At 44.5% G+C, this 57,671-nt stretch carries 49 protein-coding genes (2 of these 49 cut by a window edge); 12 read left to right on the top strand and 37 right to left on the bottom strand.

The features are described from left to right. The 8 genes from M1L62_RS23655 to M1L62_RS23620 all read right to left on the bottom strand — a co-directional run. Positions 1-67, bottom strand: the beginning of a protein-coding gene (locus tag M1L62_RS23655) for an Lrp/AsnC ligand binding domain-containing protein (protein WP_254562116.1). Its footprint begins 404 nt before the window's first position; the window shows 67 of its 471 coding nt (coding positions 1-67); the start codon lies at positions 65-67; the stop codon falls past the left edge of the window. A 554-nt stretch (positions 68-621) separates the two neighbouring features. Next, on the bottom strand, positions 622-1,371 hold the full coding sequence (locus M1L62_RS23650) for an SDR family NAD(P)-dependent oxidoreductase (protein ID WP_254562115.1): 750 nt from the start codon (positions 1,369-1,371) through the stop codon (positions 622-624). A 6-nt stretch (positions 1,372-1,377) separates the two neighbouring features. Beyond that, positions 1,378-2,247, bottom strand: a complete 870-nt coding sequence (locus M1L62_RS23645; RefSeq protein WP_254562114.1) for an AraC family transcriptional regulator — start codon at positions 2,245-2,247, stop codon at positions 1,378-1,380. A gap of 260 nt (positions 2,248-2,507) precedes the next feature. Then, the gene (locus M1L62_RS23640; RefSeq protein ID WP_254562113.1) at positions 2,508-3,359 is read right to left on the bottom strand and encodes an oxidoreductase; all 852 of its coding nucleotides are present in this window, start codon (positions 3,357-3,359) and stop codon (positions 2,508-2,510) included. 132 nt (positions 3,360-3,491) lie between these two features. After that, positions 3,492-5,846, bottom strand: a complete 2,355-nt coding sequence (locus tag M1L62_RS23635) for a TonB-dependent receptor (RefSeq protein WP_254562112.1) — start codon at positions 5,844-5,846, stop codon at positions 3,492-3,494. Positions 5,847-5,938: 92 nt separating this feature from the next. After that, positions 5,939-6,205, bottom strand: a complete 267-nt coding sequence (locus M1L62_RS23630; protein ID WP_254562111.1) for a hypothetical protein — start codon at positions 6,203-6,205, stop codon at positions 5,939-5,941. Between the two features lie 163 nt (positions 6,206-6,368). Continuing rightward, positions 6,369-7,142 carry a LytR/AlgR family response regulator transcription factor gene (locus tag M1L62_RS23625; RefSeq protein ID WP_254562110.1) on the bottom strand — a complete coding sequence of 258 codons (774 nt, stop codon included), beginning with the start codon at positions 7,140-7,142 and terminating at the stop codon, positions 6,369-6,371. Further along, positions 7,114-8,310: a sensor histidine kinase gene (locus tag M1L62_RS23620; RefSeq protein WP_254562109.1), complete on the bottom strand. Its 1,197-nt coding sequence runs from the start codon at positions 8,308-8,310 to the stop codon at positions 7,114-7,116. Before M1L62_RS23620 ends, M1L62_RS23625 begins: the two co-directional genes overlap by 29 nt. 378 nt (positions 8,311-8,688) lie before the next feature. Between M1L62_RS23620 and M1L62_RS23615 the strand changes: the two genes are divergently transcribed. Further along, positions 8,689-9,957, top strand: a complete 1,269-nt coding sequence (locus M1L62_RS23615) for an aspartyl protease family protein (protein ID WP_254562108.1) — start codon at positions 8,689-8,691, stop codon at positions 9,955-9,957. Positions 9,958-10,046: 89 nt separating this feature from the next. After that, positions 10,047-11,678, top strand: a complete 1,632-nt coding sequence (locus tag M1L62_RS23610) for a L,D-transpeptidase family protein (RefSeq protein WP_254562107.1) — start codon at positions 10,047-10,049, stop codon at positions 11,676-11,678. Positions 11,679-11,747: 69 nt separating this feature from the next. Here M1L62_RS23610 and M1L62_RS23605 read toward each other — a convergent pair whose 3' ends face one another. The 12 genes from M1L62_RS23605 to M1L62_RS23550 form a co-directional block, all read right to left on the bottom strand. Continuing rightward, positions 11,748-12,653, bottom strand: a complete 906-nt coding sequence (locus M1L62_RS23605) for a PfkB family carbohydrate kinase (protein ID WP_254562106.1) — start codon at positions 12,651-12,653, stop codon at positions 11,748-11,750. A 262-nt stretch (positions 12,654-12,915) separates the two neighbouring features. After that, a complete protein-coding gene (locus tag M1L62_RS23600; protein ID WP_254562105.1) occupies positions 12,916-13,545 on the bottom strand; it encodes an SCO family protein in 630 nt (209 codons plus the stop codon). A 1-nt stretch (position 13,546) separates the two neighbouring features. Next, positions 13,547-14,032, bottom strand: a complete 486-nt coding sequence (locus M1L62_RS23595; protein ID WP_254562104.1) for a viral A-type inclusion protein — start codon at positions 14,030-14,032, stop codon at positions 13,547-13,549. 63 nt (positions 14,033-14,095) lie between these two features. Then, a complete protein-coding gene (locus tag M1L62_RS23590) occupies positions 14,096-15,142 on the bottom strand; it encodes a cytochrome-c peroxidase (RefSeq protein WP_254562103.1) in 1,047 nt (348 codons plus the stop codon). Between the two features lie 11 nt (positions 15,143-15,153). Continuing rightward, on the bottom strand, positions 15,154-15,945 hold the full coding sequence (locus tag M1L62_RS23585; protein ID WP_254562102.1) for an MbnP family protein: 792 nt from the start codon (positions 15,943-15,945) through the stop codon (positions 15,154-15,156). A gap of 156 nt (positions 15,946-16,101) precedes the next feature. After that, positions 16,102-16,479, bottom strand: a complete 378-nt coding sequence (locus tag M1L62_RS23580) for a hypothetical protein (protein ID WP_254562101.1) — start codon at positions 16,477-16,479, stop codon at positions 16,102-16,104. Positions 16,480-16,488: 9 nt separating this feature from the next. Then, positions 16,489-17,631, bottom strand: coding sequence for a cytochrome-c peroxidase (locus M1L62_RS23575; protein WP_254562100.1), 1,143 nt, complete (start codon positions 17,629-17,631; stop codon positions 16,489-16,491). A gap of 24 nt (positions 17,632-17,655) precedes the next feature. Beyond that, positions 17,656-18,492, bottom strand: coding sequence for an MbnP family protein (locus M1L62_RS23570; RefSeq protein ID WP_254562099.1), 837 nt, complete (start codon positions 18,490-18,492; stop codon positions 17,656-17,658). Between the two features lie 145 nt (positions 18,493-18,637). Further along, positions 18,638-19,543 (bottom strand): transporter family protein, encoded by a 906-nt coding sequence (locus M1L62_RS23565; RefSeq protein WP_254562098.1) that lies wholly within the window; start codon positions 19,541-19,543, stop codon positions 18,638-18,640. Between the two features lie 10 nt (positions 19,544-19,553). Continuing rightward, positions 19,554-20,693, bottom strand: coding sequence for a cytochrome-c peroxidase (locus M1L62_RS23560; protein WP_254562097.1), 1,140 nt, complete (start codon positions 20,691-20,693; stop codon positions 19,554-19,556). An 18-nt stretch (positions 20,694-20,711) separates the two neighbouring features. Next, positions 20,712-21,539, bottom strand: coding sequence for an MbnP family protein (locus tag M1L62_RS23555; protein WP_254562096.1), 828 nt, complete (start codon positions 21,537-21,539; stop codon positions 20,712-20,714). Positions 21,540-21,676: 137 nt separating this feature from the next. Beyond that, positions 21,677-22,069, bottom strand: a complete 393-nt coding sequence (locus tag M1L62_RS23550; RefSeq protein ID WP_254562095.1) for a hypothetical protein — start codon at positions 22,067-22,069, stop codon at positions 21,677-21,679. Between the two features lie 272 nt (positions 22,070-22,341). Here M1L62_RS23550 and M1L62_RS23545 point away from each other — a divergent pair, with 272 nt between their 5' ends. From M1L62_RS23545 to M1L62_RS23525, 5 genes are all read left to right on the top strand, one after another. Beyond that, on the top strand, positions 22,342-22,902 hold the full coding sequence (locus tag M1L62_RS23545; RefSeq protein ID WP_254562094.1) for an RNA polymerase sigma factor: 561 nt from the start codon (positions 22,342-22,344) through the stop codon (positions 22,900-22,902). A 110-nt stretch (positions 22,903-23,012) separates the two neighbouring features. After that, a complete protein-coding gene (locus tag M1L62_RS23540) occupies positions 23,013-24,137 on the top strand; it encodes a FecR family protein (RefSeq protein ID WP_254562093.1) in 1,125 nt (374 codons plus the stop codon). A gap of 200 nt (positions 24,138-24,337) precedes the next feature. Next, positions 24,338-27,280 carry a TonB-dependent receptor domain-containing protein gene (locus tag M1L62_RS23535; protein ID WP_254562092.1) on the top strand — a complete coding sequence of 981 codons (2,943 nt, stop codon included), beginning with the start codon at positions 24,338-24,340 and terminating at the stop codon, positions 27,278-27,280. 112 nt (positions 27,281-27,392) lie between these two features. Continuing rightward, on the top strand, positions 27,393-30,242 hold the full coding sequence (locus M1L62_RS23530; protein WP_254562091.1) for a PQQ-dependent sugar dehydrogenase: 2,850 nt from the start codon (positions 27,393-27,395) through the stop codon (positions 30,240-30,242). A 36-nt stretch (positions 30,243-30,278) separates the two neighbouring features. Next, positions 30,279-31,214: a sugar phosphate isomerase/epimerase family protein gene (locus tag M1L62_RS23525; RefSeq protein ID WP_254562090.1), complete on the top strand. Its 936-nt coding sequence runs from the start codon at positions 30,279-30,281 to the stop codon at positions 31,212-31,214. 87 nt (positions 31,215-31,301) lie between these two features. Here M1L62_RS23525 and M1L62_RS23520 read toward each other — a convergent pair whose 3' ends face one another. Beyond that, entirely contained in the window at positions 31,302-32,210 is a 909-nt protein-coding gene (locus M1L62_RS23520; RefSeq protein ID WP_254562089.1) for an NAD(P)/FAD-dependent oxidoreductase, read from the bottom strand. Positions 32,211-32,300: 90 nt separating this feature from the next. After that, positions 32,301-32,855 carry a TetR/AcrR family transcriptional regulator gene (locus tag M1L62_RS23515; RefSeq protein WP_254562088.1) on the bottom strand — a complete coding sequence of 185 codons (555 nt, stop codon included), beginning with the start codon at positions 32,853-32,855 and terminating at the stop codon, positions 32,301-32,303. A 143-nt stretch (positions 32,856-32,998) separates the two neighbouring features. Here M1L62_RS23515 and M1L62_RS23510 point away from each other — a divergent pair, with 143 nt between their 5' ends. Further along, a complete protein-coding gene (locus M1L62_RS23510; protein ID WP_254562087.1) occupies positions 32,999-35,314 on the top strand; it encodes a TonB-dependent receptor in 2,316 nt (771 codons plus the stop codon). 130 nt (positions 35,315-35,444) lie between these two features. On the opposite strand, the gene M1L62_RS23505 is transcribed toward M1L62_RS23510, so the two are convergent. Beyond that, positions 35,445-36,008, bottom strand: coding sequence for a hypothetical protein (locus tag M1L62_RS23505; protein ID WP_254562086.1), 564 nt, complete (start codon positions 36,006-36,008; stop codon positions 35,445-35,447). A gap of 258 nt (positions 36,009-36,266) precedes the next feature. On the opposite strand from M1L62_RS23505, the gene M1L62_RS23500 reads away from it, so the two are divergent. After that, positions 36,267-39,437 carry a metallophosphoesterase gene (locus M1L62_RS23500; RefSeq protein ID WP_254562085.1) on the top strand — a complete coding sequence of 1,057 codons (3,171 nt, stop codon included), beginning with the start codon at positions 36,267-36,269 and terminating at the stop codon, positions 39,435-39,437. Positions 39,438-39,624: 187 nt separating this feature from the next. Further along, complete coding sequence (locus tag M1L62_RS23495; RefSeq protein WP_254562084.1) at positions 39,625-41,589, top strand: sialate O-acetylesterase; 1,965 nt, start codon at positions 39,625-39,627, stop codon at positions 41,587-41,589. Between the two features lie 96 nt (positions 41,590-41,685). Here the strand turns inward: M1L62_RS23495 and M1L62_RS23490 are convergent, their stop codons facing one another. From M1L62_RS23490 to M1L62_RS23470, 5 genes are all read right to left on the bottom strand, one after another. Next, positions 41,686-42,558: a CE1 family esterase gene (locus tag M1L62_RS23490; protein WP_254562083.1), complete on the bottom strand. Its 873-nt coding sequence runs from the start codon at positions 42,556-42,558 to the stop codon at positions 41,686-41,688. Between the two features lie 148 nt (positions 42,559-42,706). Next, positions 42,707-43,279: a dihydrofolate reductase family protein gene (locus M1L62_RS23485; protein WP_254562082.1), complete on the bottom strand. Its 573-nt coding sequence runs from the start codon at positions 43,277-43,279 to the stop codon at positions 42,707-42,709. A gap of 18 nt (positions 43,280-43,297) precedes the next feature. After that, a complete protein-coding gene (locus M1L62_RS23480; RefSeq protein WP_254562081.1) occupies positions 43,298-43,792 on the bottom strand; it encodes a DinB family protein in 495 nt (164 codons plus the stop codon). A 63-nt stretch (positions 43,793-43,855) separates the two neighbouring features. Continuing rightward, a complete protein-coding gene (locus M1L62_RS23475; RefSeq protein WP_254562080.1) occupies positions 43,856-44,242 on the bottom strand; it encodes a VOC family protein in 387 nt (128 codons plus the stop codon). A gap of 84 nt (positions 44,243-44,326) precedes the next feature. Then, entirely contained in the window at positions 44,327-45,649 is a 1,323-nt protein-coding gene (locus M1L62_RS23470; RefSeq protein ID WP_254562079.1) for an MFS transporter, read from the bottom strand. Positions 45,650-45,973: 324 nt separating this feature from the next. On the opposite strand from M1L62_RS23470, the gene M1L62_RS23465 reads away from it, so the two are divergent. Together M1L62_RS23465 and M1L62_RS23460 are read left to right on the top strand one after the other, a co-directional pair. Next, positions 45,974-47,749, top strand: coding sequence for a cytochrome-c peroxidase (locus M1L62_RS23465; protein ID WP_254562078.1), 1,776 nt, complete (start codon positions 45,974-45,976; stop codon positions 47,747-47,749). A 57-nt stretch (positions 47,750-47,806) separates the two neighbouring features. Then, a complete protein-coding gene (locus M1L62_RS23460) occupies positions 47,807-49,906 on the top strand; it encodes a metallophosphoesterase (RefSeq protein WP_254562077.1) in 2,100 nt (699 codons plus the stop codon). Positions 49,907-49,977: 71 nt separating this feature from the next. Here M1L62_RS23460 and M1L62_RS23455 read toward each other — a convergent pair whose 3' ends face one another. From M1L62_RS23455 to M1L62_RS23415, 9 genes are all read right to left on the bottom strand, one after another. Then, a complete protein-coding gene (locus tag M1L62_RS23455; protein WP_254562076.1) occupies positions 49,978-50,886 on the bottom strand; it encodes a bestrophin family protein in 909 nt (302 codons plus the stop codon). Between the two features lie 49 nt (positions 50,887-50,935). Beyond that, positions 50,936-51,397 carry a hypothetical protein gene (locus M1L62_RS23450; RefSeq protein WP_254562075.1) on the bottom strand — a complete coding sequence of 154 codons (462 nt, stop codon included), beginning with the start codon at positions 51,395-51,397 and terminating at the stop codon, positions 50,936-50,938. A 155-nt stretch (positions 51,398-51,552) separates the two neighbouring features. Further along, positions 51,553-52,917 (bottom strand): sensor histidine kinase, encoded by a 1,365-nt coding sequence (locus M1L62_RS23445; RefSeq protein WP_254562074.1) that lies wholly within the window; start codon positions 52,915-52,917, stop codon positions 51,553-51,555. After that, entirely contained in the window at positions 52,901-53,599 is a 699-nt protein-coding gene (locus M1L62_RS23440; RefSeq protein ID WP_254562073.1) for a response regulator transcription factor, read from the bottom strand. The genes M1L62_RS23445 and M1L62_RS23440 overlap by 17 nt, the downstream gene beginning before the upstream one ends. A gap of 187 nt (positions 53,600-53,786) precedes the next feature. After that, positions 53,787-54,515 (bottom strand): methyltransferase family protein, encoded by a 729-nt coding sequence (locus tag M1L62_RS23435; protein ID WP_254562072.1) that lies wholly within the window; start codon positions 54,513-54,515, stop codon positions 53,787-53,789. Continuing rightward, entirely contained in the window at positions 54,512-55,249 is a 738-nt protein-coding gene (gene cmoA, locus M1L62_RS23430; protein ID WP_254562071.1) for a carboxy-S-adenosyl-L-methionine synthase CmoA, read from the bottom strand. Before cmoA ends, M1L62_RS23435 begins: the two co-directional genes overlap by 4 nt. A gap of 400 nt (positions 55,250-55,649) precedes the next feature. Next, the gene (locus tag M1L62_RS23425; protein ID WP_254562070.1) at positions 55,650-56,435 is read right to left on the bottom strand and encodes an SDR family NAD(P)-dependent oxidoreductase; all 786 of its coding nucleotides are present in this window, start codon (positions 56,433-56,435) and stop codon (positions 55,650-55,652) included. An 18-nt stretch (positions 56,436-56,453) separates the two neighbouring features. Then, positions 56,454-57,314 (bottom strand): alpha/beta hydrolase, encoded by an 861-nt coding sequence (locus M1L62_RS23420; protein WP_254562069.1) that lies wholly within the window; start codon positions 57,312-57,314, stop codon positions 56,454-56,456. A 93-nt stretch (positions 57,315-57,407) separates the two neighbouring features. Continuing rightward, positions 57,408-57,671, bottom strand: the final stretch of a protein-coding gene (locus tag M1L62_RS23415) for an ankyrin repeat domain-containing protein (protein ID WP_254562068.1). It continues 579 nt past the right edge of the window; 264 of the gene's 843 nt are visible here — the last part of the coding sequence; the start codon falls outside the window, past its right edge; the stop codon is at positions 57,408-57,410.

The following is a 57,671-nucleotide window of genomic DNA, read 5'->3' as shown; positions in this document are numbered from 1 at the left end:
CTGCATTCTCGATCAGTAGGGACAAAATTTTCAAATCAGTACTGTCAATATCTGAATATTTCTGCATAAAGGGGATTTTTGTTGAATTTTTCGCAACTATTTAAAGCAATTTATAAAAATATCGTAAATTTTTCGATTTTTTTATGCAAATATTTTATATTTAAAATTATACCGCTTACTTTTGCAGTGTCATTCCAGGGAAGACAATTTATTTTAAAAACTGGAATCGGCAAAATATCACATTGTAGGGTGATGAAATTGGCAGCCATGCCCTCCTGTCTCGGGGGTGGTGAATCAGGGATAAACACGGTATAATGCCGACGAAAGTCGACTGGGGTGGACCACCAACAGTATTTGTACCGCGGCTAACCTCACCGTGGGTGGTTCGAATCCCCCTCCTACAGCAAAAAAAACTTGACAAGCGATTTTTTTCGTAGTAGTTTTATTTGGTTTTTAGTTTGTTGATGAAGTGTAATTTGACACGCGGGTTCATTTTGAAACCTGCGTGTTTTTTTGTTTTAGGGACAAAAAGCAGCCTCACTGACTTCAAAAGCACTTTTTCGGGTCACAATTCGCGGGGTAGCACATCACCGTTCATGCATAACAGTTAGTTTGCCAAAGCTATTCTTCATAGATCATTTTGCGTGTCATCCCTCCATCGACTACTAAATTAGTTCCAGTTACAAAATTATTTTCAACATTTGTTAAAAATAAACAGGCTCTTGAAATATCGTCCGGCTTACCTACTCTGCCGGCCGGGTGCTGCTGATGATCAGTCGGTTTGAGCTGGTCATAATCTCCCGTTTCTATCCATCCCGGACTTATCGCATTCACCACAATTTTATCAGGCCCCAGCGAAATGGCCATGGCATGGGTCAACGCCAGAATACCGCCTTTCGATGCGGCATAGGCTTCCGTGTCGGGTTCAGACATCAGCGCTCTTGTAGAAGAAATGTTGACAATAGAACCGCCACCATGCGTTCGCATAACCCTGGCCACTTCCCGGCTGCAAATGAATGTACCCCGCAAATTTGTATTCAATACATAATCCCAGTCATCAACGGTCAGCTCGTACGGCGATTTGCTCCGTCCCAAGCCTGCATTATTAATCAGTACATCGATTTTCTGAAAATGAAGTTCAAATGCTGAGACGGCGTCAACGATCTCTTCAGGTTTTGTCAGGTCCACAATCTGCGTAAAAAACTCAGCTCCTATTTCCCTCAGCAAATCTTCCGTTTGCTTCAGCTCCCCGGCATCTCTGTCCAGCAAAGCCAGCTTTGCCCCTTCTTTTCCATAAGCAAGAGCCACGCTGCGGCCAATTCCCTTACCGGCACCCGTAACCATAACAATTTTATTCCTGAACGCACCCATTCGTGTTTATTTTTGTAACGATGGCGTGTAGCCAAAATGAGATTTAAAAAGTCTGGAAAAGTGAGCAATATTCTCAAATCCGGTGGTATAACAAACATCCGTTACCGACATCGTCGTGTTTGTCAGCAATCCTTTCGCCTTTTCAAGTCGCTGCTCTCGGATCCACTGTGAAGGCGGCATATTGTAAATCGTCTGAAAATCCCGTTTAAAACTGGAAAGACTTCTTCCAGATAAATACGCCAGTTCATTTAATGAAACCGGATTAAGCAAATTCTCCTCCACCGTTATCGTGATATTTTTACGGACCACCTGATTGAGCTGTAATAACTGTACCAGCACATTTTTATCCGCATTGGTAAGGTCAAACAACAATTCAAGCAGCTTGATCCTGACAAGATTTTCTTCAATTTTATCCGGCTCGTCAAAATAAGGTTTTAACGACGCTACATACTTTAACAACCTTTCATCCACATCTTTCACAGAAACCGGCACAGATACAAGTTCGTCGATCGCTGTGGATTTAAGCGTCGCCATCCGGATAAATTCCTTCAAAAGATCCTCCTTTAAAAAGAACATCATGTATTCGAGCAAGTTGTCCTTCCCAGGCTCTCCTGTTTTGCAATACTCCACGACAAGCGCCTTTTTGAGCAGCACCATCTGGTTTTTTGCGACCGTATATTCTTCTTTTCCATACCGCACCGTGTATGTCCCTTCTAAAACAAATAATAAAAGATGGTCTTCGAGGAACATCGAACCGGAACGGGCTTCCGTGTGAATGCACGATTCGATCACGGAGAGATCATTAAATTTTAGAATACTTTGATAATACGGCGCAACCGTCAGTCCTTGCGGCACTCTGATTATTCTTGGATCCATTTCAGTTTAGGGATATTCAGTTTAAACAACCAGATGTTTTAATAGTTCGCCACACCCATCCGGAAGCTGACAAACCAGCTCCGCCGCGCATAAATTTCCGGTTTAAAACAAATTTCTTCTATTTACAGAAATTCCGCGAGTAAAATAATTTAAAACATCAGTTACGAAAAGTGAAATCAACAGCCTGTTTTGTTCCTAACCAGGACACAAAAAAGAGACGGCTTACACAACCGTCTCTTTTTCCCATAAACCAATTGAACTCAGGCCATCACATCATCATGATCAGTCCCCGTGATCACATCGTACCATTCCTCAATTTCCTTCGCAAATCGGGCCGTTTTTTCCTGATAACGACTTAATGAATCTTTTCCCAACGGCAAATGAACCGGTGGTTTTTCAGCATTTCCAAGTTTGATAAATGCCTGTGCGAGCTTTTTCGGATCACCCGGCTGCTTCTTATTCGCCTGCGTTGCAAATCTTCTCATTTCGCCAACCGTGCTATCATAATCATCGATGACATTGCCAGTTCGGGTCAGCGAAGTCGAGTCCAGGAACTCTGTTCGGAAAAATCCCGGGGCTACTACTGTGGCATAAATACCAAGTGGCGCGAGTTCGAGTGCCAGCGCTTCGGTAATCCCTTCGACTGCAAATTTGGTTGATCCGTAAATTCCCCAACCGATATAGGCGCTCAAACCGCCAACCGATGAAACGTTGATCACGTGTCCCGACCGCTCCTTACGCATGTAGGGCAGCACCGCGCGGGTCACATTCAGCATCCCAAAAACATTGGCCTCATAATTATCCTTCACCTCTTTATCGGACGCTTCCTCCACCGCACTGAGCAAGCCAAACCCTGCATTGTTAAGTAATACATCAATTTTACCAAATTTTTCAATCGCCTGCCTGGCGGCTTCTTTCGCCTGATCTTCGTTCGAAACATCCAGCAGGGTTACAAACAAATTTGTATTATTATTCAATTGGGCCGTCAGTTGCTCAGGTTTACTGCGAACGGTGGCCACGACTTTGTCTCCTGACTCCAATACTGCTTTTGTGATCTCCAATCCAAAACCTCTTGATGCTCCGGTGATAAACCAAACTTTGTCCTTTTTCATGATCTTGTTTTTTAGATTTTACTTGCTCATTTTGATAAGACAAAGTTGGCGCCCTCCGCCGGTTTTCATTTTTCTAAAAAGCCCAATGTTTTTGATCATTCAGTCCAAAGTATTTTTTCAGGCAAGATCCGGTCAGAATTCGATGCGGTAATTGAAATTCGGGTAAAGACCGGTCTGATACATCGTTTTTATTTTACCCGTCCTCACATCAAAATTCTTTGAAAATATATTTTTCGTGTTGCTCACATTTTGAATATCCAGAAACCATTCCTGAGCCATCCTTTTCCCGTTTTGGCGATACGTCAGCTTTAAATCCGTCCGGAAATACGATTTGAAGCGGTTTTCATAAGAGCGGTCTCTATCGTTGATTTCCCATCCTGTTTCGATGGATTTTTGCAGATCGACAGGAACATATGGCCTGCCGCCTGCAAGGGCTACTTTTACATCAACGGCTACGCTGTGTTTTTCATTAAATTTCCATTCTTTCCCGCCGAGCACATTCGCTACATAACGCCCGTTAAAAGCCGTATTCCGCCAAATTTTATCACTCCCCTGGTATTTGGATTCGTACAGCGAAACGGTCGTCAGAAAGTAATAACCCTTGTTAAAGTTTCTTTCCAGCGTAATTTCGAGGCCGTAATTTTTACCTTTTCCATCATTAACCAGACTGTCCAAGTCCGGCGCAGAAAACGTTGCACCCAGGTTAAGTACAGAAATCGTTGACGGAAACTTTTCAACCGGCACGTTGTATAAGTGCTGATAATACACTTCCGTTTTAAACTTGATATTATCACCGAAATATCGCTCATAACCGCCCACAAACTGATAACTTTTGGTGAGGCCCAAATCCATATTCGTTTGGGTAAAACTCCCATCCGCATTTCTGGTTTTATAAAAATAGAGCTGTATCGGCTGAATCTGGCTATTCATACCCGCGGCAAAAGAAATTGCCTGTCGCGAAGGCAGGTCATAACGGATGCCAAGCCTCGGCTCAACCGCATTTTTTTTGTTCAGATTGAAATACGTAAAATGTAGTCCACCATTGATCGTAAGTTCGTTCAAAGGTTTGTATTGCCATTGTCCATAGGCCTGAAAAAGCTCCGTCCCACCGTTTTCATCTCTCAACCGTCGGTATATTTTATTGCTGTAAGTGCTGTCGAGCAAGTCATAGGACAGCCTGTGAAAATACACACCACCCGAAAACAGATTTTTGGCATTCAGCTTTTTGTTGTAAATACTTGAAAATGTAATCCTCCCCAGACTTGACTTATCCCGATACCGGTTAAAAGGCTGCCGTTCATCATTAAGCGAATCGATCTGCGTTTCAAAAAAAGAACCTGAAACGGCCAGAGACGTTTTGAGAGAAGTCTTTTCGTTGAAATAATGCAGGTAAGACAACCCGGCCACACCCATCTTAGCCTTGTTGACGAGATTGTTGTACGGATCACTGTAAAGGTTGGCCGTATCTTTCAAATCACCCTTAAAAGAGATATCGCTCGTCCCGCCGACCCCATACATACTCCACCGGCTTCCTGCTTTTTTGGTTGGGATGTCAATCTTAAAAGACAAATCCTGGTAGTTTGGCACACTATTGCCCGTTCCCATGCTGATTCCGAGCTTCTGCACAAGGCCCATCACCGAATAGCGGTAGTGAGCCAGATACGTCGCTTTTTTCCCTTTTCTAAATGGCCCTTCTGCCCCGAGTTCAAACCCGTTGAACCCGACCTGCCCGGTATACTCGCGTTTGTCGCGGTTTCCCGTTTTTAGTTGCAGATCAAAAACACCGCTGAGAGCATTTCCATAAGTTGCGGGAAAAGCGCCGGTAAAAAAATCAGACTGGCTTAATACGTTGTTGTTCAAAATCGTGACGGGGCCGCCCGTGGCACCTAACGCCCCATAGTGGCTCGGATTAGGAATATCAATTCCTTCCAGCCGCCACAAAAGCCCGGTTGGAGAATTCCCCCGGATCACGATATCATTGCGGGCATCATTGTTACCGACAACGCCCGCAAAATTGGCTGCCATACGCGAAGGGTCATTCCGGCTTCCGGCAAAGCGGCGGGTATTTTCCACATCAAATGTCCGCGCACTGAGCGTTCCGAATTCGTTATTCAGAACATCCTGATTACGGTTTGCTTTCACCGTTACTTCCTCCGCATTGATCACCTGTTCAACAAGCCGGATTTCAAGATTGACCTCTTTCCCGGCTGTAACCAGTACATTGGGGATAATCTGCTCGCCATAACCCATACTGGTTATCTTCAAAGTCTGACGGCCAAGCGGCACGAGCGGCAGCCGGAAAATACCTTCGGGATCAGACTGCGTGCCCACCAGCGGCTCGCTTCCCAGCAGGATAATATTCGCGCCCGGCAGAGCACTTCCCGACTGTGCATCCAGAATTTTGCCTTTTACGGTATTCGACAAAGTTTGTGACCAGCCTGCGTAAAAACACAGCTGTAACAGAGTAGTTAGTATTATTTTTTTCATGACTATGGAATCGTGTGGACGTAACGTCGCATAGGAAATCATGCGAATCCTTTTTATTTGTACCAATATGGCTTACTTCGGCGAAGTAAATTTCAGATGCGGCGGGTAACGCTTGCGATTATACTTTTCACTTTAAAACCGTCATCTTTTAGTCTGAAAAGTTCACAGCCTTTTTCTGGCTGATAGTTGACAATCAGCTTGTGTGTAATTTCGTCATAGTCCCATTTCAGATTCCTCGACTCGGAATCCGGGAATAATTCCTGCTGGTAACGGGGCACTTCGCAGGCATGGTTACAGGCCATCAGTCCGGGCAGGAAAAGTGAATGAAGAGAGAGCTTTAATGAAGTTTGACTTAACATGGCTATAAAATTTGATAAATTATAAATGCAACGACTTCTGCCTGAGGCAGAGACCTTCCAGTGTACAAATTTTATTTTTATAGAACTGCAATCCAACTTTAATGACTGAACGGTAAAGTGCCCGCAGATTTACAATTTATCAAACTATAAATGAAATACTTAACTAACCAATTTTGGTTAAAAAAGCTTTAATTGTATCTCTGTATCCACGCGTCCATTTTACCTTATGGCCTCCGGTCAGATGCACAATATACTCTCCGTTAAAGTAGGTTTCCAGCTCTGCAATGCAATTGATGTTGATGATATTTGACCGGCTGACACGGATCATCAGCGTCGGATCCAGGCGATTTTCCAGACTGGTCAGGCTTTCGTAGATCGTATACGTTTTCGTAGCGGTAAACAATGAAATGTAATTCCCGTCTGCCCCAAAATGGGTGATATCCTCCACCTTCACCAGGTACATCCGCCCGGCCTCCTTCACCAGAATACGCTGCAAATAATTGCCTTCCTTTTCTTCTTTCTGCTCTTGCAGCAAACGGTTTACAAGTTCTTCAATACGCGGCTGTGCCTGTTGGCTTAACCGCTCTTTCAAGCGCCCCAGCGACTGGTGAAAACGGATTTCGTCGAAAGGTTTCAGCAGATAATCGATCGCGTTCACCTCAAATGCACGCAACGCATATTGGTCGTAAGCCGTGGTAAAAACCACAAAAGGCTGATGATGCGGCCACACCTCCTTCAAAACTTCGAAGCCATCGAGCTCGGGCATCTGGATATCGAGAAATATAATATCGGGTTTATGCTGCAAGATTTTTATCACTGCTTCCGTACCATTAGCAGCCTCGTCCACCACGCGGATCGAAGAATCTCCCCCCAGAAACGTCCGAATTACGTCCCTTGCCAATATCTCATCATCTATAATAAGGCAGCAATATGTCATTGTCTTCCTGAATTTTGGTTTTGGTTTGTGTATGAAAATATAATGTTACCACCGTTCCTCCCTGCGGCGGATGCGAACAAGTCAGGCTTGCATCTTCCCCGTAAGCCTGCTTCAGCCGAAGCAACGTATTTTTGAGGCCAAGTCCGGTCCCGGTTGATGCCTTCCGCTGTTTCTGCCCAATACCGTTATCGATTACTTCCAGTCTCAGATGATCCCCAACGATCTTGCTCGTGATCCTGATCAGGGCGTCCGTAGTCAGGTCTGAAATGCCGTGTGTAAATGAATTCTCGACCAGTGGTTGCAGGATCAATTGCGGCACCGGGCATAACTCCGTTGCCGGATCGATATCGTATTCCACTTTGAGCCGGTCCTGAAACCGGATCTGTTGGATACCCAGGTATTGCTGCGTCAGCCGGAGTTCCTCCTGCAACGGAATAAAATCAGCTTTCTGATTCACCAGCACAGCCCTCAGCAGGTCACTTAACGTGGTGATCATCAGCGTAGCCTTTCTGATATCATTTTTAATCATCAGGCTGACGACGGCATGTAACGTATTGAAAAGAAAATGCGGATTCAGCTGCATTTTCAATGATTGCAGCTGTGCCGTGGCAAGCTGGCCCCGGAGCTGTTCGTTGGTTAGCTCCGTTTCAAAATGTTGCTGCCTCAATGCCTGATAACGGTAGATGTATGAAACCTTGTTAAATCCCACAACCAGCAGCATATACTGCCCGAATGCAGCGGGATACGCCATGAAAAGTGAAAATATATAACTTTCCGCAGATACCTCCCGGCCAATCACCGCAAACATGATCGGATTGGTAATAAAATAATGGAAGAAATTTAGAAAAGTGATCAGAAAAGTCAGGATCAGCAGATGTAACGTGATCTGCCGGAATAACCGTTTCCGACGGTCTTTGAAAACGATAGGTATTTTTAACGAGGCATACAGAATGAGCGGCGTGGTCCCCCACCAGAACAGTCCGTCGAGAAGCCAGATAAAGGTTTCATAATAACGCATCGTCAAACCATCGCGGAGCAGCCACAACATCGTGAGCTGGCCGAAAGTGATCACCGCAAAAATACTCCAGTAACAAAGAGCATACTTCCAGAACTGACCAACCGTGAGCGGCAACCGGGATTGATGAAGTAAACGTTGAACAAAGTGCATAGGACGCACGGTTAGGGTGTCTTTTAATTTTATTTAAAGTTTTAAAATTTATCCCGCAAGACCAATTAAAAATGATTGAAGCTGAATAAATTAGATTTTAAGACAAAACTAAAACCCGGCAGTTATTTACTTTAAATATTTTATCCAGACTGCCCCGATTATTATTTAAAACCTTTGCCGGGCCTGGAGAACCTGATGCCGTTTTGCCGGTCAGTCATTTTTATATGGTAAATGAACCGGTTGTCACAATCTGTTGTCTTATTTACAGTATAACCTGTTACTTTTGCCAGCGCTGTTTCATGGTTTGAGTCAGTTTAATAACAATAAAGTAATATCCCGGAATAGAATCCGGCCAGGCACAATTAGTCCTCTGATACAATGAAGCGAATAAAATGGTTAATCCTGGTATTAATCATCATCCAAATATATTTCCCGGCGGGTGCAACAGCGGCAGAAAAAGAAAAGAAAGAAGGCCCCAGCGGGTTTTTCCTGACCGGAAACCGCAAGCAAGACCGCATTCCGTTTAAATTCCGCTCGAACCTGATTATTGTCCCCATACAAATTAACGGCTCAGACACGCTGAATTTTATCCTCGATACGGGTGTCGGCAATACGATTATTACCGACCCGACGGTACTCGATAAAAGCAAGCTTGATCTCAAACGCAAACTGATGATCGAAGGACTTGGTGAAGGGAAGATGATCAGCGGACATACCGCGATCGGAAACTCCCTGTCGATGCAGCATATGCAGGTTAACCAGCACAACATGCTGATTCTGGACGAACCGATCACCACGTTATCGGGGTATGCCGGCATGCCGATTCATGGCATTATTGGTTATGAAATCTTCAACAGCTTTGTTGTAACGCTGGATTTTGGCAAAAAGGAATTAACACTGACCGCTCCGTCCAAATATAAGTACAGTACTAAAAAGGGGGATAAACTGCCCATTTTGATAGAAAACACCAAACCTTATCTATTGGCAGATACCAGGGTGACCGGAAGAGATTACAAAGATCTGAGGTTTATGATCGATACCGGAGCCGGAAATGCTCTGCTGATCGATCACTCCTCCAAGAAAGAAATCCCAATGCCTGCCGCGGTTATACAGCCCCGGGAAGGACTGGGCCTTAATGGCGTGGTGAAAGGAAGTATGGGCAGAATCGATGGTATAAAGTTGGGCACTTATGATCTGAAAAATGTGCTGGCCTCCTTTCCGGACAGCCTCGCTTTTGGCATGAAAATGACTGACCGTAACGACCGCAACGGAAGTATTGGCTGTGAATTATTGCGGCGTTTCAAAGTAACTTTTAATTATTCGCAGCATTACCTGGTGCTGAGGCCGATAAAAACCCGGATGAAAGAAAGTTTTGAATACAACATGAGCGGACTTGACATCCTGGCGGCCGGAGAAAAGCTCGATTCGTATTTCATAGACCACGTAAACGAAAACTCCCCGGGCGCCAGAGCTGGCCTGAAAAAAGGGGATCAGATCCTCTACATCGACGGAACTTCTGTGAAAGACATGAATATCAGCGAGGTATATCAGCTCATGAAAAAGGGAGATGGAAAAGGCCTTGACGTGATGGTGATGCGGGATAAAAAGAGCTTCTTCGCGATGGTTAAACTTCAACGGATCATCTGATTGTTTTGAAAAAATTAATTAGCTTGGGGTTTGATCACTGACTTTGATCCTGTAACACATCAAACCTGACTAAAATGATTTTCAAAAACATGCGATCACACACTTTGAACAGGGTTTATTTATTCATTTTATTGGGCGCTCTGCTTGCGTCCTGTTCACAAAAAGAAAAAAAACTGCCGGAAGTCGCGGTGCGGGATACCACTATTACCGTCGAAAACTCTTTCACGGAATTGTTCGTGGATAGTGTTACCTTAAACCGTTTTGTAAAAACCACGGAAAACGATAGCATCGCGAACCAGATCCAGAGTTTTTACAACCACAGAAACTATCAGTTTGCATGGTTTTTCCCGGACGGGCTAGCCGATTTTGTCCCTACATTTCTGGGTTTGCAAAATGACTACATCCATTATTCGGGAGACAGCTCGCTATACAATGCTGCATTGGTTTCAAGAATAGATTCCCTGAAACAGCTAAAAAAAATAAACCCGAAAGATACCTCGATCGTCAATACCGAACTCTTGCTGACGGAGCAGTTTTTTAAGTATGCCAGCCGGGCCTATTCCGGAGACCACCGCATTAATATTCAAGAACTTAACTGGTATATTCCGCGTAAAAAAATCAATACAGAAGCGTTTCTGGACTCGCTTTTAAAGAACAAGGCGCAGAATCTGTCTGCCTATGAGCCGGTTAACCGCCAATATAATTTATTGAAAGAAAACCTGCTGAAATACTACCAGATACGGAAAGACCAGACCTGGGATTCACTGGCGCCGGATAAGAAAAAATATAAGGAGGGAAACAGTTACGCTATTGTTCCGGAGATTAAACAGCGGCTTTTTGCCCTCGGCGATTTGCCGGAAGCCGACACCTCCGACCTACTGGACACTTCATTGACCCAGGCCGTAAAACGTTTTCAGACGCGTTTCGGACTAAAACAGGATGGACAGATCGGCGCCGCTTTTTTCCGCGAGATCAACGTGCCGATCCAGGAGCGTATTCAACAGATTCTGATCAACATGGAGCGTATTCGCTGGGTCCCGGCCACACCGACTACGGATTATTTGCTGGTCAATATCCCTGAGTACAAACTCCACGTGTATGAAGACGGCAACCTGTCTTTCAGTATGAATGTGGTGGTAGGCTCTGAGGCGCACAACACGGTAATATTTTCGGGAACGCTTAACCAGATCGTTTTCAGCCCCTACTGGAACGTGCCGCCGAGCATATTAAAAAACGAAATTTTGCCCGGTATCAAACGCCGGCCGAATTATCTGGCCAAACACAACATGGAATGGAACGGCAATGCAGTCCGTCAAAAACCAGGTCCTAAAAATTCACTCGGTCTGGTGAAGTTCCTCTTTCCGAATAGTTACAACATTTATCTGCACGATACACCTTCCAAAAACCTGTTTGGCGAGTCCAGCAGGGCATTTAGCCATGGCTGTATCCGCCTTTCAGAACCCAAAAGACTGGCAGAATTCCTGCTCCGGAAGGATAGCACCTGGACGGAACAAAAGATCACCGATGCCATGAACCTGGGAAAAGAAAAGTACGTGCGCCTGCGCGGAAAAGCTGAGATTCCTGTGTTTATCGGCTATTTCACAGCCTGGGTCGATCAGAATGGTTTACTGAATTTCAGGAAAGACATTTATGGCCACGATAAGAAAATGGCTGAAAGACTGTTTAGTACAGGCACTGAGGCCGTGGCTTTGAAGAATTGAACGAATATAAAGAAACCGGCCCGAAGCCGGTTTCTTTATATATCAGAACAAGTTTGAAACTTGAAAAAGTTACAAACCGAATTGTAACACATTATATTTTTCCGCGACACCGTTCGTTAACACCTCCTGAACCGTGGCTGCATTTCCGGAAAAAGGCCCGGAAGATTCTATTTTCAACGTCGCCATGGCAGCCCCGTATTCTCCTGATTCCTGAATATCTCCGCCTTTTATTTTTTTGGTCAGATAACCCGCCATGTAAGTATCCCCGCAGCCTGTTGCATCCACAATTGCCGAAGGTTTGTAAGCCGGAATTTCATGAAACACACCGTCTTTAAAGATCAGCGAACCACGGCTTCCCAACGTAATGATTACCTCCTGCACACCCAGATCAGCCAGATAACGAGCGCCTTGCTGCACATCCGACCAACCGGTTACCACTTCCATTTCATGCTCATTGGCCTTTAAAATAGACACATAAGGTAACGCTTCCTTTTTGTCTGCCCAGTCGTGATAGATCACTTTCTTGTTTTCAACAGAACGAAGAAGCCCCTGAACATCAAGAGAAACCATCCCTTTTAACGAGAGGAAACGAATGAGATCAACCGAAATATCATCAGACAACAATGGGCCGAGGTGATAAATTTTTGCATCAACAGCCGGCATCACAGAAATCCCGAACGGAGCTGCTTTTTGCAGCACATTTTGTTCGCGATAATCCTGATTTTCGCTGTAAATATTTTCAAAATAAACGGAGTGTTCGCTCGGCAACGCATGAACCGTAATCCCATCAGCATTCAGGCTGCTGACAACGCCCATTTCGCTTTGCGCTAATGCCGTCACCAACACATAGTTAATATCAAATTGTTGAATTGCCTTCGAAAAATAAAAGGAAGTCCCGCCAGGCATGTGTTTCACAGACTTGGTCGTTACTACTTTATCCAGCGTTATATGACCTATCGTACAGATATCGTACATGATTGTAGAAATAATCGATGTTAACAAAATTAATTTTATAACAGATCAAAAAATCAATGCCAAGTTTAATGTTAACCCAATTTTTCTTTTCTGTTACCTCAGTATTACGGTCTGACCGCAGCTACATCTTTAGCCAACAACATTGGATTTGTTATAGTTCTTGAAATTGTTCAAATCCGTTACCAACCCGATAATTTTTTACAAAATTTGTTTTAGGATTATTCTCATACAACAAAAAACGGCAGATTTCTCTGCCGTTTTTTTATTCTTTCAACAGAACCCCGAGGTCCTTGATCAGCTTCTCTGTCCCCTCCTGCGTGGTGCCGTCGTACATACCGCGGATATGCCGGTCCTTATCGATCAGCACAAAAGCACCGCTGTGAATATACCCACCCGCCTGGCTTGAATCCTCCATGGCACTCACCATGTAATGTTTCTGCCCGATGTCATAAATCTTCTCGCGATCGCCCGTGACAAACTGCCACATATTTCCCGTTATCCCCAGATCCGTCGCATACTGTTTTAAAATCTCCGGCGTATCATGCTCAGGATCGATCGTATGCGAAAGAATTCCAACGTCCGGATTGTCCTTAAATTCCTTGTACACCGTCAGCATGTTCTTTTTCATGATCGGGCAGATGGTAGGGCAAGTCACAAAAAAGAAGTCAGCCACATAAACCTTGTTCTTAAAATCTTTTTCGGTAATCGTCTGCTTATCCTGATTTGTAAACGAAAAGTCAGGAATGGTCGGATAAATCGTCTCTTCCGTCTCCTTCCCGTCCACCACTTTTTTGACCACCTCGGGTTCTCCGAAATAATTCAGCTTTTTAGTCTGACAACCGGCACTTGTTGCGGTCATTATCGCCATGAGCCATATCCATTGTATTTTCATATCACTTCTTCGTTTTTTCAACAAACTGGTTTGCATCAGCAATGCTCTTGTCCATAAGTACCCTTACGTTTTCTATTTTTTTCTTTTGATCTGCCACATAAGCACTCGCTGCCGTTTTTTCGAGAGATTTCAACGTGTCAAATTTGAACTGATGCATCCAGTCCATCATCGCCTTATCCGCACTGTCCAGTTGCCCGTGCAGCTTTTGTGCTTCATCTTTTCTTGTTGTCAGCAAGTTCGACGACTTGATTTTAATCAGACTATCCGTCATTTTAATATCGTCGCCAAGTTGCTTTTTCAGATCCATCACCTTGTCCATATGCGGCATGATGCTGTCATGAATCGCCAGCATTTCCTGTGTCTGGGCATCCAGAGGCGTTTTTTCATCATTATGCTCATGTCCTCCGTGGCCCTCTTTTTTCTCACCGGCACCATTGCAGGCATATAAAAACGAAATGGTCAGGGCGGCTAAAATGTACTTCTTCATAGTAGAATATTAATTGTAATGGTAAATAATAAATAGAAACGGGCTATAAAATAAACAACAGGATTATGGGCGACTGAATTCAGGGTTCGTGATAAATTCTTGATCTGTCAGCGTTTTCAAAAATGTTATGATCGCCTTTTTTTCTTCCTCTTTCAACTTTAACCCTTTTTCAGGCAGTTTCAAATCCAGCGTGGGTGATGTTTTAATTTCTTCAGAATAATGGTCCAGCACATCTTCCAGGCTCTCAAACCTGCCATCGTGCATGTAGGGAGCGGTGAGCGCAATGTTGCGTAATGTCGGTGTTTTAAAACGTCCAATATCAGCCGTCTTGTAAGTAACCCGGAACCTTCCCTGAAAAATACCTTCCAGGGCATCGTTGCTAAAATCTGCATCAATGCCATTGTTATGATAATCATGATCAGTGAATAACTCACCGGCATGACAGCCCTGGCATTTTTCCTGAACAAGCTGCCAACCAATCAATTCCTGAGGCGATAAATTTCCTCCGGGCTCATTTCTCCGGTATTTATCGTACCGGGAACTGGCCGAAACCAGGCTTCTTTGAAACTGAGCCAGCGCTTTCACCACACTTTGCGAGGTAATTTTCTCATTGAAAGCAACTTTAAACCTCGTTACATAATCCGGAACAGCATTCAGTTCGTCAACCAATTCGAACAAATCCTGATGCATTTCGTCGGCGGCGGTTAACGGACCAAATGCCTGGGATTCCAGATTTGTGGAACCTCCATCCCAAAAAAGCCCGTTCCCCGCCCATGCCAGATTGATGAGTGCCGGGGCATGCCTATGTAACGTTGTTCCTGAAACACCGGCATTGCCCAGCGCTTTGCCGTCACTAAAAGCCAGTTTGGGTTCATGACAGCTTGCGCAGGAAATTTTGTTATTGCCAGAAAGCCGAACATCGTAAAACAGCAATCTGCCCAGAGCGATCCCCTCTTTCGTCATCGGGTTTTCACGGTTTTCCAGCGGAGCCGGAAAATTGGCCGGAACCTCAAACTGATAAGGCTGAGATCCCGGTTCAACTTTCGGATTATCATGGCAAGCCGCCAGAACAAAACTTAAACCAGCAATATGGAAAGCTAAGTTTTTCAATAGCACCTGATTTATTTTGAAATCGCACTGAAAGAGAGCGCCTTCGTTCCATAGTTATTTGCCAAAGCCGACATGATCGTGGCCTGTGCAGCATTTACTTTTGGGGTTTTGATCAAGTCAATTCCATCGACAATACGGGTCACATCCAGGTTAAGCACCACACCTTTGGTGGTTGCAAAATTGACAGGTGTTGTAAAATCAAGAGAAACCGTTTTGTAATTGGCGTTCAAACCTGTTTCTGCTGTAAAATCTCCGCCCGTTGTCCCCTCCTTCACCGTGCCACCCACCGAAGTAAAAATATAACTCGTGTGCCACATCCAGGCAATATTGCTCATGCCATTGGCAATGGTCAGTTCGCCATCGGCAAGGCTCAGGTTATCGTTGTGTCTGGCATCCACACCGATAGAAAATTTGATGCTTTTGTACTCCCCTGCCGGAATATCCTCGACCTCAATGGTCTCTCTTTTGCGGGCAGGATAGGTAAGCTTATCTGCAATAGTACCGGACAGGTTCAGATCGCCCACTTCCTCCATCAGGTAATATGAATTGGGAACGAGATATTCTGCGCCCTTTGCGTCAACCAATGTGACATTGCTAACCCAGTACCGGAGTTTTGAAAAGTTATAGGTCCGGCTGCCAATCGTAAAATCCTTATTTAAAGCAAAATCAGCAGAACCAACACGAGCATCAAACGTGATACTCGTTTTTGAATTTGTAACAGGTGCCACGTCCGACGCATCATCGTTACTGTCACAGGAAGAAAATATAAAAGCCGCCAGAGCGAAAATGAAAATTCGTTTCATAAATGTTTTTGTTTACTAAAATCAGGAAAGGTAATTTGGTTGAAATCTGTTGGCGTTACACATGATTCCCCCGGCCACATTTTTCTGAATGTGTGATTAATCCGACAGGCGGAAAGAATAAAGGGGTGTGATAAAACCAGAAAATCGATGCAAAACCTATATCCTGGGCGGTCTCAGTAAACGCGATGCGGGAGAAAGATAAACGGCAAGCTGATAGAAAAAACCGGGTTTTTCTTTCAGGTGCAAAAGATCGGCAGAAAATTGAAATGCGGTAACTCCCTGAGCAAAAAGCTGCAACACAGGCAAATTTTGAACCTGATTTGTTGTCTCCTTGTCCTTGTTATCTTCCTGCTCTTTGAGTTTTCGGGCCAGGTAACATTTGCCGTTACATTTCAGCTCGGGCCGCTGACGATTTTCACAAAGTACCTTTGCAATGTAATCGCGGTTTAAATGGAAATACGCGATCGTTCCCCACGGACTAACCGTTGGCAGCATTATCGAAAACAACAACAAATAGGCTGTAAAGACGCGCATTGATTTTAATTAAAGGGCATTTCCAACACCCGGATCTGATAACGCCGGATCACGAATAAACTGATCGTCGCTTAATGTCCGCAGGAACAGAATGATACTTTGCTTTTCTGAGGCCGTCAGGTTAACACCGACTTTTCCGCCGGCCAGTTTGAAAACATCATCCAAAGTCTCTGACGACTGCATCGAATCGGTATAGTGATTAAGTACCTGCTCCAAAGTGACGAACCGGCCGTCGTGCATATAGGGCGCGGTGAGCGCAACATTTCTCAAACTTGGCACCTTGAATTTGTTCAGGTCGCTGTTGTTTTTAGTGATCGCGTAACGTCCCTGATCATTTATCTTATTCGGCGGCAGGCCATTATTCCGGAAGCTGAAATCGGTAAATAATTCACCGCTATGACATGAGGAGCACTTTTGTTTGAAAAGTACCATGCCTGCTTTTTCGTCGGCCGTGAAAGCAGCAACGTCACCCAGCACATAATAATCGTATTTCGAATTGGCCGAAACGATTGTCATCATAAACTGCGACAAGGCTTTCCTTACCTTTTCAGAAGTAATTTCCGTTGTACCATACGCAGCCTTGAACATTTTAGGATAATCCACCTGCACTTTGGAGGCCGGATTGGGTGTTGCCCTCAGTTTCACCAGGATATTGTCCATGGTTTCATCCATTTCCACCTTATTCTGAATCGGATTGAGCGGAACAGAATCGAGCTCATGCACATTTCCATCCCAGAAAAATGACGTATTCCATGCAAGGTTCTGAACAGCAGGCGCATTTCGTGTGCCCAGCTTATCGTCCACACCATGACTTAGTTCATGACCGTGATGCGTGAAAGCAGACTGCTGCTGATGACAGGTGCCGCATCCGATGATATTGGTACGGGAAAGGATGCCATCATAAAACAAAAACTTGCCCAGTAAAACGCCCTCGGCCGTCAGAGGATTTTTGGTGAGGTCATAAACCGGATCAGGAAAATGTTTTGGTTTCACCCATTGCAGCGGCGTCGGCCCGGTTGGTTCAGGATCCGGATCAGGATTATCCGTACCTCCTCCCGACCCCGAGCAGGCTATCCCCATCAGCAACATGACTAATGACACGCTCAAAAGCAGGCAAATCCTCTTCACAACAACATGAAACGTTTTATCCATAAATGATTTCAGCGACGGGCTCGTTTATTTTGCCTGACTATTCTGTTTTAGCTCTCCAAAACTAAACATCGATTTGTAATTATTGGCCACGCCTACCGACAAAACCGGATCGGCCATAATGCTCGGATTTTTATCAAAGCTGATCGGGTTGGGACCGTTATAAACCTTCTCCACATCGGCATACAATTTCACGCTCGGAATGCTGTCGCCTTTCACAATGGCCTTGCTTCCTCCAAAATCAATTTTAACCGTTTTGATGTTATTGACCGTTTTCTGGTTAAACCCTCCAAACAGGCCGATATGGTAATAAAACTTGCCATTGGAAGCGGACGATTGCGGCGAGGCGCCTTCCAGTTTAAGAAAAATGTAGCCCGAGTTCCATGCCCAGTACATACCATCTCCCGACATTTCGCCCGACGGATCCAAAGTGCCTCCTCTTTTCTCGATCCCGGAAACACTGCGCAGGCTGTCTACCCCGATGATATATTCAATTCCCGAATAATTTCCATCAGGCAGGTTATTTAAAGAAACAATCTGGGATTTCGGATCAGACTCCACAATTCTGAAATAACTCGAATCCTGCGGGATCGTATAACTTTGTCCATCTTCACGCAGAAGCTTGATATTGGAAACAAAATAATTGAACCGGGATATCGTAAGACTTTCGCCAAGACTATTGGTATAGGTTTTGTTGTCAAGAACAAGGTCCTGCTTTCCCACCACGTTGTCAAATTGCAGCAGCAATTTGCCTTTTCCGGCCACTAATCCGGGATCCTTGATTTCATCAGAGTCATCTTTACAGGCTACGAACAGCAAAGAAGCCACCATTAAAAGAAGAGATAAATACACCAGTTTTTTCATACTATTTATAAAACTAAATAAGATTCTGTTATAAAAAATCAGACATTTACTTACGGACGGTTACTTTCAAAAAACGGCTAAACAGCAGATTTTGATATAGCACCGCAGCCAAGTCGTATATTAAATTTCAGGAGCTCTGAAATCTCTAAAAAAGAAAGCCGACCTGTACCAGTATCCTTTCCTTCGCGACCACATGCCCCGAATTACTTTTCTGTGCAATGGGTTTCTGGCCGTTAATGCCGAGAGTCCAGCGGTTTGAGAAAAGATTCAAGCCTACCGTTCCGTTTAACTGCCTGCCACCCGTTTCATCCAAAACCACATCATTTTTTGTCCCCCGTGCGGATTGCTCCGCATAAAGGCCAACGGTTGGTGTCAGCGTCATTTTCCCCACTTTGAAAGACCGGTACAAATCCATGGTCCCGTACAACTGATTTCCAAAATGATACTCCTGCGAGTTGGTCGTATTGAATTTTCTTGAAACATTAAAACCCAGTCCCCACTGATCCAGATTCACCGTATAAAATGCGTTCAGGATAAAATCTGTACTGCCTGTACCCGGTTGAAAATTGGCGTTGGCCACCTGCAAAACGTCGTTTTCATCATACTTGAAACGGCCCGTCGGAAGTTTAATCCCACCGCCGACCATCAGCGTATGCGTAAATTTTGAAGAATTTTCCCGGTCCATGAGCGTATTCAGAATGTTGTAATTGGCGAGGATGGTCATGTCGCCAAAACCATTCTGTTTTTTAGTCCCGGACGTAGTGATCTGCTGATCCATCCGATATGGCAAAAACGCCATGATCTGCACCCGTTTTATCGGAAAGAACCGTGCATAAAGTTCTGTAACGTTAAATTTCTCTTCCGTGCGTAAAACCTGGCTTGCAGGGTGCGTCGTGAAATTCAGATGGTTGTAACGGATACCAATAACCGACTTGTTGGATTGCGGCATAAGCCCGAAGTAGGATCCGCTGTTTGCACACCCGCATATGTCACAGGCCTGCGAAAAAATCGGTGCCAAAAGCAGGGTCATTAAAAAGCTGCGTATTTTCATCGTTAAAAATTTATAATGCGTTGCCAATTCCGGGATCGGAAAAGGATTTATTTTTTATAAAGTTGTCGTCACTCAGTGTTCTGAGAAAAGATATAATGCTCTCTTTTTCAGTTTCGCTGAGATTAAGTCCCGGCTTCCCGCCAGCCCTCAGCAATGGATCCAGTGTTTCGGAATTTATTACCTTATCGGTGTAATGTTCCATGACCTCACCCAACGTTTTGTAACGGCCGTCGTGCATGTAGGGCGCTGTGAAACTGATATTCCGAAGACTCGGCACTTTGAATTTGTACTTATCCGCTTCGCTTTTTGTCACTTCATAACGTCCCTGATCGTTGGCCTTTAAAGGCGCCAAACCATTATTTCTGAAACTGAAATTGGTAAACAGCTCACCTTCATGACACGATCCGCAATTTTGCCGGAACAGTTTTAGCCCTTCTTTTTCTTCCGTTGAAAGCGCTGTAACATCACCCAGGGCAAACTTGTCGTAACGCGATTCGGCCGAAACCATGGTGGTCATAAACTGCGACAAAGCCTTCATCATTCGTTCCGTGGTGATCTCCGGTGTACCAAATGCAGCCTTGAACATTTTAGGATAATCTACCTGCACCTTTGCCGATTTATCAGGCGTGTTCCGCAGTTTTTCAAGCACATGGTTTACGGTTTCGCCCATTTCTACCGGGTTTTCGATCGGGTTGAAAGGGACAAAATCCATATCAAACACGCCGCCATCCCAAAAGAAAGCCGGGTTCCAGGCCATGTTTTGAATCGAAGGCGAGTTGCGTCTTCCAAGCTGGTCGTTGACGCCGTGACTTAATTCATGTCCATGATGCGTAAAAGCAGACTGCTGCTGATGACAGGTTCCGCATCCGATGATCTGGTTGCTGGAAAGGATGCCGTCGTAAAAAAGAAACTTACCCAATTCTACGCCTTCTTCGGTCAATGGATTCTTGGTCAGGTTGTAAACGGGATCCGGGAAATTTGCCGGCTTTTTCCATGCCAGCGGTGTTGGTCCGGACGGTTCCGGCTCCTGGTTATTTTCTTCCGGTTTGCATGCACCCAGCATGACGCCTATCCACATCACACCAATCAACAAGACCAGAACAGGTCTTATCAGTCGTTTTTGCTCCAATATTTTCTTAATTGATTTCACTGTTTTTCACGGTTATCATCAATGAGCACTGGACGTAGGATGGATGTGATCCAGACTGAACATCGTTGTATAATTGTTGGCCAGCGGAGCAGTCAGTTCAGGGGTTGTCGCCTGCGGCAAACCGGCTATGCTGACTTTCGTGATGCCATCAAATATTTTCAGAATGTTGATAAGTAAATGTGCCTCCGGCGACTTGCTTGTCGTGACAGTCGCTGTGGTTCCGGTAAAAGGAACGCTTATCGTTTTGATGTTATTGGCTGTTTTCGTTGTCAATCCGCCAAAACCTTTGATCTGATATGCAAATTTGTTGCCGTTCGCAGCAGGCGCTGCCGCAGACGTCCCTTCCAGCTTTAAGAAAGTGTAGCCTTCGTTGGCATCTGAATACATCGCCGCACCTGCTTTTCCAGCCCCGGTATCCAGTACACCTGTCCGTTTTGACGCCGCAGCTACGGTTCTGGCACTGTCCACGCCCAGCATAAAAGTAACGCCTGAATAATCCCCGACGGGTACATTTTCCAGCCTTACTTCATAACTTTCTTTATCAGCGGCATTGACCAAAAAATAGCTCGAATCCTGCGGAATCACATACTGGCTTCCATCCCTGCGAAGCAATTTGAAATTGGAAACATAATAACTCAGCGCCGAAACACGAAAACTCTCTCCGCTGGCATTTTTATAATTCGTGTTGTTAAGCGCAAGAAGCTCGTTACCAACCGTGTTATCAAAATAAAAAACGATATCACCTCGGCCGTTTCCATCGGTTGGTTTGGGCTCGTCGGAGCCGCAGGAGAACAACAGTGCAGAGAGGAAAATAAAAATATATAAAATTGAAAAGCCTGGTTTCATACAATCTTGTTTAAACTGAAAATTCAAAAACAGGTAAATACGAATCCCTTTTCCCGTTCGGTTCAAACGGAAAAATTCATGCAATCAGTCTGCCTTTTGGCAAAATGAAAGTCGTAAATACCCTTAAAAGAAATCAGTTAAACCAGAGGCGGATGAAAAATATCGGCCACAGCATTACGTGCAGCAAAAGGAGATTTGTATTGATAATTGACGGGCATCCGCACTGCAAAAGCGACCGGCGGTGCTGAATAAACAGCCTGACTGTTATCCATTACCTGATACAAAAGATGAGATAAATAGTCGTTCTCAGCCTGACGTGCTTCTTTTTCCTTAGCCTCGGCAATGCGTTTGGCGAGATAACACTTCCCGTCGCAATGCATCATCGGCTTGTCGCGGTTTACGCACAAATTGGCAATAATGTAGTCGCGGCGGATCTCAAAATCCAGATATAACAACGGAAGCACCCACGCTTTTACAAGCATCAGCGTAAGCAAGCTTAACGCAATCCATTGTTTTTTGGGATTTTTCAATTGTTAATCAGCGAGATAAGAATCTTTACCTTTTTTCAGAGGTTACAAATATAGGCAAGAAACCTTCACAACCGCTTTCCAAACTATGTTATTTGCAATTCTTCGTATGGTAAAAGACGATTTATACAAAATTGTTTACCGCAAAAATCAATAGCTACACCGGCAAATGAGCGGTGTATATCAGAATAAGATAAAATAATATTGTAGTTTTATATAAAAAATCGCAGGATTGCATCCCTTTTATCGAACTCGCATCGCTCTCAAGAATTTAAATGCCCAGCCCTACTGAACCAAATACAGACGAATCTGAACTATGGAATGCTTTTCGTGCAGGGGATGATATCGCCTTTGGAAAAATCGCACGACAGTACTACCGCAGTCTGTTTAGCTATGGCGTCAAATTTTCCAGAGACCGTGAATTTGTCAAGGATTGCATTCAGGATTTGTTTCTCGAATTATGGGCAAAAAGAGAAACGATCGGCGACACAGGTTTTGTGAAATTTTATCTTCTGAAATCATTACGCAGGAAAATTCACCGCGAAAGCCTGAAACAACCATGGCTTTCGGATGAAGACGATATGGATTTTGAATCTGAAAATCTTGGTGAAAACTCCATTGAACAGCAGATTATCGAAATTGAAACGAATGAAGCGATGCTGAAAATGCTGAACCAGCAGATTAACCTGCTGACCAAACGCCAGCAGGAAATTATTTATCTCCGCTTTTTCGAAAACCTCGACAACGAATCGATTGCACAGGTTATGTCCATCTCCAAACAGTCTGTTGCCAATTTATTGTACCGCACGATTCAGGAACTGAAAGACAAATTATAGCCCGTTGCTCATCGAAAAACGTCTTTTTGAAGTTTTTTCAAAAAAAAGTGAAATATTTTGATTATTTCATGTTAGCCGCTGCCTATGTATAAGTAGAAGCCAATAATAACATGAATCAATACCAAGAATATAGCCTTGAAGATTTTGTATTAGACGCCCGGTTTCAAAATTGGGTGCGATACAAACGTGATGCCGACAATACTTTCTGGGAAAACTACCTGATCCATAACCCTGCCCAGGCGCAGGAGATTGCACGGGCGCAGGCATTGCTGGAAAGTGTTTACGTACATTACGAAACACACCTTGACGAAAGTGAAATCGATTTCGAAATTCAGGAGTTGTTAAGTAAGGTCCGCAATGAAAAAGAAACGGCGTTCACAGCAGTTTCCGAAACGAAAAGCCTTACCTCAACGTGGAATATTTTCAGCAGAAGCTCCGTTTTCTGGGCGGCGGCAACCGTTGTGATGATGTTGAGTCTGGGCTGGGTTTATCAGCGTTACCGTATCAGCGACAGCAATTACGAAAGACTTACAGCCGGGAAACCATTACACGAAGAAGAAAACGAAACAAAAACGAATAAGGTCATTACCCTGTCGGATGGCAGTAAGGTGACAATGTTTCCCCATTCGAAGATCAGTTTTCCTGAAAAATTTCTCGTTGAAAAGCGTGAAGTCTATCTATCGGGCGAGGCGTCTTTTGAAGTTTCCAAAGATCCTAAAAGGCCGTTTCTGGTGTATGCCAATGAATTGGTTACCAAAGTTTTGGGAACAAGTTTTACAATCAATGCCAAAGACGCGGCTTTAAAAACGACCGTTGAAGTGAAGGAGGGTAAAGTTTCGGTGTTCAGGCAAAAAGATTTTACCGAGACCAAAGACCAGAAAGTACTTAAATCCAAAGGTATGGTCCTTACCGCGAATCAAAAGATGGTTTACGAACGGGAAACAACGAATATGTCAAAAACCATCCGTGATACTCCTGAGGTGGTTGATGGTGATGATGCTGCCACTTTTGATTTTGTAAATGCACCGGCTTCCCAGGTTTTGGGTGATCTGGAAGATGCTTATCAGGTAGATATTATTTTCGACAAAGACCTTCTCCGCGGCTGCCCGGTAACGGCTTCACTGACCCGCCAGTCGCTGTTTCAAAAGCTTGATATAATCTGCGAAGTGATCGAAGCCCGCTATGAAATGCTGGACGGACAGATCATCGTATATAGTAAAGGTTGCAAAAATTAAGCTAAAAAATTCTTTTAACCCTATCTCAACATTTATGTAAAAAACAAAATACAGTTAAAAAAAAGAGTCGGATGATGCTACCAACATCTCCGACCCTCATGAATCCCCCAAGTTGCTTTCGGAACCAACAAGACATCCTTCGCAAAAAGGATGCAGGGGACCGTTTTACCAAATCTAACCTCAATAAAACATTCAAATGTATGAAAGAAGCGTGTAATTTTCAAGTAATTCTAAGAGCCATGCGTATCTCGCTCTATCAGTTAATAATTGCCATATGGGCTTTGGGTAACGCCAATGCGACGGAAGGAAACGCCCAGACATTATTAAGCAGAAAAATCAGCCTTAATGCCGAAAACAAAGAGGTTGAAAATATATTACAAAGTATTGAAAAACAGATCAACGGAAAATTTGTATTCAGTACAAAAATCATCAGAGGAGATCGTAAAATAAATCTGAAAGTTAATCAACAGCCTTTGTACAAAGTATTGGACGAAGCCCTGAAACCACTTGAACTTACTTACCGTGTGACTGATAACCTGATCATCATCAGCCGCACGTCAAAGGAAGGGGCGCAATCTCTGAACGGGATAAAAAGTAAGGCGCCAAACTATACGGTTTCTGGTAAAATAAAGGACAGTAAAGGAGAAACACTGGGTGGCGTGACCGTGCTGTTGAACTATAAAAGCAATGGCGTAGTGACGGATATGAACGGTGCTTTCTCTTTTGTTGACATTCCCGAAGGCACTTATACGCTTTCCGTAAGCAGCATCGGTTTCACAGCTGTAAAAAAAGAAATTCAGGTGATCGGCGGCGATTTGCAGATTGATATCGATCTAAAAGACGATATTCTTCAATTGCAGGAAATTGTGGTGACAGGCGGAAACCCGAAAAAGAAAATCGAAAGTAGTGTGGCCATCACCACGATCAATAATAAGGACATTCAAACCAGAGCACCATTAAATAGCACAGATCTACTTAAAGCAATTCCCGGATTAACGGTTGAAAGTACAGGTGGCGACGGCCCTGGTAACGTATGGGTACGTGGTTTTCCGCAGCAGGGAGGTTATATTTTCCTGGGTATCATGGAGGACGGATTGCCGGTTTTACCTACTGGTTATAATTCACTTCCTTCCGTTGACCAATATTATAAAACGGATCTTACGATCAGAAACATTGAAGCGGTAAGAGGTGGCAACGCGTCGATCGTGATGGCCAATACGCCTGGTGCCGTAATCAATAACCTGAGCTACACCGGCGCTGAAAAAACATATGGTAAGTTTAAAGCTACAACGGGTTTATCACAAGGACTTTACCGTCTGGATGGTAACGTAGGCGGAAAAGTAAACAGCAATATCCGTTACAACATCGGTGGTTTTTACCGTACGGATAAAGGAATTGTTTCACCAGGTTATACGGCCAATCAGGGTGGACAGTTGAAAGGTAACATGACTTACAACTTTAAAAATCAGAAAGGATTTGTACGTGTCTACGGAAAATACCTGAACGATAAGGTGCAATGGATGCTGACAAGTTTTTACCCATACGACGGCACCGGAAAACCTACGAAAACGAGTTCTTTTGATATGGTAAGCCAGTCTCTGGCAACGATTGATACGAAATTCAGCTACACTGCGGCAGACGGCGTGACTAGAAATTACGATATGTCTGACGGTATACATACCAAACATGGAGCCGGCGGTTTTCAGTTTAATTATACGACAGATCAAGGCTGGGAAATCAATAACAACTTCCGTTACCAGCACACCAACATGAACGTAACGGCCGGGATTCCTGCCAGTAATGTAGCCTACAATGGCACAACGCAATATTACTACCTGGATGGCACTGCAGCTTCCTTGAAAGCCGGTGACAGACTTGTGAATGTGACAGGTGTGACGCAAAAATTGAAGGATATTCAGATTGTGAATTACCTCGATCTTAAAAAGACTTATGGCAATCACAGTCTTTTAATTGGCGCAGGAATTCACCAGTACAACCGTAACGACGGACCGAACTATAACTTCTCTTACTTGCAGGAATTCAAGGAAAAACCGAGAAGACTTATTACTTCGCCAACGGCTGCGCAAATCACGCCGCTGACACTGGCAACAGTAATCGGTGATTCCAGAACATTATCTGCATATGCTTCGGACGAAATTACGCTGAATGCAAACTGGCGACTGGATTTGGGTGCCCGCATCGACAACCAGAATGTGGATGGGAAAAGACCTTTTTACGCATACAAAACCGACGGTACACCAGATTACACAAAAGCTTCGACTTTGGTGATTGCTGACTATACCAAATATTCTGAAAACGTGACAAACTGGGCAGCGACAGCGGGTTTGAACTATAAAATCAATAATGCAGCAGCTTTGTTCGCCAGAGCAACAAGAGCTTACAACGCACCCAATATCGCCGATTACAACGCTACGGCTTATAATCCCGAGAAAATCAAGAAACGTCCGGTTTACTTAGGTGAAATTGGTTTTAAATATGCTAAAAACGATTTCTCACTTTTTGCATCAGCCAGTTATTCGGCTATCAAAAACGTTTCTTTGTCCATCACCGTACCAACGGTTTCGTCGGGAAATCAGGTCTTGCTGGCATTTGGATCAACAAGAACGTACAGTGCAGAATTTGAAGCATCTTACAAAGTCACTAAGTCACTGAACTTACGTTTAACGGGTACAGTTCAAGATTCGAAATACACGGATTATTCTGCAAGTACCAATACAAACTCGGCGATCGTGGCGATTCTGGGAGATACGACGTACAGTTTTACAGGAAAAAGAACAGAACGCGTTCCTGTACTGAATACCGAGCTGTCAGCAACGTATGATTACAAGAAATTCAACATTTATCTGGCAGGAAGTTATATCGGCAGCCGGTTCACAGCTCCAAGTAACAGCTACAAATTACCTGCCTATGCTTTGATGAAAGGCGGCGTGGGTTACAGTTTCACTAAAAATCTGAATGCAAGATTTTGGGTAGATAACCTGCTCAATGCAAGAGTATTGACAGAGGGTGATGTGCGCGGTGACCAGTTCCGCAATTTCTCCGCTGTTGAAAAAGGCACAATGATGCCAGGAAGAGCCTTGCTTCCAAGAAGCTTATGGCTATCATTGGCCTTCGAGTTTTAATACTGATGGATGGAAAGAAGGGTGTCGGATTTTCGGGTCCGGCACCACTTCGCAATTAACCATTTTTTCTTAAAATATTATTATATTTCAAGACTACTATAAACCTGACTATATGATTGATCCATCCGCCATTTATCCTGACATTTTAAATTTCACCAAAACTGCAATCAAGATGGCCGGCCTCGCGTGCCTTGCTTCCTTTACGATGCAGGACAGTCCGCCCAAACCCGATGAAAGCAGGTTTACACCGGTCGTAATCGCCGACAATCTGGATGAACCCATGGTTTTTGAAGTTCTGAAAGATGGTTCCGCTTATATCATTGAAAGAAAAGGCGCGCTGAAAAAGTACAATGCGGCTACAAAAACGACAGACCTTATTGCCACCATTCCCGTTAACACAAAATATACCAGTGCCGACGGGGTTGTAAAAGAAGCAGAAGAGGGTTTGATGGGGTTTACGATGGACCCGAACTATGAAAAAAATCACTGGATTTATCTTTACTACGCGCATCCCACAGAAAAAAAACACGTTCTGGCCCGTTGGGAAATAAGAGACGAACAACTGGTTGAAAGTTCAAAAAAAACGGTTCTGGAAGTTGAAACCCAGCGCGAAGTTTGCTGCCATACCGGCGGCGGGATGACCTGGGATAAAGCGGGTAACCTTTTTCTGACGGTTGGAAATAACACAGGAAATCAAAAAGCCGCACAAACGGACGAACGTGAAGGACGCAGCAGCTGGGATGACCAGGGACATGCGGGCAATACCAATGATTTAAGAGGAAAAATATTAAGGATCCACCCGGAAGCCGACGGAAGTTATACCATTCCGGAAGGAAACCTTTATCCAAAAGGAACGCCCAGCGGTGACGACCGCCGAACCAGACCTGAAATTTATTCGATGGGGCACCGCAATCCATGGCGCATTTCCATTGACAGCAAGACCAATTATGTGTACTGGGGCGAAGTAGGTCCGGATGCAAATGAAGATTCAGATATCGGGCCAAGAGGTTATGATGAATTGAACCAGGCGCGTAAACCGGGGAATTTCGGCTGGCCGTGGTTTGTGGCCGACAATCAGGCTTTTCCTGTTTATGACTACGCCGCGAACAAACCACTTGCCAAAAAAGACCCCGAACACCTTGTCAATACTTCGCCAAACAATACCGGCTTAAAAGAGCTGCCTGCAACGGCACCCAATTTTATCTATTATCCTTACGGGGTTTCTGAAAAATTCCCGCTTGTGGGTTCAGGTTCAAGAAGTGCTACCGGCGGACCGATTTATCATAAGTCGGATTTTACAAATCCTAAACGTCCATGGCCAGCGTATTATGAAAATAAATGGATCGCAGCAGATTTTTCGCGCGGCTGGATTATGGCGATCAGTATGAAGGAAAACGGCGATTATGAATCAATGGAGAGAGTGCTTCCAGGTTATCATCCGGTACAGCCGATTGATATCAAATTCGGTCCCGATGGTGATTTGTATATTCTGGAATATGGCAGTAACTGGTTCAGAAAAAGTGATAACTCGCGTCTGATCCGGATTGAATACAATGGTGGAAACCGCAAACCGATCGTTCAGGTTTCGACCGATAAAAAAGGAGGTACGGTTCCTTTTCAGGCAAAATTATCGTCGGAAGGCACGAAAGATTTTGATGGCGACGCTTTAAAATACAGCTGGAAAATTACCGGTGCAGGTGTCGCGCCAAAGACTTTAACCACGGCAAACCCGAGTGTTTCTTTTGATAAACCCGGTGTTTATAATGTCGCTTTGACGGTTACCGACTCTAAAGGAGCCAGCAACAGCCAATCTCTAAAAATTGTAGCAGGAAATGAGCCACCGAAAGTGGCTGTAAACCTTGCCGGAAACAGTTCATTTTTCTTCGCCGGCAAACCGATTGATTACGCAGTCAGTGTCAGCGATAAGGAAGACGGCAGTTTGGTCGATGGAAAGATCAAGGCTGATCAGGTTGCTGTCAGCGTAGATTACACGTCCGAGGGTTTTGACTACGCCGAAGTCGTGCAAAGCCAGCGAAGTGTGGATGCTTCCACGCAGTTTGCTGTGGCGCAGGTTTTGATGAGTAAAAGCGACTGCAAGGTTTGTCATCAGCCAAACACGAAATCGGTAGGACCATCTTTCGCCGACATTTCAAATAAATACAAAGGTCAGTCGGGAGCGCTGGAAAAACTCGTCAAAAAAGTACTGGAAGGCGGATCCGGTGTTTGGGGAGAAGTAGCCATGGCGGCCCACCCTGCCCTGCCTGTGGCTGATGCAGAGGTTATTGTCAAATACATTCTGAACAGCACTGACAAAACTTTGAGCACGCTTCCGGTAAAAGGCTCCTACACGCCCGAAATCCCAAAAGGAGATAATGGAAAAGGATCGGTGTTAATCAGGGCAGCATTTACCGACAGAGCCATAAGCGGCGCCAAAACCATTCCTGCACAGACATCGGAAGAAATGATCGTTTTACGAAATCCCGAAATTTATGCCGCGGAAGCTCCCGTGATTAAAGGTGCTGAATTAAAAGCACTTGGCGTTGCCGGGTTAGGTTTTAGTCTGGTTGCCTTTAACAACAGTTATCTGGCATTTAAAGGCATTGACTTATCCGGCATAGACAAACTTGAATTTGATGCCTCGGCACAGAAAAGAGAAGGCAGTGTTGGCGGAACCATCGAAATCAGGCTTGACTCACCGACTGGCGTGCTCGTCGGCGAACAAAAAGTTGAGATGGCTCCCGAAGTTGACATAGCCAAAGTGATGGCAGAAATGGAAAGTGAGAAAAAGAACGCCAAGCCGGGTACACCAGCCAAGCCTTTCAATCCTTTCGCAAGACCGCCCGTTCATGTTAAAATCAAGGATACAAAGGGCAAACATGATATTTATTTTGTGTTCAGAAATGACAACGCCAAAGCGATTCAGCCTTTGTTATCTTTTTCAAAAGTCACTTTTCAACAATAACAAACAATCAGGATTTAACTTCTAATTTCTTTTTATATGAATAACGACAGAAGACATTTTTTGAAAAAAGCAGGCGCAATTGCGGCTGGTAGCCTGGCCCTGCCCTACCTATCCAAAGCATCGGGTCTGACAGACTTATTTGCAGCGGAAAAGTCCGTGGGTATCCAGTTGTTCACTGTTTTTGAAAAAATGAACAATGACCCGAAAGGAACGCTTGAAAAAATCGCCGCCATCGGATACAAGGAAATCGAATCGGCGTTCAGTACGCGCGGCGGATATTATGGTTATAAGCCAAAGGAATTCAAAAAGGTCGTTGAAGACCTGGGTATGACATGGAGAGCACACCATGCGCTTGGAGCTCCTTTTAAATTACCTCCGGGCCGTAAATTACCGGTGGGATCGGACGGAAAACCGATCACCATCCCGACCATGATGAATCTACGCGATAATTATCAGCAACTGGTTGACGACGCGGCAGAAGCACAACTCAGTTTTTTAGTTTGTGCGAGCACCCCGGTTGGTACGCTGGACGAGGTTAAAAATTCGATTGAAGTGTTTCAAAAAACCGGCGAAGCCAGTAAAAAGGCGGGAATAGGTTTTGCTTATCACAATCACGCCACGGAATTTGATCCTGTGGAAGGCGGAAAAACGGCTTATGAGCTGGTTCTTTCGCAAACGGATAAGGATCTTGTAAAAATGGAACTTGACCTGGCCTGGGCGACCAAAGCCGGAAAAGATCCGGTGGCCTTGTTTAAAGAACATCCAGGCCGTTTCCCGCTGTGGCATGTGAAGGATATCAAAAAAGACCTTCAGACAATAACAGAAGTGGGTACCGGTGTGGTTGAATTCAAACGAATTTTTGAGGCCGCGCAAATTGCCGGTTTAAAATATTTCTTTGTCGAGTACGACCTGGCACCTTCGCTTGATACCGTGCAGACCTGTTACACAAATTTAAAAAAGGTAATCGGGTAGGTTTTTGAGGGAGAGAAGTCAAGTTTTGAAAACGGGGACGCCCAGTCTTGACTTCTCTTTTTTCACAATACCCAAAACCAGTTATCATCAAATATACCGGTCGCTGATCATTTCATGATTTGAAAACGCTCCCGCTACGGTTCCTGCCGCCACCGCCGACGATACCGACCGTAAACGCGAAGTATTATCACCCGCAGCAAATATTCCCGCCACAGAAGTTTTGCCAAACTCGTTGACCTTGATGTAACCTGCATCATTTATTTCACATCCTATCCTGGCCGGAATATCCGTATGCTGCTGAAACGGCAGTTTCGCATACAATGCATCCAGTTTTTCACTGGTTCCATCCTGGAATACGACGGCACTTAATTGTCCGTTATCATGTAACAATGCTTTGATTTCCTTCTCGACAATCCTAAAATCCGGATTCGAAATTTTATTGAAAACCGCTTTGTCAAAAGTTGCTTTCCCATTCGTAAAAAGCGTTAATTTTTGCGTCCAGTTATCAATCAGTTTGACAAATTCCAGTGCCCCTTCCCCATTCATAAAAATTCCGGTTTTCTGGCCTCTGTATTCGTAGCCGTGACAATAAGGGCAATGAATTACGGAAATTCCCCAGCTCTCAGGGAATCCGGGAATGTCGGGCATGATATCTCTTACGCCCGTGGCAAAAATTATTTTCTTTGCCGTAAATGTTCCTTTTTCTTCCGTTACAAGCTTAAAATTATTGTTTGCCCCGATCACATCAACCACCGTATCGCTTTCAAAACGAACGGTTGGATAAGCCAATACCTGCTCTTTGGCCAATGCCGATATTTCGGCTGGTTTGACACCATCCTGTGTGATGAAATTATGCGAATGCGGCGTTTGTCTGTTGCAGGGTTTACCGGCATCAATAATCAGCACTTTCCGAATGGCCCTTCCCAAAGCCATAGCAGCGGACAACCCGGCATAACTGCCTCCAATAATCACCACATCAAAATCCCTGTTTCCCATTATGCTTTGTCTATAAAAATTATTGAAATCCATTTTGTCATTATTTTATTCTAAATTTCTCATATCTGAGACATTACAATGTAAAAAATTTTATGCTAAAATTCCTTTGCTCAATGAATACCATGCGAACTTTTTAATGTTGATCCGGGCAACGTTACCTGCCTTTTCCGCATTAATAGCCGCGGTAACAATACCGGCACATAACATTTCAATCCATTCGGTGGTCAATCCGCCTGTGATTAAACCCTTGTTTTGAAGGTCTTCGATCGTGCTTTTGAACTTGTTAAAAGTCCTGTCATAATCAGAGCAGTTTTTATTCCCTGCGGAATGGTTATGATGCTCGTTATTATGCAGTTTGTGAAAAAAGGAGAATTTCACACCGCAATCGATCGCGGCATAAAGCATGTGTTCAAATCTTTCCAGTGGTTCGGTGTAAGTGGCATAAACGGCACCAATGCTGCTTCTGCAACTTTCCTGCATGGTATGATGACAAGCCGCCAAAAGATCATTTCTGTCCTTAAAATACCGGTGCAAGGTTCTCCGGGTAACTTCAGCCTTTTCTGCGACTGTTTCCAACGGCGCCGAAAAGTCTTCGTTAAAAATGGCTATTGCTGCGTCCGTAATCTTTTGCTTTGTGTCTTTCATCACCTCCATATTTTCAAACAAAACTATGTCATATTTCTCAGATATGAGACATTTTGTTTGAGAAATATTTTCCATACGAAAATCTTTCGGTCAGATTTAGGGTAAAACAAAGCGAAGTTGTCAGTGATGTAAACAAATTAGCTATGAAAAAATACTTCTTTACACTGCTCGCCGGACTATATTCCGTCACCGCACAAGCCCAGCCGGCCCAGGTCGTGAAAGGACGGGTAATCGATACCGAATCTCAGCAACCCGTCATTGGCGCCAACGTTGTAATCACTTCCCTGAATCCTGTTATTGGCAACACGACGGATACAGAAGGGTATTTCAGGATCGAAAATGTCCCCGTCGGCCGTCACTCTTTCAAGATTACGAGCGTAGGTTATGACCATGCTTTCTTACAGGAAATCACCGTCGGTTCCGGCAAGGAAGTAGAGCTGAATATAAAATTGACGGAGTCTTTTAAGGCATTAGACGAAGTGGTGATCAAGGCGCAAAAAGAAAACGGAGCACCATTGAATGATATGGTCAGTGTAAGTGGCCGCTCTTTCACCGTCGACCAGACCAAGCGATTCGCCGCCGCCGTGAACGATCCTGCCCGCATGGCCCTCTCCTTTGCAGGCGTAGCCACCAACGATGATGGCAACAACCAGATCATTGTAAGGGGAAACAGTCCCAAGGGCATGTTGTGGCGCATGGAAGGCGTGGAAATCCCAAATCCCAACCATTTTGCACAGGAAGGTTCCAGTGGCGGCGGTATCAGTGCGTTAAGTGCAAACGTTCTTGGAAACTCCGATTTCCTGACCGGAGCATTTCCTGCGGAGTACGGCAACGCAACTTCCGGTGTTTTTGACCTGAAACTCAGAAAAGGTAATAACGAAAAACGTGAATACGCCATGCAGGCAGGTGTTCTCGGACTCGATTTTGCTGCGGAAGGACCCATCGGTCCCAAAGGTGGTGCTTCTTATCTTGCCAATTATCGATACTCCACCCTGGCTGTGCTTAACAAAATCGGGCTGAATATTCAGGGCGACTTTTCCAACACGTTTCAGGATGGTGCCTTTAAAGTCTACATTCCTTATGGCGACAAAGCCGTCGTTTCGGTATGGGGTTTGGGCGGACTAAGTACTTCATCGGCAGACAATGAAGATCTTAAAGAAAAATTTCAGTCCAACCGTGGTGTTGTCGGCGTCAATTATCTGCGTTTCATTAACAATAAATCTTATTTCGAAAATACCGTATCGTATTCTGCCACAAAACAAAGCGACGAATTTTACGACAAAATAAGGCAAACCAATTACCAGCAGGATTTCGTCAATCAGGCACTCCGGATTTCATTGTTATACAACTATAAAATGAACGCCAGAAATACATTCCGGCTGGGTGTTATCGTCAACCATTACAATTTCAATCTTTTTGATAAAGATGATGAAGACGGCCCCTATGTGGTAAAGGTAAATCAGGAGGGAAGTACGGAATTATTTCAGGCGTACGGACAGTGGAAACATCGTCTCACCTCTACATTAACCCTGAACGCCGGTATTCATGCCATGTTACTTGCGCTGAACGACCAAAGCTCCATTGAACCCCGGCTGGGCTTAAAATGGGCTGTTGCGCCAAAACATACGTTCAGCCTGGGAGCCGGTTTACATAGCAAAACAGAATCCATCTCTACCTATTTTGCCCAGGTCAACATCGGCGATAACCGCACCGATGACCTGAATAAAAACCTGAAACTGATGAAATCTGCACACGCCGTGGCGGGTTACGAATTCCGGCCTTCGGCAAGCTGGCGGGTGATGTCAGAAATATACTATCAGCATCATTACAACATCCCCATCGGCCCTGCTAATACCACTACGCCGTTTTTGCTCCATAACTCGCAACTTAATGAAATAAGTGGTTTTGTAACAGACACGCTGACAAGTGATGGCAAAGGACGCAGTTATGGTCTTGAACTGACAGTCGAAAAATCGCTCACCAATGGTATTTATTTCATGAGCACCACATCGCTTTACCAGTCGAAATATACAGGACGTGATGGTATCGAGCGGGACAGTCGTTTCAATGGAAAATTTGTACAGAATGTTCTGGCAGGAAAGGAATGGAAAGTAGGTAAAAACAAAACCAACATTTTTGCCGCCAATATCAAGCTGTTGGCAGCAGGCGGAAACCGCACCACGCCGATTGACCTGGAACAATCACGAAAAGACAGAAAAACGGTTTACGACTGGACAAAAAGTTATTCTGAACAATTGCCAATGTATTTCCGTACCGATCTGAGGGTGAGTTATACCAAAAACAGAAAACGCACGTCTTCCACCCTCTCCCTCGATATCCAGAATGTTACCAACCGTTTGAACGCTTTCGACCGCTATTACGAATTAAAAAATGACCGGGTTAAATTAATTACCCAGACTGGTTTATTACCGATTTTGAATTACAGACTGGAATTTTGAGCAGGCTTACGAGTCAAGTATTTCCTGGGCATAAGACGATATCATCATCGTAATTATGCCCGGGAAAGCCATACAAGCCCGTTGATTTATTTGCCTGAACGGTTACACGTATAGCGTTGAGAGTAAGTATTTAATCCCTAAGACCCAGCTCCTGTTTTACGGCTGAATAATTTGTCCAGTCAATATGTTTCAAACGGCCTCCCGTGGCAGGCGGAATAATCACCCAGCGAAATTCCAGGTCGAAATCAATCGGTTCCAGCCGTGGCTGGCCATAGGTCAGGTCAAAGTTCATGGTACCTTTGCTGTCGCGTACCTGCATGAAAAAGCCCAAAGCAAGGTCCTGGTTTGCGGTTGGGAGGGAAAAAACAACATTATCTCTTCCTGAATTCCGGTAATAAGCCATTACCAGCGCCTTATCCAGATTAGCCTGTGTAATGGTCTTCTCATCCAGAGATACCAAAAAGTAGGATGAATTCTGATTGGCTACCCATGCCGTACTGGCGACCTTCGTCCAGGCTGAGACCACCAGATTGGCCGTGGAACCCGCTACACCCTGTATTCCCTGTGCCCCGGCGGGCCCGGCCGGACCCGCCGGACCGACTTCTCCGTCTTCTCCTTTGCAAGCAAGCAAACACGTAAACAGTGCTATGGCGAGGAGCCATTTGCAACTCAAAAATCGCATAGTTTTTGTCATTTCATTAAGAGGTAAGGAGGTACTTTAAACTTTCAGATCGCATCGGATATGACCCAAGCCTATCCGTCCTCCAAATGCCTTGATACACACTTGGAGCTATCGAAAATGCAGCCCTGCCAGCTACCGTTAACTAATTGACTGGCAGTAATATAACTTCTTAAATATATAAAATAAAATTTGCATTTTTAAAGAAAAAACAGTAATTTTTAGGTAATACTTTTCCGCACTCTTTTTATTCACCTTACCTCTTTTTTAACCATGAGACAAGCTATACTAGTACTGATGTATTGTCTGCTGTCTTCGCTGGAAGCGCTTTGTCAGACACCCGTTGTTGTGCGCGGGCCATACCTCCAGATGGCCTACTCTATCAGGCGAAATGAAAATTTTACGCGTAGTTCCGTAACGATCCGCTGGCGAACAGATATCCCGACGTTGGGCCGTGTGGTATACGCAGAAGAATTCGAGGGATTAAGCAACGGGGGCAGGATTGTGGACGAAACCACGGCCTCTACCGAACATAAGATTATCCTGACAGACCTTGCCACGGACCGACTTTATAACTATTATATCGGAACTGCCTACAATTACTCCAATCCGACCGAACAGACTCTCATTTTAGAAAAATCAGTCAATCATGTGTTCCGGACGCCTCCTCCGCCTGGTTCAAAGAAGAAAATACAAATGTGGGTGCTTGGCGATTTCGGGGCATTGCCTAAAACAGATTTCAATAACCGACAGGACAGCACCATCGCATCGTTTCAGAATTATATGACGGTAAACAAAACCGGCCCAATGGACCTTTGGCTATGGCTTGGCGATAACGCCTACGAACAGGGAACGGAGGCGCAATATCAGGACCATATTTTTGATAAAGGGAGGGGCCGGTACGACTGGATTTTCCGACAGACTCCGTTTTATGCAACTCCGGGAAATCATGATTACTACGACGGCGCGTTAACAGTTCCTCAACGGGAAACCAACCGTTTTACAAAAAATGTCCATTATTACTCCGTGGCCGACAACTTTAAAAATGGTGAAGGCGGAGGAGAACCTTCCGGGACGGAAGCGTATTATTCTTTCAACTACGGTAACATCCATTTCATCAGTCTGGATACCTATGGATATGAAAAATCAGGTGACACGCCGGTCAAGATACTGACCACAAGCGGTGAGCAGTATAAATGGCTGAAAAGGGACCTGGTAAAAGCCAAAGCGGATCCTGATATCAACTGGGTCATCGTTTTTACGCATATGCCGCCATACAGTGGAGGCTCACACAATTCCGATACGGAAGATGAGCTGACAGCCACACGCCAGAATCTGATCCCGCTACTGGATTCTAACAAAGTTGATATCGTACTCGGCGGACACAGCCATGATTATCAACGTTCCCGGTTAATGCGGGGCCATTCTCAGACATCGGCTTCCTTCAATCAGGCCACACATAACCCTGCTGTCGGCAGCAATGCCCAGGGAAGCGGAAGATACGACGGCACAGCCAATTCATGTTTTTATTACAAAACGAGCGCAGCAACCCAGAACGAGGGGATCATTTATGTCGTAAACGGTGGTGGCGGCAGGCCAAACGAAGGTACGGCAAGCCAGCTGCTTCAAAATCCGTCGCTGATCAGTAAAATCATGCAATCGGCCATTTTCATGGGAGGGTCTATGCACATCGAGGTTGAAAACAAACGTCTTACTGCCAAATTTATCGGTACCAATAAGCAAGTGCTCGACCAGTTTGTGATCTACAAGGATCTGGACAATTTCACTGTTCCCCGAACCGACAGCACCACGCGGATTGCAACCTGCGAATGCACCGAGGCACTCAACCAGAATACAAGTTTTACGCATTACACCGACAACAACGCCAATCTGCTGTTGTCCATCAATAAACATGACATCAACATTGGCAAAGTGGGTGTGGCGCCTTTTGAAGTAAAACTGAGCGGCGCTGCCGGACGCACCAATGTCGGGGCTTTTTTCCCCGACAATTATGTGAGAGCCGACAGAACCCGGTCGTTCAGCTCGAACTGGCGGATCATGAACCGCTACTGGTCGGTTAAGCCTGCCACTGAGCTTAGCGGTACACAACAGGTAACCGTCCGGCATTATTACAAACAGGAAGACCTGGCCAGTATATTCTGGGGAGTAAGTGCCGAGGATCTGGTATTTCGTGAATATCTGAAATTCTACAAAATCAACAGCATCAGCACGGCCTATAACCTGGACCCCAAAGCAGGAAAACACAACACATTGCAGGGAGCAACGGCCTTTAACAAAGACGGAATCTGGATCTATGACAAGAGCTCAGACATTACGCCTGCTCAGGCCTCGTTGAATCACTTCAAGAATCGCTACATTGGAAACTTCCCGTCATATTTTCATTATCTGTTGTCAGACACACATTATGGGGAGTTTGTAGTGGGCAGACTGGCGGGTGGAGGTGGTATTGGCGGCCAGGGTTCCGGACGGAATCCAAGAGGTTCACTCACACTGATCTCGTCCGGCGACCAGTGGAAATATCTGGCCACCGGCGTAAAACCCGTGGATTATATCAATGTGCCGGGCGGTGTCACCGAAGTTCTAAGCTGGAAGGGCAGTAATAAAATCATAGACTATTACAATACGTTTGTAAGCTGGCCACAGGGAGTTGCTCCTTTTGGTTATTCACCCAACGGTGAAGATTCCGAGCGTTGGACGATTCCCGCATGTCCCGCTGAACTGGCCTGTTACGAGATTAATGCCAATGAAGCACATCTGATCCCGGGTTGCGTGACAACGCCCTGCGGGAACCGTTGGACGACCTATTATTTCAGAAAAACGTTTGCTGCGCCGGATCTTTCCAATACGATTTATAAATCCATCATCGTCAACTATAAACGTGATGATGGTGTCATCATTTATGTCAACGGCAAAGAGTTATTACCCCGCGACCCCAATATGCCCACGCGCCCCATTACGGACACGACATTCTCCAATGGCTCTCCCGAGTATATCTGGCAAACCGTTGTGATCCCCAACGACGGCAACTATTTCCGGAAAGAACCATTCAACGCAACCAACACCGTCGCGGTTGAACTGCATCAAAACAGCCTGACCAGTTCGGACGTTCAATTCGACATGGAGGTGGTTTTAAGTCAGGATGCACTGACAGCGCCGGCTCGTGTGGGTACTACGGAAGTGCCGCAAGCCGCAGGAACATTAAGTACTCTCTACCCTAACCCGACTGATAACAAGGTATATTTCAGCACGCCGTTACTCTACGAAACGGTTAGAATTACCGATGCCAGGGGCGTGGTTGTTCGCTATCTTTCTGTGCCGGGAAGCCTTACAGAACTGGACTTATCCGGTTTTTCAGCAGGTGCATTTATTTTGTCAAGCCAGAATAAGGACAAGGTTATACATTACAAAATCATCAAAAAATAGCCGATACGAATCGATTCATAAACTTCCACAGAGAACAAACGAAACGGAGAAAGGTCTGGCGGCTACGCCGGACCTTTCTCTTGTCCAATGAATTAAAAATGACGGCGATTTTATTGTCACCAGCCCAAAACTTAGGTAAGTTGCGCCAGATTTCTGCTTTATACCTAATCCATCAGATTTAAACGCAATGAAAAGATTACTGTTCTTTGTACTTCTTATATCAGGCACTACAAGTTTTGCTCAGGTCAAACTGGCCCGCCTCTTCTCAGACCATGTTGTGTTACAACGCCAAAAACCTATTCCGGTCTGGGGATGGGCTACACCGCAGGAAAAAGTAACGGTAACGCTGGGCCGTCAGACATTAACGGCAACTGCTGATACAGCCGGAAAATGGATCGTCAGATTTGCCCCGCTGGAAGCCGGTGGACCTTATCAAATGACGGCCACTGCAAAATCAGGAAAAGCAGCGGTTGAAGATATTCTGATCGGTGAAGTATGGCTTTGTTCCGGTCAGTCGAACATGGAATTTAAAGTACAGCAGGCCAATAATTTTGAAGAAGAAAAAAAGAACGCCGATTTCCCTAAAATCCGTCATTTCAATGTGGATCATGAGGTTACGATGGCTGTGCAGAAAGACCTGAAAAACGGCTCCTGGATGATCGCTTCACCCGAAACGGTCGGCAGTTTTACCGCAGTAGGCTTTTTCTTCGCCCGTGAGCTGTATCAGAAATTAAACGTCCCGATCGGTATTCTTCATTCCTCCTGGGGCGGCTCACAAGTGGAAGGCTGGATCAGTAAAGAAGGCATGTTAAGCAATGAAGAATTGAAAGGTTATGCAAATAATCTGCCAAAAAACTGGGACGAAGCAGATGCCCGCCTCGATGCGAAACTCCGGAAACAGTTATTCAAAGATCCGCAGATTAACCCTTCAAGCGCTGACGAAGCCAGGTACACTGAGCCCGGTTATGATTTTTCAAAATGGATAAAGGCGGATAGCCCTATTGGTCAATGGGACTGGAAAAACATCTGGGCATTCCGTGGCAATGGATACATGGCAAAAACCATCAGCATTCCTGCGGAGCTGGTTTCGCAAAAAACAACCCTTGCCCTTGCCGAAAACGATAGCCATAACGCCATTTACATTAACGGAAAACTTGTTAATGAGGGAATTATCAAAGGCGTAAGAAAAATAGAAATTCCGGAAAACACCTGGAAATCCGGCGACAATCAGCTGGTTATCAAATTTGGAAACATGATCAGCACACCGTGGTACGGACTAGGTTTGGTCGGTTCGGCGGACAATCTCTATGTTGGCAATGAGCAGCAGAAAATAAGTCTGGCAAAAGAGTGGTTTTTAATGCCCTCATTCGCTGACAAACACAATTACATGCATTCCAGCAACAACGTAGGCACAACGATCTACAATGCGATGATTGCTCCACTGGTTCCTTTTGCGATACGCGGCAATCTTTGGTATCAGGGCGAAGCCAATACCACCAGGGCTTACCAATACCGTCAGAGTTTTCCTTTGCTGATTCAGGACTGGCGCAACCAATGGGCTGCGAATGGAAAACCAGGCAACGAGTCATTCTATTTTGTTCAGCTGTCGAGCTTCGGCGGCAATCAGGACAGTAATAAAGGCAGTAACTGGGCAGAGCTTCGTGAAGCGCAAACCATGACTTTAAAGCTACCTAAAACCGGAATGGCTGTAACCATTGACGTAGGAAACGCAAAAGATATTCACCCGACCAACAAACAGGACGTTGCACACAGGCTGGCTACCAATGCTTTGAAACTGGATTACGGGCAAAAAATCGATTACAGCTCCCCATTGTTTGACGCAGTGACTTTCAGTGAAGGGAAAGCGGTCGTAAGTTTCAAATTTGCACCCGATAAATTGGTAGCCAAAGACGGAGAACTCAAAGGTTTTGAAATTGCCGGAGAGGATAAGGTTTTTTATCCTGCCAAAGCAGAAATTACCGGAAACAAAGTGGTTGTTCATCATCCGAAAGGACTTAAACCTGTTTCGGTTCATTATGCCTGGTCGGATGCGCCGGTTGAAGCCAATCTGTATAATTCCGCTGGTTTCCCTGCAAGCCCGTTCCGTACCGATAGCTGGCCCGGAATAACGGTTGGGAAAAAATTCGAGTAAGCAGTTTTTGATATAATTTAAAGAAAGGGCATTGCGCACGAAAAATCTCGTATGCAATGCCCTTTGCTTTTGCGCTTATAGTTATTTTAGAAAAATCTAATCGGTGATCTGCCTCTTGAAAAACTTCCAGGATTCTTCAAAAACATCTATATCAGTCAAAAACTGATGTTTCCCGTTAACCACTTTCAGTAATGTTACCTCAGGTTTGTTTTTCTTCCGGTAAGAATAACTTTCCACGGTGATGTTGTTGCTGGTATCGGCATCGTGTAAAATGGTTTTGACCGGAGTACCCTGATAGCCGTCCAGAGTAGCCCAGTATTGAAACGATTGCTCAGTTGCCCTTACCTTTCCCAGCGTCACACCCGGTGTTTTCACTTCACCGCCATTGTAGGGGTTTGTCTCATCAGCCGTGCCATTTATAATCTGCGTTGCAATGGGAATTCTGGCTTCGCCACAATCCATGTTTTCAGGCGTTGGCATATTGGCCACAATGGCCGAAAGCGCCTTGAATTTTTTTGGCATTGTAAGGCCCAGTTTGTAAGTCATATGCCCGCCACCCGAAAAACCGGTGGCAAAAACGTGCTTATCATTGATCTTGTACTTCGTTTTGAAATACGTGATCATTTGGGCAAAAAAAGCTTCCTCATCAATATTTTCCTGATTAGCCGCCGCCGTGGAAGCTTTTCTGCATTCGTTCCAGTAACGCTTATAGCCAGCCGGATAAACCAGAATAAAGTTTTCTGTTACAGCCTGTGATTCCAGTTTTCTTGTTTTATCAAAAAGCGACTGCGGATCACCGCCAGAGCCATGCATCGCAAAAATAAGGCTGGCTCCTGTTTTCGCCGACTGAGGTTTATTAAAATAAAATACCCTGTAATGGTTTTCGATTAAGAGTGAATCTTTTGTGATCTGCGCTTTTACGAAGACACAAGGAAAAAAGGTTAACGCCAGAAGCAGTTTTTTAAGCATTTCGGTCCGCAATTTGTATGAGATATTGATTCATTCAGTAAATAACGTGATACGGATATTATACTGATGCACATGTAATAAATGCAAAATAAACTTTGATAAGGGCAGAATTTAAGGGATGGAAACATCAATCTTTATCCAGGCCAATTCATTTGACCACTTTAAACCAAACATGCGTCGCCCCCGCTGATTCTATGATTTTTATCCGCTCCAATTCGATTGGGCTGGTTCCTATTTGTTCAAACAGTAACGTACCGCAGCAAAGTAATACCGGAATGATGTGGATGTGAATTTCATCAACCAGGCCAGCTTTTAGATAACTTTGAGCGATACCGGCTCCGCCCATTAACCAGACATTCTTTCCTTTTGCAGCTTCCCTGGCTTTTTCCAATGCAACGGATATCCCCTCTGGCACATAAGCAAACCCATTTATCGCTTTCACCGGGTTTTGGTTGGTTACAACAAACGCTGGCATCGAAAAGGGTGAAGCACCTCCCCAGGCGTCATCAATCGCGATTGCATAAGTTCTTCCACCGACAATGACGGCACCGGAAGACGATACGACCTCTTCAAGTATTCTGCCATCGATGTCGGTTTTTCCGCTAAATATCCATTCGTGCAGCCGCTTTCCACCTATACCCATGGGTTGCCTGGGCGTAACATCGGGACCGGCAATATATCCGTCCAGGGACATGGAGAGATCCAGAATCACTTTTTCCATCGGATCGTCAATCTGTCGTTACATGTATTTCATTGCCGGATAATCGAGCAATCTTCTCCACAAAGCGATCTGGCCTATCAGATTGGCCTCACGATAGGTAACAAATGCCAGAAGCTCATAGAAAGAAATCGTCTGCCCCGGCATCATATCAATCCGTTTATCCAAACTTTCATCCGTCGCGTTCACCAGCAATTTCCTTAAAACCGGCGTGATCTTTTGCCAATCCGTTTTGTACACTTCAAGATCGGGATAAGTGGCACCTTCCTGAATGCCCTTGTTATCGCTGAAAAGATCATAGGCAGTGTCCTTATCTTCCGCACCGAGTTGTCGGGCCAGGTCAAACCGCGCGTGCACCGCACTGCCCGCAAGCCAGGCGATATGATTGGCTTTGGTATCAAGCCGGTTATGTGTATCATCATTTGAAATCCCGTCCATGACGTTCTTAAAAAATGTAGTCTGCATATCGTACAGCGTAAGAATGCCGTACAATGAGCTGTTTTTTTCAGTTTCCATAATAGTTTAGTTGATTGGTGATAGGTCGGCGCAGGTTTGAAGAAACTGACAGAGGGTGATAACTTATCGTTCTTCCTCGATGACGGATAGGATATTACCGGCCGGATCCGTGAACCAGGCTATGAGCGGCCCTCCGCCACGAAATATATGATCATCATCCGTTTTGATACCCGGCCAGTCATAACTTTCAAAGGTGACTCCAAGTGCTTTTAACTGCTCTACTGTTACCTTGATATCAGCAACAGGAAAATTAAGGATCGTGAATGTCGCCGGCGTATGATTGGGTTTTTCGTAAATAACGAGCGGGTTACCTCCTGCAACGTGCAGATTCAGTACGTTCATTTCGCTTAATTCAGTAACTTTTATTTGCAGCGTTCCTTCATAAAACTGCCTGGCTTTTTCCAGATTATCCACTGAAAAACCGCTGAATGCCTTTGTGTCTCTAAACATAATCATCTGGTTTAAGTATTGATGTAAAAACAATTGAAACAAACCTGACTATTCGACTACACATCATTTCATAGCCTAAAAGGCTCAAACAGTCTGTGTTTGGTTGAAATCCGGCTGATGTTTCTGATAATTTTTTGAAAGCTTTTTATACGCATCAGTCCGCATGGCAATCAACGTAATGATCAGTCCAACGATGCCTGTGACTGTAAATAACAGCGCAAGGCCCCTATCGGTCCCGGTGCCGAACCAGTAGCCAATCAGCCGTACTCCCGCCCCGGTTGTCATGAAGGGAATAAACACAAACTTGGCAATTGGGCCGATCATAAAAGCAGTAATCGGCGAGGCGGCCTGCTCCACACTTTGGGCAAAACCAAATACCCTTCCCTGTCTTTCGGGTGGAATCACTTTTTGAAGTATCGTCTGCTCCGTAGCCTCCACGACCGGAATCAGGCATAGATACACAAACAAGCCAATAGCCAGCAAGACGATCGAAGCCTGAATGGTAAAAAATATGCAGATCGTCCACATGACGATATTGGAAATAAAAAGTGTCCGGAGCGGTTGTTTCCCCAACCCTTTTTTGGCTACGATCAACCCGCCCACAATAAATCCAAGGCTCAAAAATCCCCAGAGGACTCCCCAAACCTGCACGGAAACCATGGACAAACCATAGGCATCCATGAGGGACATAAACACCCCACCGAGGAAATTATTGAAAGTGTTGAAAAATATCAGCCCAAAAAGTCCCGGGACCACACTGACAGCTTCAATTGTTCCCCTGATATCAATACTTTCCAAATGGGACTGAACATGCACAATTTCTTTTTCTTCGATGGTTATTGTCATCAGATGAATCAGCACGAGCACTGATAATCCCACAGCGAGCACCAGCATCCACATCATGCCCATAAAACCGATCACCAGCCCGCTAAAAATGGAAGCGACCAAAAAGGAAACGCCGTTTGCGGTACCCACCATCCCGTTTGCTTTGTCTCTGGTTTCTTCCGGGATCAGAATAGTCACCACTGTTGAAAGCGCTATCGTCCGGATATTTCCTGTAATAGCACCAAAAAGACACATGATAATAAACAGCCAAAGGTTGATGCTGGAAGCATTTTTAAAAACCTCAACAGGCGTTACAAAGTAGATAATCAAGGCAACAATGTACAGGATCAGCGTCAGAACTCCCGAAAGCATCATGGAAGTTTTCTTCTTATATCTGTCCACAATCGAGCCCAGAAAAAATCCTGAAACGGCCACAGTGCCAAAATAGATACCGGCCATCACCGATGTTGCCACGACGGATTTTGTTTCCAGATATACCCAGAATGTCACAGCAAACCAGACAAAAGTATTGGTCAGTGAAGCAGCCAGGGAATTGGCAAGTATGGCATAAAAGGTTTTCATCAGTCAAAAAGTTAATAAGATGACAAGTCAAAAGTATGACAATAAAACAAGTTGGGAAGAGGCGTTACAAGACAGAATAAGGGGGTGATCGCGACAATTATAATTTATAAATAATTTAACAACCACTATAAAAATAAACAGATACTTAAAATATTCAATACAAATCATGTTTTTCAATACCAGTCAATAAATTTAACCGGTTTTACTTCTCAATACCTGTTAACTTTGTTACTCAACTTTTCCGGGTTTCATTTCAGGAAAGACGTACATATGGCTGGAACCTTTAAATTATTTCTACTATTCAGCGCTTTGCTATGCATGTTCATGGCAGCTATTTCCCCTGATCAAAAAAGCATCGGGGTTGAATATAGTGTTGGACAATTCCGGAATGATTCCAAAGTTTTCGCCGTTACCATTGCTGACCTTTCAAAAGCACTGGAAAATCTGGATTCTTCAAAACCCGAAACTGTCCGGAAAGCAAAGGACGCACTGGTTAACAGCCGTCTGGCTTACAAAAGAATAGAATATTTACTGGAATATTTTTTCTATACCTCTTCGAGAGTTTACAACCGAGCTCCCAAAAACGAAATTGAAGAGCCATTTCTGGAATATCAGGAACTGGCCGGCTTGCAATACATTGAGACCATGCTTTTCGATAGCCAGTCGGAAGCGCATAAAGTGACATTTGCAGAACAAGGCCGATTGTTACAGACGGCTTCGACCGATCTTAATTCACTTTTATACCAGTTTCAGGGAACCGATAAACAAATGCTTGAAAGCGTACGCATCGAATTGATTCGAATTATTGCGCTGGGTATAACCGGATTTGATGCGCCACTGCTGAAATCAGGTATAGCTGAGTCGGCAGTTGCCATGGAAACGATTCACAAAGTGATGATACCTTACCTGGACAAGAGTAAGTCCGACACGGATAGTTTACGTTTTTATCTTGACAAATCGGCGAAATATCTTCACAACAATCCTGATTTTGACTCCTTCGACCGGTTATCTTTTCTCACGACCTGTGCGCTGCCGCTGCAAAAACATTTAGGAAAAATGATCAGAAGTAACGGTTGGGAATCAAATAAATACGGTGTTTTAAATTACGAGGCAGAGAATATTTTCGCCGGCAACGCTTTTCAAAACCAGTCGTTCCCGGGCAGTAACAGGAAAGTATCCGGCAGAGAAATCGCACTTGGTGAAAAACTTTTTTCCGAAACCATGCTTTCCGGAAATGGAGCAAAAAGCTGTGTATCCTGCCATAACCCTGCAAATTATTTTACAGACGGGCTGCCGAAAAGTATTGGATTTAACCCCGCGACAACGGTCAAAAGAAATGCCCCGACACTGATGTACAGCAGTTTTCAGCATAGCCAGTTTTGGGATGGCCGGGTTAAAAGTCTGGAAGAACAAATAGAAGCGGTCGTTACCGATCCAATGGAAATGAACGGAAAAATAGATGTTGTTTTAGCTAAATTAAATGCTGACAAAACTTACAGAAAAGCATTTCAAAAGGCTTTTTCAAAAAAACGGCAGGAAATGATCGTTGACAAGGAAGTATTCAAAGCGATTGCTGCATACATCCGGACTTTAAACCCCTATCGTGCTCCTTTTGACCAATATTTACAGGGAAATACAGCAGCATTGACGGAGAACCAAAAATCCGGCTTTAACCTCTTCATGGGCAAGGCACAATGCGGCACATGCCATTTTGCACCGCTTTTTAACGGACTTATCCCCCCGTTTTATACCCTGACGGAATTTGAAGTGTTGGGCGCCACAGATACAGATAATCTGGCAACGCCATCGGTTGATCCGGATGCAGGTCGTTTTTCTTCGCGTCCTATCCAGTTTTATCAGGGCGCCTTCAAAACGCCAACTGTGCGTAATGCGGCAAAAACAGGCCCGTATATGCATAACGGTGCCTTCCGGTCACTTGAAACACTTATCGAATTTTATAATCAGGGCGGTGGCGCAGGTTTGGGACTGACGGTTCCGAGCCAGACACTGTCGTCAGGAAAACTAAACCTCACGGAAAACGAGAAAAAAGATATCGTAGAATTTCTAAATGCATTGACAGATGACATGAAAAATATATAAATTATCCGGAATTTTAACTGGCCGTCACCGGCGTAATCTCCCTAACATCTGAACTTTATGAAAAAAAATATACTTCTGATACTTCTTCTGTCCTGCGTTATCCCCGGTTACGCCCAGCTCATCCGGGGCCCTTATCTTCAGGCAGCCACGTCCAACAGCATGGTGATCCGCTGGCGAACGGATGTCGCCGCTTCTTCACGCGTACAATACGGTGGTGCCGCCAATGCCCTCAATCAAAAAGTGGAAGATAATGCCCTGGTTACCGAGCATGAGATCAAGCTGACGGGTTTATCGCCAAAGACGAAATATTTCTATTCGATCGGATCGACAACAGGCGTTTATCAGGGTGATGACAATAATTATTTCGAGACAACACCGGTTAGCGGAGAACCGGGCAAGTACCGTTTTGGTGTTTTGGGAGACTGCGGTACGAACTCAGCTTTTCAGGGAAATGTTCGGGACCAGCTCACGGCTTACCTGGGAAACAATTATATGAATGCCCTGCTGCTCCTGGGAGATAATGCTTATTCGCAAGGAACGGATCCTGAGTACCAGTCGAATTTCTTTAACCATTACAAAGACAATTTCTTAAAAAAATATCCACTCTTCCCCACGCCCGGCAACCACGATTACGGCAACGACAATCCTAATTTACAGCTCAGCCACAAAATGCCGTATTATGATATTTTCACGATGCCGGTAAACGGAGAATCTGGTGGGGTGGCGTCCGGTAATGAGGCTTATTACTCCTACGATTATGGCAATGTCCATTTCCTTTCCCTCGATTCTTATGGAAAAGAAGATCAGTCGACGCGGCTTTATGACACGCTCGGAAAACAGGTGCAATGGATAAAAGCCGACCTTGCAGCGCATAAAAATAAGGGCTGGGTAGTTGCATACTGGCACCATCCACCTTTTTCCCTGGGCTCAAGAAATGGAGAAACGGAAACAGACATGATCAAGATCCGTGAGAATTTCATCCGCATTCTCGAACGTAACGGCGTCGATCTGATCCTTTGCGGGCATAGCCACGTGTATGAACGGACAAGATTAATGCAGGGATTTTATGATTATTCCGGTGCTTTTAACGGTGCGCTGCATAATGTCAGTCAGTCATCGGGAAAATATGACGGCACGGATAATTCCTGTACCTATATCAAAAACTCCGCCACTAATAAAGGTACAGTGTATGTTGTGGCGGGTTCCAGCGGTCAGGCAGGTGCTTCAAGTGCAGGATTTCCTCACAAGGCTATGTATTATTCCAACGCACAAGTCGGCGGTTCGCTAATGCTGGAAGTAGAAGGAAACCGGCTGGACGTAAAGTGGATTGGGATCGATGGACAAATCCGGGATAAGTTTACGATCGTAAAAGATGTAAATCAGAACAAAAACCTGAACATTGAACAAGGAAAGAGCGTAAATCTGGAAGCTTCCTTTAACGGGCAGTACGTATGGAACACCGGAGCCACTTCCAAAAGCGTGACCGTATCTCCGACCGCGGATACTGATTACAACGTAAAGGATGCCCAAAACTGTCTGAATGATGTTTTTCATGTGAAAGTCACGATCCCGGTGACCGTAAAATTGTTCTCTTTTGACGGAACAGCCGACGTACAAAACATGGTAAAACTCAATTGGGTCACGGAACTGGAAAATAACTTTTCTCATTTCCAGATTGAAAGATCAGTGAACGGCAAAGATTTTGCTGACCTCGGCCGCGTAAACAGCAGTCAGAATTCCAAAGAGAAAAAATTCTATGAGTTCATCGACCAGACCGGCAAAACAATTCTATCGCCGGATACCATATCCTACCGTCTGAAAATGATCGATCTGGCCGGAAAATCGGAATACTCCAAAGTGATTAAGGTCAAACTCAATGAAATCATTCTGGGTAACGATCCGGTTTCAGGGCTGGATGTCCATATCGTCCCGAACCCGTCTTCACCAGACAATATCCAGGTGAAACTGGTGGGCAAAGATCTGGCTGTTGCCGAGATCACCGTTATTGATATTTCGGGCAAAACAATCCTGAACCGAACCATAAAGCTCACCAAGGACCTGACGCCCTTTTTACCTCAGGCTGTGTCAAAAGGAACCTATTTTCTGAAAGTGGTAATCGACAACAAAACGATAACCCGGAAGTTTGTAATCTTATAATGCAAATCGTAAGCACAAAAAAAGTGAGCCTAGCCGGGCTCACTTTTTTATTAACACTTACTATACTATACTTATAAAATGTAAAATGTAGCTGGCTCCAAAGCTTTTGGAACATATTTCTCATTCATCATTTGTTTCAAGTCGCGCTCGATATTACCCGAAATGGTAAGTACCGGAGTATCCGTTGGCTTGTTTTCAAACGGATCCTGTAAATGGATCGCCATTTTTTCGATCAGGAAGAAACATGCTGTAATTACAACCAGAACCGGGACCATCAAAAATCCAAAAAGATCTACCATCCCGAACGGAAGCAATACGATGAAAAAGTGAAGTGCCAGGTGAATATACAAGCTATAAGTGGCCGGGAATACCGTGTTTTTAATCCTTTCACATTTCCCCATGGCATCCGTCAAACGGGTCAGCGTATTGTCAATTTCGATTTGCTGGTATGAGTTAACCCACCCCTGTTTGTGCGCATTGTTAAGGTCCCTCGCATGCAACTGTACCAGTCCAAGATGTTTGTTATCGTAACTTCCTACGTATTCATACTCATCTTCCGATACAAATTTTTCTATCGAAGGCATCGGATCGTTTTTACGAAGACCGTTTCCCAACGCGTAACACCAGGCAATCTGTCGATTAATAATCCTGTGTTTAAAGGCCTTAATATTTTCAGGCTGATAAGGATCATCCATGAGCGAAAGCACCTGACGGGCCAGTGTACGCGAATCGTTGACAATGGATCCCCAGATAATTCTGGCTTCCCACCACCTGTCGTAAGCCTGGTTTGACCGGAAAGCAAGCAACAGCGATATGATCGTACCCAACACTGTCGGCACTGTCATATTGATGGAAATATTGGTGATTTCGAAGTTCTTATAGACAATTTCAATAGCCAGTCCGTACACAGTTACCAGCAGAACTTCATATTTTATTTTCCCAAACACATATTTAATGGGAATATTTTTTTTAAGAAGCATAATTTATATGGCTTTGTTGATTGTTAGAATAACTGATGTCAGCTGATGTTTACCGAAGATTTTCGATGTCGGAAAATGCAGACTTGTTAATTTCGTCGGCATCAATAAGTGGCAAACCACTTTTTAGAACCACCGGCAGCGCATCGATACTACTTTTACTAAGCTTGGGTATTCCGTAACTTTTGGAATAAGCGATGAAGTCCGCTTTGTTGTAATCCAGAAAATTTTTAAAGACCGCCAGTTTGCTTCCGTAAAAAAATTCTATCGTCACACTTTTCAGTTTTCCAGCGTAAACGTTTTTAAGCATATCACATTCATGACGGAATTCATCCGACACAAATTCGTATTCCTTTTTGCGGTAATTTGAAAAAAGCAGGTCCTGAATGTCGTCAGCGACATGAAAGAGATGAATGAAGAGAATTCTTACTTCCTCCTTAGCATTTCTTACAACCGTTTCCGCTACCTGGATAGAGTCAATACTGAAATCACTTGGAATTATTATCGTTTTCATAATCCTATCGTTTTGGTTAACAATGCTTTTCGTTGAAATTTTGATAATGCAATGTTACAGCGGGCGGATTAGCACCAGCTAAAAACGAGATTATAATCCGGTGAGGGATTTATTAAAATCTTATTAGAATATTAAAATGGGATTAGAAGGGGCTGTTATTTAAAAGGCAGATAAACCGTGAAACGGGTACCCACGCCGACTTCGCTGTTGACGACAATACTGCCCTGGTGTAATTTTATAATATTATTCGTCAACGGAAGTCCAATTCCGTAACCTTTGTATTTTTCGGTGTTGGACGCGCGAAAGAAAGGGACAAAAATCTGGGCGATCTCCCGATCCGGGATACCAATTCCCTCATCTGCAATCTCGATGATTACATAAGTTTCTCCCGCTTTTATCAATACGTTAACCGGCTTGTTGTCTGAATATTTACAGCTGTTCAGGACAATGTTGGAAAATGCAGCCTTTAACAACGTTTCATTTCCATTTACAACAAGCTTTTCTTCATCCTCCGGCAACTGATCAAAGTTGATTTCCACCTTGTTGTTGGGCATGATCTGATCTGCGGTACCTTTTACCGATAAAATCAACTCGTCAATCCTGATCTCATCCCATTGTTCCTTTTTCCCGTCAAAACCCGTTTGCGCCAGACTTAACATACTATTCGTCAGATGTTCCAGCTTTTCAGATTCCCGAAAAATGGTACGGAAAGAATCTCTGGCAATTTCGGGGATATCGCCTACGGAAAGTCCCAGCTGCGCCTCGCCGCTGATAATTGTCAGTGGTGTTTTAAATTCGTGAGAAGCATTGCTGACGAAATTATTCTGGATCTCGAAGGTAATTTCCAGCCTGTCGAGCATGTCGTTAAAGGTTTTGGAAAGATCTGTGATTTCATCCTTGCTCGTGCTCACTTTCAACCGCTGGTTCAGGTTATGCGCACTGATCCCTTTTACGTTCCGGATAATCTGCCGGATCGGCTGAAAAATCTGGATGGAAAAAAACTTGCCGAAAGTAAACACGAAAACCAATGAGATAAAAAAACCGATAACCAGCAGATTTTTAAGATTCTCCATTTCTTCCAGTCCATAAAGGTCCACCGCCGAAGAAAGAACGATAATATTTTCGCCGGATTGGATCACACTGAGGCCAACATAGGAAGTGTCGTTTTTAAAAAAACGGGCCGGCTGTTTCCTTACAATTTCGTCGTAAAACGACTGAGGCATCGGAAACTTTTTTTTCAGACTATCCGCCTTTTTGACTTCGTTTTTCCAAATAATCTGATGCTGCTCATACGGCAGATCTCCAAGATGTTTCTCCTTAATGTCGTAGTATATCGAAGTCTGGGTTTTATTCTTTTGAAGTGCGGCGTGACCAACAATATTGGAACGTACTTCCAGTCTGTGAAAAAAACTGGCGGAAATACTATCCGAAGCAAAAATGTAAATAAAAACGCTGAGCGACAGGATAATCCCTGCCGTCAGCACTGTAAAAATAAGAGAGATCCTAGTTTGTATCTTCATAAGTCTGGCGCATCACATAACCCATGCCGAAAACGGTATGAATAAACTTAACGCGGTGGTTTTTATCTATTTTTTTTCGGAGATAATTGATATAAACGTCCACCACATTCGTTCCCAGATTAAAATTAATATCCCAGACATTTTCAAGAATTTCCATCCGGTTCAACACTTTATTCTGGTTGGAAAGAAGGAATTCCAGCAGACGAAACTCGGTCGCCGTCATGTCAATAGGCTGCGAATCACGGGTAACTGTTTTGGTTATTTTATCAAGAACCAGATCCCCGATTTTAAGTATATCATTATTTTTCTCTTTCTCGGGCTCTTTTCCTCTGCGGGTTAATGTCCTGATACGCGCTTCAAGCTCAGCCAGTTTGAACGGTTTTGTCATGTAATCGTCCGCACCTGCATCCAGTCCCGAAACGATATTTTCGGTTGTTCCAAGGGCAGTAAGCATCAAAATGGGTATGGAAGCATTACTGCTCCTTATCTTTCTGCACACCTCCATGCCATTTATTACTGGTATCATCAGATCCAGCAAAATCAGGTCAAACTCATGCTGCAAGGCCATCTGCAAGCCCGACTGGCCATCCATAGCCACAGTAACTTCATGCCCGGTAGCGGAAAGACTTCTTTGAATAAGCGATATTACACTGGGTTCGTCTTCGATAAGCAAAAGCTTCATGCGCACATTAAATGTATAAGATTGTTGGCTTGCTAAAATAACCTGCTTTTGCCTTAAAAAATTCTTGCCTGCCCATTTATAAGCAAAAAGCAGGTAATGAACCGAATCAATACCTGCCTCTAAAACTAATGAATGAATCGTAAAATCCGTATATTTTGAAATAAGGATTTTGTGATCAAAGTCATTTTCAAACCATCTGATCTGTCATTTTCCCTGACTTTTTCAAATATCTGACATAACCATATACCAGTCCGAGTATTACAAAAATGGAAACAAATACGGACAAACGTGTTTCCGGATCAGGAATCAGGTGTTTGTATTCGAACAAAATGATGGCTGCAATACCAACCAGCCAGATAAACAGCGTGTTGTATTCCTTTAAAAGCCATCGTTTGTAGTTAAAATTCATCTCAGAGAAAGTCGCTTCGATGCCTTTGACATTGATAAACCATCTGTTCACGCGCTGACAATAGGTGGCAAAATCGAAGCCAAATTTATTCTGTAAAAAATTTTCCTCTGCCATGACAATGGCCTGATAAATAAACAGGAACAACGGAAAAACGATACCAAGATAAATCCAGGAATTGGATAGAATACCAACGCCAAGCAGCATCAGAATATTTCCGACATACAGCGGGTTCCGGCAATGTTTAAAAATACCTTCGGTCACCAGATTTTCCGCATGTACTTTTTTGTCCTTTCCGCCGCGAATGATGTACGCAAGCCCGATGGTAGCGCCACGAATGGCTTCTCCCAGAATGGTGATCGATAATCCGAGCACGATGGGCCAGATGTGGTAACTTGCCCCAAACTGCTCGCGGGTAAAAATATCCGGCGAAGGCAGAAAAAGCAGCAAATACAGAAAGATGAATAATACGTTTCTGAACCTGAAAAAGAAATTTCCTATTGTTATCATTTTTTGTGAGCTATAATTCCGGCAAAATTGTACCATTTAAAAAAAGTTTCGCAGTGCGCAAAACCAACATCTTCGAGCAGGAAAATATTTTCCGATAACTTATACGGAATCAGGACATTTTCAAGTGCTTCTCTTTTTTGGGAAATTTCCAGGTCGCTGTACTGGTTGCGTCTTTTGTAATCGTAGTAATATTTGATAAAATCACGGTTAAAAACACTGTCTTCCGCTAGTATTTTCTCGACCAAAATCAATGTCCCGCCGGGATTAAGGCCTTTGTAGATATTTTTAAGGCACCTTTTTCTGTGAATCGGACGGAGAAATTGCAATGTCAGACAAAGGATCACCACCGAGGCATTTTGAATACTTAACTCGCCATGCAGATCAGCCGCGCGAAGTTCATAGGGTCTTGTCATACCCGCCTGTTGGAGTTTGACGTCACATTTGGCAAGCATTTCATCCGATTCGTCGATCCCGACAAACGAAATATCCTGTGAAACTAAGGTATCGAGTCCGATCATCGTCGTGCCTGTCGAGCAACCCAGATCGTACACCAGCGTGTCTTTTTGTGCATGATCGGCGGCCAGCTCGGCTACCATCCTCTGAATTTCTCCATAATGTGGCACCGAACGGTTTACCATATCATCGAAAACCTTCACTACTTTACTTCCAAACTTAAAATCAGAGGCTTCCGAAATCTCCTCCTTGAAGACATTGTCTTGCTCGATGCTTTCCATAACATTAATTAAATATGCAACAATAAGTCAGGTTGATCCTTAATCTTGAAATGGAGGGCTTGTCAGGTGCGCGTTCTGGTGTGTTAAAGAATCGGATTGGCATTCCTGTTTTTCAGGACCTCAAATATTTTGGCCCAGATTGGTTTTACCAAATTATAACAGGATAAAAAACGGAAAGGGTTTACAAAAAGTATCCCATTCTTAATTTTTCTATAAAAACGATCATCTAACACGACTAACGCTGCTGTAAAATCCGTGCCACAAGATTTAAAAGTGTCTGAAGGATGAATACGTTTCCTTTTTTCTTTTCGTGGCAGATTATTAGAAAAAAATTAAAATTGAGGTTCAGAGATACAAGCTCTTGCGCATTTGGAGAGAAAATGAGTACATAAATGGCGGGTTATCGTGCCGTCCACCCGCCGTCTACGGTTAGCATAGAGCCGACCATATAACTGGAAGCATCACTGGCAAGAAAAATAGCAGCTCCCTGAATTTCTTTTAACTGTCCCCAGCGTCCCAATGCCGTAGCACCCAAAACAATCGTTTTGGCTTCGTCACTGTCAGCAATCGGGATATTCATATCGGTCAAAAAAGGGCCCGGACATATTGCGTTCACCATGATATTGAAAGGCGCCAGTTCAAGCGCCAACGCCCTCGTCATTTGCACGATTGCGCCTTTGCTGGCGGTATAAGGAGTGCGATTGGCAAGTCCAACCAACCCCAGCGTACTGGCAAGATTGATTATCCGCCCGCTTTTTCTTTGTTTCATAAAAGGTGTTACCGCCCGCGAACTAAGCCAGGTTCCGTTGACATTCACCTGCATCACCTGATTAAAGTCGTCATGGGATATTTCATCAATCGGCCCACGAATATTGATACCCGCGCTGTTGATCAGAATATCTATTTTCCCAAAAGTATTGACCGCCATTTGCGCCATCACTTCCGTCTCAGCCTGACTGGTTATATCGGCACCGAAAGTCACCACTTTGGTACCGAAATCCCGTCTCAGTTGCTCGGCCGCGATATTCCCTTCCTCGACATTTCTGTTTACAAGCATAATGTCTGCGCCGGCAGAAGCCAGTCCGGCCGCCATCGCGTAACCCAGCCCGCGGGAGCCGCCCGTGATGACAGCACTTTTTCCTGTCAGATCGAATTGTTTAATGCCGGGAAGAACCGAGTTGCTCATAAACTGAATGACTCCGGATTAGTATTGATGAAAACCCTGCGAAACAAATTCCAGTACACTCGGCAGCGAGGTGCGCCAGTAAGTCCAGTTGTGAGCCCCGTCGCGAATCCTGAACTCATGCGGAACTTCCTTTTTACGCAGCGCAATATGCACAAGACTGTTCCCTTCAAACAGAAAATCATCGTCGCCGCAATCGATATACCAGCGCACTGCTTTTTTCTGCGCATCCGGAATTTTATCGATTAATGCCAGCGCACTATGCCGGTTGTAGTAATTGCTTACCGTCGAATCGGCAATATTGGGGTTATTTCTGATCAGGTTTTTCCGGGCATCCTCCAACGTAATCGGTCCCGTTGATGCGCTTAGCGGACAAGCCGATGAAAATAATTCCGGATGATGCAGGGCATACATAAAACTCCCGCCACCGCCCATAGACAAACCGGCAACGGCGCGATAGCGCTTATCTGTTTTAATACGGTATTTTTTCTCGACAAAAGGCATCAGTTCCTGAAAGAAAAAGTCCTCGTAAGGCCAGTCGCCTTTTACGTCATTGAAATAACCTCTCCGGCCGGTATCGGCATCCGGCATGACAATAATCATCGGTGTCGCCGATCCGTCACGGATCGCTTTATCGGTAATATTCAATACCTCGCCAAACTGAACCCAGCCCGTGTGGTCGTCACCGGCACCATGCAGGAGATAAAGAACAGGATAACTTCGTTCCGATGTCGCATAATCAGGCGGTAAGTAAATCGCAAATTTCCTTTCTGATTTCAGTAATTTACTGGGAAGTGAAAGATTATCGAGTACTTTCCCCGACTGGGCAAAAACACAGCTAACCAGCAAAACAAACAACAGGGTAAAATGAACGGTTTTCATATGCGCCGGAATAATTTTGAGTTTACCCACAAGTAAGTTCAAAATACGGCCAAACTACTGGCAAAAAAGCATTTAAAAGATTTTTAAGGTTACTTATTCGTCGCCCGGCTTCGCTCCCTGCGACCGCAGATAACTTATAATGGCCGTATTTTCGAAATACATTGCCCAATCCAGCGCAGTTCCGTGATAAATGGTATCCTTTAAATCCAGCCGCGCTCCCGCCTCAACCAGTAACCTGACGCAGTTTTCGTGACCGGAAATAATGGCCTGATGCAAAGGCGTAGAAAACATATGTGCACCTTCGGGATTATAAAGACTTGGATCCAACCCAGCATCCAGTAAAAATTTCAGAGCTGC

Source organism: Dyadobacter diqingensis (assembly GCF_024220585.1).
Taxonomy (GTDB): domain Bacteria; phylum Bacteroidota; class Bacteroidia; order Cytophagales; family Spirosomataceae; genus Dyadobacter; species Dyadobacter diqingensis.
The sequence above is the reverse complement of the archived record's forward strand: the minus strand, read 5'-3'. Positions and strand labels throughout refer to the sequence as shown.

Coding starts and splice junctions, on each gene's coding strand:
- M1L62_RS23650 (WP_254562115.1), bottom strand. CDS start 1,371: ATGGGTGCGTTCAGGAATAAAATTGTTATGGTTACGGGTGCCGGTAAG.
- M1L62_RS23645 (WP_254562114.1), bottom strand. CDS start 2,247: ATGGATCCAAGAATAATCAGAGTGCCGCAAGGACTGACGGTTGCGCCG.
- M1L62_RS23640 (WP_254562113.1), bottom strand. CDS start 3,359: ATGAAAAAGGACAAAGTTTGGTTTATCACCGGAGCATCAAGAGGTTTT.
- M1L62_RS23635 (WP_254562112.1), bottom strand. CDS start 5,846: ATGAAAAAAATAATACTAACTACTCTGTTACAGCTGTGTTTTTACGCA.
- M1L62_RS23630 (WP_254562111.1), bottom strand. CDS start 6,205: ATGTTAAGTCAAACTTCATTAAAGCTCTCTCTTCATTCACTTTTCCTG.
- M1L62_RS23625 (WP_254562110.1), bottom strand. CDS start 7,142: ATGACATATTGCTGCCTTATTATAGATGATGAGATATTGGCAAGGGAC.
- M1L62_RS23620 (WP_254562109.1), bottom strand. CDS start 8,310: ATGCACTTTGTTCAACGTTTACTTCATCAATCCCGGTTGCCGCTCACG.
- M1L62_RS23615 (WP_254562108.1), top strand. CDS start 8,689: ATGAAGCGAATAAAATGGTTAATCCTGGTATTAATCATCATCCAAATA.
- M1L62_RS23610 (WP_254562107.1), top strand. CDS start 10,047: ATGCGATCACACACTTTGAACAGGGTTTATTTATTCATTTTATTGGGC.
- M1L62_RS23605 (WP_254562106.1), bottom strand. CDS start 12,653: ATGTACGATATCTGTACGATAGGTCATATAACGCTGGATAAAGTAGTA.
- M1L62_RS23600 (WP_254562105.1), bottom strand. CDS start 13,545: ATGAAAATACAATGGATATGGCTCATGGCGATAATGACCGCAACAAGT.
- M1L62_RS23595 (WP_254562104.1), bottom strand. CDS start 14,032: ATGAAGAAGTACATTTTAGCCGCCCTGACCATTTCGTTTTTATATGCC.
- M1L62_RS23585 (WP_254562102.1), bottom strand. CDS start 15,945: ATGAAACGAATTTTCATTTTCGCTCTGGCGGCTTTTATATTTTCTTCC.
- M1L62_RS23580 (WP_254562101.1), bottom strand. CDS start 16,479: ATGCGCGTCTTTACAGCCTATTTGTTGTTGTTTTCGATAATGCTGCCA.
- M1L62_RS23575 (WP_254562100.1), bottom strand. CDS start 17,631: ATGGATAAAACGTTTCATGTTGTTGTGAAGAGGATTTGCCTGCTTTTG.
- M1L62_RS23570 (WP_254562099.1), bottom strand. CDS start 18,492: ATGAAAAAACTGGTGTATTTATCTCTTCTTTTAATGGTGGCTTCTTTG.
- M1L62_RS23565 (WP_254562098.1), bottom strand. CDS start 19,543: ATGAAAATACGCAGCTTTTTAATGACCCTGCTTTTGGCACCGATTTTT.
- M1L62_RS23555 (WP_254562096.1), bottom strand. CDS start 21,539: ATGAAACCAGGCTTTTCAATTTTATATATTTTTATTTTCCTCTCTGCA.
- M1L62_RS23545 (WP_254562094.1), top strand. CDS start 22,342: ATGCCCAGCCCTACTGAACCAAATACAGACGAATCTGAACTATGGAAT.
- M1L62_RS23540 (WP_254562093.1), top strand. CDS start 23,013: ATGAATCAATACCAAGAATATAGCCTTGAAGATTTTGTATTAGACGCC.
- M1L62_RS23535 (WP_254562092.1), top strand. CDS start 24,338: ATGAAAGAAGCGTGTAATTTTCAAGTAATTCTAAGAGCCATGCGTATC.
- M1L62_RS23530 (WP_254562091.1), top strand. CDS start 27,393: ATGATTGATCCATCCGCCATTTATCCTGACATTTTAAATTTCACCAAA.
- M1L62_RS23525 (WP_254562090.1), top strand. CDS start 30,279: ATGAATAACGACAGAAGACATTTTTTGAAAAAAGCAGGCGCAATTGCG.
- M1L62_RS23520 (WP_254562089.1), bottom strand. CDS start 32,210: ATGGGAAACAGGGATTTTGATGTGGTGATTATTGGAGGCAGTTATGCC.
- M1L62_RS23515 (WP_254562088.1), bottom strand. CDS start 32,855: ATGAAAGACACAAAGCAAAAGATTACGGACGCAGCAATAGCCATTTTT.
- M1L62_RS23510 (WP_254562087.1), top strand. CDS start 32,999: ATGAAAAAATACTTCTTTACACTGCTCGCCGGACTATATTCCGTCACC.
- M1L62_RS23505 (WP_254562086.1), bottom strand. CDS start 36,008: ATGACAAAAACTATGCGATTTTTGAGTTGCAAATGGCTCCTCGCCATA.
- M1L62_RS23500 (WP_254562085.1), top strand. CDS start 36,267: ATGAGACAAGCTATACTAGTACTGATGTATTGTCTGCTGTCTTCGCTG.
- M1L62_RS23495 (WP_254562084.1), top strand. CDS start 39,625: ATGAAAAGATTACTGTTCTTTGTACTTCTTATATCAGGCACTACAAGT.
- M1L62_RS23490 (WP_254562083.1), bottom strand. CDS start 42,558: ATGCTTAAAAAACTGCTTCTGGCGTTAACCTTTTTTCCTTGTGTCTTC.
- M1L62_RS23485 (WP_254562082.1), bottom strand. CDS start 43,279: ATGGAAAAAGTGATTCTGGATCTCTCCATGTCCCTGGACGGATATATT.
- M1L62_RS23480 (WP_254562081.1), bottom strand. CDS start 43,792: ATGGAAACTGAAAAAAACAGCTCATTGTACGGCATTCTTACGCTGTAC.
- M1L62_RS23475 (WP_254562080.1), bottom strand. CDS start 44,242: ATGTTTAGAGACACAAAGGCATTCAGCGGTTTTTCAGTGGATAATCTG.
- M1L62_RS23470 (WP_254562079.1), bottom strand. CDS start 45,649: ATGAAAACCTTTTATGCCATACTTGCCAATTCCCTGGCTGCTTCACTG.
- M1L62_RS23465 (WP_254562078.1), top strand. CDS start 45,974: ATGGCAGCTATTTCCCCTGATCAAAAAAGCATCGGGGTTGAATATAGT.
- M1L62_RS23460 (WP_254562077.1), top strand. CDS start 47,807: ATGAAAAAAAATATACTTCTGATACTTCTTCTGTCCTGCGTTATCCCC.
- M1L62_RS23455 (WP_254562076.1), bottom strand. CDS start 50,886: ATGCTTCTTAAAAAAAATATTCCCATTAAATATGTGTTTGGGAAAATA.
- M1L62_RS23450 (WP_254562075.1), bottom strand. CDS start 51,397: ATGAAAACGATAATAATTCCAAGTGATTTCAGTATTGACTCTATCCAG.
- M1L62_RS23445 (WP_254562074.1), bottom strand. CDS start 52,917: ATGAAGATACAAACTAGGATCTCTCTTATTTTTACAGTGCTGACGGCA.
- M1L62_RS23440 (WP_254562073.1), bottom strand. CDS start 53,599: ATGAAGCTTTTGCTTATCGAAGACGAACCCAGTGTAATATCGCTTATT.
- M1L62_RS23435 (WP_254562072.1), bottom strand. CDS start 54,515: ATGATAACAATAGGAAATTTCTTTTTCAGGTTCAGAAACGTATTATTC.
- cmoA (WP_254562071.1), bottom strand. CDS start 55,249: ATGGAAAGCATCGAGCAAGACAATGTCTTCAAGGAGGAGATTTCGGAA.
- M1L62_RS23425 (WP_254562070.1), bottom strand. CDS start 56,435: ATGAGCAACTCGGTTCTTCCCGGCATTAAACAATTCGATCTGACAGGA.
- M1L62_RS23420 (WP_254562069.1), bottom strand. CDS start 57,314: ATGAAAACCGTTCATTTTACCCTGTTGTTTGTTTTGCTGGTTAGCTGT.